This window comes from Pseudomonas sp. NPDC090752, from assembly GCF_055584805.1.
In genome coordinates, this window is record NZ_JBVJLI010000027.1 from 1 (window position 1) to 53,846 (window position 53,846).

Annotated in this window: 45 protein-coding genes and 1 pseudogene; 23 read left to right on the plus strand and 23 right to left on the minus strand. The window is 62.9% G+C overall.

The window, feature by feature from the left end; translation table 11 throughout:
* Nucleotides 1-177 precede the first annotated feature (177 nt).
* From recC to yfiB, 6 genes are all read left to right on the plus strand, one after another.
* Entirely contained in the window at nucleotides 178-3,654 is a 3,477-nt protein-coding gene (gene recC / locus ACZ6YA_RS24635; RefSeq protein ID WP_465900192.1) for an exodeoxyribonuclease V subunit gamma, read from the plus strand.
* Complete coding sequence (recB, locus tag ACZ6YA_RS24640; RefSeq protein WP_465900194.1) at nucleotides 3,651-7,322, plus strand: exodeoxyribonuclease V subunit beta; 3,672 nt, start codon at nucleotides 3,651-3,653, stop codon at nucleotides 7,320-7,322. The genes recC and recB overlap by 4 nt, the downstream gene beginning before the upstream one ends.
* On the plus strand, nucleotides 7,319-9,394 hold the full coding sequence (gene recD, locus ACZ6YA_RS24645) for an exodeoxyribonuclease V subunit alpha (RefSeq protein ID WP_465900196.1): 2,076 nt from the start codon (nucleotides 7,319-7,321) through the stop codon (nucleotides 9,392-9,394). The genes recB and recD overlap by 4 nt, the downstream gene beginning before the upstream one ends.
* A 69-nt stretch (nucleotides 9,395-9,463) precedes the next feature.
* On the plus strand, nucleotides 9,464-10,030 hold the full coding sequence (gene yfiR, locus ACZ6YA_RS24650) for a regulatory sequestration protein YfiR (RefSeq protein ID WP_465900197.1): 567 nt from the start codon (nucleotides 9,464-9,466) through the stop codon (nucleotides 10,028-10,030).
* A gap of 5 nt (nucleotides 10,031-10,035) precedes the next feature.
* The gene (gene dgcN, locus ACZ6YA_RS24655; protein ID WP_465900199.1) at nucleotides 10,036-11,298 is read left to right on the plus strand and encodes a diguanylate cyclase DgcN/YfiN; all 1,263 of its coding nucleotides are present in this window, start codon (nucleotides 10,036-10,038) and stop codon (nucleotides 11,296-11,298) included.
* 3 nt (nucleotides 11,299-11,301) lie between these two features.
* Entirely contained in the window at nucleotides 11,302-11,793 is a 492-nt protein-coding gene (gene yfiB / locus ACZ6YA_RS24660) for an outer membrane lipoprotein YfiB (protein WP_465900200.1), read from the plus strand.
* Between the two features lie 108 nt (nucleotides 11,794-11,901).
* Here the strand turns inward: yfiB and ACZ6YA_RS24665 are convergent, their stop codons facing one another.
* A complete protein-coding gene (locus ACZ6YA_RS24665; RefSeq protein ID WP_465900202.1) occupies nucleotides 11,902-12,852 on the minus strand; it encodes a LysR family transcriptional regulator in 951 nt (316 codons plus the stop codon).
* 132 nt (nucleotides 12,853-12,984) lie between these two features.
* On the opposite strand from ACZ6YA_RS24665, the gene ACZ6YA_RS24670 reads away from it, so the two are divergent.
* Together ACZ6YA_RS24670 and mmsB are read left to right on the plus strand one after the other, a co-directional pair.
* Nucleotides 12,985-14,511: a CoA-acylating methylmalonate-semialdehyde dehydrogenase gene (locus tag ACZ6YA_RS24670; RefSeq protein ID WP_465900203.1), complete on the plus strand. Its 1,527-nt coding sequence runs from the start codon at nucleotides 12,985-12,987 to the stop codon at nucleotides 14,509-14,511.
* A gap of 10 nt (nucleotides 14,512-14,521) precedes the next feature.
* On the plus strand, nucleotides 14,522-15,409 hold the full coding sequence (gene mmsB / locus ACZ6YA_RS24675; RefSeq protein WP_465900205.1) for a 3-hydroxyisobutyrate dehydrogenase: 888 nt from the start codon (nucleotides 14,522-14,524) through the stop codon (nucleotides 15,407-15,409).
* Between the two features lie 107 nt (nucleotides 15,410-15,516).
* On the opposite strand, the gene ACZ6YA_RS24680 is transcribed toward mmsB, so the two are convergent.
* The 7 genes from ACZ6YA_RS24680 to ACZ6YA_RS24710 form a co-directional block, all read right to left on the minus strand.
* Entirely contained in the window at nucleotides 15,517-15,861 is a 345-nt protein-coding gene (locus ACZ6YA_RS24680; protein ID WP_465900207.1) for a cupin domain-containing protein, read from the minus strand.
* 256 nt (nucleotides 15,862-16,117) lie between these two features.
* Nucleotides 16,118-17,050 carry a phosphatidate cytidylyltransferase gene (locus ACZ6YA_RS24685; RefSeq protein WP_465900209.1) on the minus strand — a complete coding sequence of 311 codons (933 nt, stop codon included), beginning with the start codon at nucleotides 17,048-17,050 and terminating at the stop codon, nucleotides 16,118-16,120.
* Between the two features lies 1 nt (nucleotide 17,051).
* Nucleotides 17,052-17,675 carry a lysophospholipid acyltransferase family protein gene (locus tag ACZ6YA_RS24690; RefSeq protein ID WP_465900211.1) on the minus strand — a complete coding sequence of 208 codons (624 nt, stop codon included), beginning with the start codon at nucleotides 17,673-17,675 and terminating at the stop codon, nucleotides 17,052-17,054.
* 9 nt (nucleotides 17,676-17,684) lie between these two features.
* Nucleotides 17,685-18,116 (minus strand): hypothetical protein, encoded by a 432-nt coding sequence (locus ACZ6YA_RS24695; protein ID WP_465900212.1) that lies wholly within the window; start codon nucleotides 18,114-18,116, stop codon nucleotides 17,685-17,687.
* Nucleotides 18,113-19,507: a phosphatase PAP2/dual specificity phosphatase family protein gene (locus ACZ6YA_RS24700; RefSeq protein WP_465900214.1), complete on the minus strand. Its 1,395-nt coding sequence runs from the start codon at nucleotides 19,505-19,507 to the stop codon at nucleotides 18,113-18,115. The genes ACZ6YA_RS24695 and ACZ6YA_RS24700 overlap by 4 nt, the downstream gene beginning before the upstream one ends.
* On the minus strand, nucleotides 19,504-21,261 hold the full coding sequence (locus ACZ6YA_RS24705; RefSeq protein WP_465900215.1) for a bifunctional alpha/beta hydrolase/class I SAM-dependent methyltransferase: 1,758 nt from the start codon (nucleotides 21,259-21,261) through the stop codon (nucleotides 19,504-19,506). The genes ACZ6YA_RS24700 and ACZ6YA_RS24705 overlap by 4 nt, the downstream gene beginning before the upstream one ends.
* A gap of 30 nt (nucleotides 21,262-21,291) precedes the next feature.
* Complete coding sequence (locus ACZ6YA_RS24710; protein ID WP_465900216.1) at nucleotides 21,292-21,897, minus strand: CDP-alcohol phosphatidyltransferase family protein; 606 nt, start codon at nucleotides 21,895-21,897, stop codon at nucleotides 21,292-21,294.
* Nucleotides 21,898-21,971: 74 nt separating this feature from the next.
* On the opposite strand from ACZ6YA_RS24710, the gene ACZ6YA_RS24715 reads away from it, so the two are divergent.
* Nucleotides 21,972-22,736, plus strand: coding sequence for a sulfite exporter TauE/SafE family protein (locus tag ACZ6YA_RS24715; protein ID WP_465900218.1), 765 nt, complete (start codon nucleotides 21,972-21,974; stop codon nucleotides 22,734-22,736).
* Here the strand turns inward: ACZ6YA_RS24715 and ACZ6YA_RS24720 are convergent.
* Entirely contained in the window at nucleotides 22,726-23,040 is a 315-nt protein-coding gene (locus tag ACZ6YA_RS24720; protein WP_465900220.1) for a putative quinol monooxygenase, read from the minus strand. The genes ACZ6YA_RS24715 and ACZ6YA_RS24720 overlap by 11 nt on opposite strands.
* A 165-nt stretch (nucleotides 23,041-23,205) precedes the next feature.
* Between ACZ6YA_RS24720 and mdaB the strand changes: the two genes are divergently transcribed.
* The 3 genes from mdaB (at nucleotide 23,206) to ggt (ending at nucleotide 26,574) form a co-directional block, all read left to right on the plus strand.
* On the plus strand, nucleotides 23,206-23,796 hold the full coding sequence (gene mdaB, locus ACZ6YA_RS24725; protein WP_465900221.1) for an NADPH:quinone oxidoreductase MdaB: 591 nt from the start codon (nucleotides 23,206-23,208) through the stop codon (nucleotides 23,794-23,796).
* 97 nt (nucleotides 23,797-23,893) lie between these two features.
* Nucleotides 23,894-24,790, plus strand: coding sequence for a LysR family transcriptional regulator (locus ACZ6YA_RS24730; protein WP_465900223.1), 897 nt, complete (start codon nucleotides 23,894-23,896; stop codon nucleotides 24,788-24,790).
* A gap of 116 nt (nucleotides 24,791-24,906) precedes the next feature.
* Nucleotides 24,907-26,574 (plus strand): gamma-glutamyltransferase, encoded by a 1,668-nt coding sequence (ggt, locus tag ACZ6YA_RS24735; RefSeq protein ID WP_465900225.1) that lies wholly within the window; start codon nucleotides 24,907-24,909, stop codon nucleotides 26,572-26,574.
* Nucleotides 26,575-26,695: 121 nt separating this feature from the next.
* Here ggt and ACZ6YA_RS24740 read toward each other — a convergent pair whose 3' ends face one another.
* Both ACZ6YA_RS24740 and ypfJ read right to left on the minus strand, forming a co-directional pair.
* The gene (locus ACZ6YA_RS24740) at nucleotides 26,696-28,615 is read right to left on the minus strand and encodes a methyl-accepting chemotaxis protein (protein WP_465900227.1); all 1,920 of its coding nucleotides are present in this window, start codon (nucleotides 28,613-28,615) and stop codon (nucleotides 26,696-26,698) included.
* Nucleotides 28,616-28,790: 175 nt separating this feature from the next.
* Nucleotides 28,791-29,678, minus strand: coding sequence for a KPN_02809 family neutral zinc metallopeptidase (ypfJ, locus tag ACZ6YA_RS24745; protein WP_465900229.1), 888 nt, complete (start codon nucleotides 29,676-29,678; stop codon nucleotides 28,791-28,793).
* A gap of 188 nt (nucleotides 29,679-29,866) precedes the next feature.
* Here ypfJ and pcaH point away from each other — a divergent pair, with 188 nt between their 5' ends.
* Both pcaH and pcaG read left to right on the plus strand, forming a co-directional pair.
* On the plus strand, nucleotides 29,867-30,586 hold the full coding sequence (pcaH, locus tag ACZ6YA_RS24750) for a protocatechuate 3,4-dioxygenase subunit beta (protein ID WP_403134556.1): 720 nt from the start codon (nucleotides 29,867-29,869) through the stop codon (nucleotides 30,584-30,586).
* A gap of 10 nt (nucleotides 30,587-30,596) precedes the next feature.
* Nucleotides 30,597-31,202, plus strand: a complete 606-nt coding sequence (gene pcaG, locus ACZ6YA_RS24755; RefSeq protein ID WP_465900230.1) for a protocatechuate 3,4-dioxygenase subunit alpha — start codon at nucleotides 30,597-30,599, stop codon at nucleotides 31,200-31,202.
* Between the two features lie 35 nt (nucleotides 31,203-31,237).
* On the opposite strand, the gene ACZ6YA_RS24760 is transcribed toward pcaG, so the two are convergent.
* From ACZ6YA_RS24760 to ACZ6YA_RS24785, 6 genes are all read right to left on the minus strand, one after another.
* Nucleotides 31,238-31,672, minus strand: a complete 435-nt coding sequence (locus ACZ6YA_RS24760; RefSeq protein ID WP_465900232.1) for a cupin domain-containing protein — start codon at nucleotides 31,670-31,672, stop codon at nucleotides 31,238-31,240.
* A 103-nt stretch (nucleotides 31,673-31,775) separates the two neighbouring features.
* A complete protein-coding gene (locus tag ACZ6YA_RS24765; RefSeq protein ID WP_465900233.1) occupies nucleotides 31,776-32,681 on the minus strand; it encodes a LysR family transcriptional regulator in 906 nt (301 codons plus the stop codon).
* A gap of 162 nt (nucleotides 32,682-32,843) precedes the next feature.
* Nucleotides 32,844-33,281, minus strand: coding sequence for a cupin domain-containing protein (locus ACZ6YA_RS24770; protein ID WP_465900235.1), 438 nt, complete (start codon nucleotides 33,279-33,281; stop codon nucleotides 32,844-32,846).
* Nucleotides 33,282-33,458: 177 nt separating this feature from the next.
* Entirely contained in the window at nucleotides 33,459-34,544 is a 1,086-nt protein-coding gene (gene trmA, locus ACZ6YA_RS24775; protein WP_465900236.1) for a tRNA (uridine(54)-C5)-methyltransferase TrmA, read from the minus strand.
* On the minus strand, nucleotides 34,541-35,836 hold the full coding sequence (locus ACZ6YA_RS24780) for an NCS2 family permease (protein WP_465900238.1): 1,296 nt from the start codon (nucleotides 35,834-35,836) through the stop codon (nucleotides 34,541-34,543). Before ACZ6YA_RS24780 ends, trmA begins: the two co-directional genes overlap by 4 nt.
* Before the next feature lie 164 nt (nucleotides 35,837-36,000).
* A complete protein-coding gene (locus ACZ6YA_RS24785) occupies nucleotides 36,001-37,221 on the minus strand; it encodes an MFS transporter (RefSeq protein ID WP_465900240.1) in 1,221 nt (406 codons plus the stop codon).
* Nucleotides 37,222-37,567: 346 nt separating this feature from the next.
* Here ACZ6YA_RS24785 and ACZ6YA_RS24790 point away from each other — a divergent pair, with 346 nt between their 5' ends.
* The 3 genes from ACZ6YA_RS24790 to ACZ6YA_RS24800 are packed head-to-tail and all read left to right on the plus strand — an operon-like array spanning nucleotide 37,568 to nucleotide 40,180.
* A complete protein-coding gene (locus ACZ6YA_RS24790; RefSeq protein ID WP_465900242.1) occupies nucleotides 37,568-39,004 on the plus strand; it encodes a cytochrome ubiquinol oxidase subunit I in 1,437 nt (478 codons plus the stop codon).
* Between the two features lie 3 nt (nucleotides 39,005-39,007).
* Complete coding sequence (gene cydB, locus ACZ6YA_RS24795) at nucleotides 39,008-40,015, plus strand: cytochrome d ubiquinol oxidase subunit II (RefSeq protein WP_465900244.1); 1,008 nt, start codon at nucleotides 39,008-39,010, stop codon at nucleotides 40,013-40,015.
* A gap of 9 nt (nucleotides 40,016-40,024) precedes the next feature.
* A complete protein-coding gene (locus tag ACZ6YA_RS24800) occupies nucleotides 40,025-40,180 on the plus strand; it encodes a DUF2474 domain-containing protein (RefSeq protein WP_081663495.1) in 156 nt (51 codons plus the stop codon).
* A gap of 135 nt (nucleotides 40,181-40,315) precedes the next feature.
* Here ACZ6YA_RS24800 and ACZ6YA_RS24805 read toward each other — a convergent pair whose 3' ends face one another.
* Nucleotides 40,316-41,440, minus strand: a complete 1,125-nt coding sequence (locus ACZ6YA_RS24805; RefSeq protein ID WP_465900247.1) for a methyltransferase — start codon at nucleotides 41,438-41,440, stop codon at nucleotides 40,316-40,318.
* 93 nt (nucleotides 41,441-41,533) lie between these two features.
* Nucleotides 41,534-42,247 (minus strand): autoinducer binding domain-containing protein, encoded by a 714-nt coding sequence (locus tag ACZ6YA_RS24810; RefSeq protein ID WP_465900249.1) that lies wholly within the window; start codon nucleotides 42,245-42,247, stop codon nucleotides 41,534-41,536.
* 211 nt (nucleotides 42,248-42,458) lie between these two features.
* On the opposite strand from ACZ6YA_RS24810, the gene ACZ6YA_RS24815 reads away from it, so the two are divergent.
* Nucleotides 42,459-43,235, plus strand: coding sequence for a ferredoxin--NADP reductase (locus ACZ6YA_RS24815; protein ID WP_465900251.1), 777 nt, complete (start codon nucleotides 42,459-42,461; stop codon nucleotides 43,233-43,235).
* 30 nt (nucleotides 43,236-43,265) lie between these two features.
* Here the strand turns inward: ACZ6YA_RS24815 and mscL are convergent, their stop codons facing one another.
* Nucleotides 43,266-43,685 (minus strand): large-conductance mechanosensitive channel protein MscL, encoded by a 420-nt coding sequence (gene mscL, locus ACZ6YA_RS24820; protein ID WP_465900252.1) that lies wholly within the window; start codon nucleotides 43,683-43,685, stop codon nucleotides 43,266-43,268.
* A 177-nt stretch (nucleotides 43,686-43,862) separates the two neighbouring features.
* Here mscL and radA point away from each other — a divergent pair, with 177 nt between their 5' ends.
* Nucleotides 43,863-45,230, plus strand: a complete 1,368-nt coding sequence (gene radA, locus ACZ6YA_RS24825; protein WP_400804845.1) for a DNA repair protein RadA — start codon at nucleotides 43,863-43,865, stop codon at nucleotides 45,228-45,230.
* Between the two features lie 178 nt (nucleotides 45,231-45,408).
* Here the strand turns inward: radA and ACZ6YA_RS24830 are convergent, their stop codons facing one another.
* Nucleotides 45,409-46,926 carry a nucleobase:cation symporter-2 family protein gene (locus ACZ6YA_RS24830; RefSeq protein WP_403134585.1) on the minus strand — a complete coding sequence of 506 codons (1,518 nt, stop codon included), beginning with the start codon at nucleotides 46,924-46,926 and terminating at the stop codon, nucleotides 45,409-45,411.
* Between the two features lie 262 nt (nucleotides 46,927-47,188).
* Entirely contained in the window at nucleotides 47,189-47,551 is a 363-nt protein-coding gene (locus tag ACZ6YA_RS24835) for a PilZ domain-containing protein (RefSeq protein WP_465900255.1), read from the minus strand.
* Nucleotides 47,552-47,716: 165 nt separating this feature from the next.
* Here ACZ6YA_RS24835 and ACZ6YA_RS24840 point away from each other — a divergent pair, with 165 nt between their 5' ends.
* From ACZ6YA_RS24840 to yjiA, 3 genes are all read left to right on the plus strand, one after another.
* Nucleotides 47,717-49,783 carry a carbon starvation CstA family protein gene (locus ACZ6YA_RS24840; protein ID WP_465900256.1) on the plus strand — a complete coding sequence of 689 codons (2,067 nt, stop codon included), beginning with the start codon at nucleotides 47,717-47,719 and terminating at the stop codon, nucleotides 49,781-49,783.
* Nucleotides 49,784-49,796: 13 nt separating this feature from the next.
* Nucleotides 49,797-49,994 carry a YbdD/YjiX family protein gene (locus ACZ6YA_RS24845; RefSeq protein ID WP_400804855.1) on the plus strand — a complete coding sequence of 66 codons (198 nt, stop codon included), beginning with the start codon at nucleotides 49,797-49,799 and terminating at the stop codon, nucleotides 49,992-49,994.
* 71 nt (nucleotides 49,995-50,065) lie between these two features.
* Entirely contained in the window at nucleotides 50,066-51,043 is a 978-nt protein-coding gene (gene yjiA / locus ACZ6YA_RS24850) for a GTPase (RefSeq protein WP_465900258.1), read from the plus strand.
* Here yjiA and ACZ6YA_RS24855 read toward each other — a convergent pair.
* Nucleotides 50,979-52,490: a methylenetetrahydrofolate reductase C-terminal domain-containing protein gene (locus ACZ6YA_RS24855; protein ID WP_465900260.1), complete on the minus strand. Its 1,512-nt coding sequence runs from the start codon at nucleotides 52,488-52,490 to the stop codon at nucleotides 50,979-50,981. The two genes, yjiA and ACZ6YA_RS24855, sit on opposite strands and share 65 nt — an antisense overlap.
* A 212-nt stretch (nucleotides 52,491-52,702) precedes the next feature.
* Here ACZ6YA_RS24855 and ACZ6YA_RS24860 point away from each other — a divergent pair.
* A pseudogene (locus tag ACZ6YA_RS24860) lies at nucleotides 52,703-53,647 on the plus strand (5-methyltetrahydropteroyltriglutamate--homocysteine S-methyltransferase); the annotation flags it as partial.
* Nucleotides 53,648-53,846: the final 199 nt, after the last annotated feature.

A 53,846-nucleotide genomic window follows, 5' to 3' on the forward strand; every position in this document is an offset into this window, starting at 1 on the left:
GTAGTGTGGGGTTTCCCCATGTGAGAGTAGGTCATCGTCAAGATTCATTTCGCAAAACCCCTATCTGCGCGAGCAGGTAGGGGTTTTGTCTTTTCTGGATTTTACTTAGCCCGGTAACTGCAGCCAGCCGTGATATCGTTCCCTATCAGTTCGCAGCCGTCTCCTAGAGAATCCTCAATGGCCAATTCCATTTCACTCCACCCCGGCTTCATGATCGTGCACGGCAACCGCCTGGACGACCTGCGCAGCCTGGTGGTGAGCTGGATGCGCCGCTATCCGTTGGCACCGCTGGAAAACGAGATTGCCCTGGTACAGAGTAATGGCATCGCCCAATGGCTCAAACTGGCGCTGGCCGAAGATCCGCTCGACGATGATCAGGGGGGCTGTGGCATTGCCGCCGCCATCGATGTGCAGTTGCCAGGCAGCTTCATGTGGCAGCTGTACAGAAAAGTGTTGGGCCGCGAGGAGATTCCCGAGGTTTCACTGCTCGATAAGGCGCCCCTCACCTGGCGCCTTATGCGTCTGCTGCCATCGCTGATCGAGCGCCCCTATTTCGAGCCGCTGCGGCGCTTCCTCACCGATGACAGTGACCTGCGTAAACGCTATCAACTGTCAGAACGTCTGGCTGACCTGTTCGACCAGTATCAGGTCTACCGCGCCGACTGGCTGAAGGACTGGGCTGCTGGTGAGCACATCCTCAACACGGCCCGAGGCGAGCGAAAACCGCTGGCTCCCGGCAACCGCTGGCAAGCCGAGCTATGGAGAGCATTGCTCGAAGATGTCGGCGAGCAGGGCATGGCCCAGAGCCGGGCAGGGGTGCATCAACGTTTCATCGAGCGCATCAACAGCCTTGAGCAGCCACCTGCCGGGCTGCCTTCGCGAGTGATCGTGTTCGGCATCTCCTCCTTGCCCGCCCAAGCGCTGGAAGCGCTGGCCGGTCTCGCCCGTTTCAGCCAGGTGCTGCTGTGCGTGCACAACCCTTGTCGCCATCATTGGGCCGACATCGTTGCTGACAAGGACCTGTTGCGCCACCAGTACAAGCGCCAGCAACGCAAGCAGGGCATGCCTTTGCAATTGGACGACGAGTCATTGCACCAGCATGCCCACCCCTTGCTGGCTGCCTGGGGCAAACAAGGCCGTGACTACATCAATCTGCTCGACAGCTACGATGACCCCGGCAGCTACCAAGGTGTATTCAGCGATGGCCGCATTGACCTGTTCAGTGAAAGCGAACCGACAAACCTGCTTAATCAACTGCAGGACGATATCCTAGAACTGCGCCCACTCTCTGAAACCCGCGAGCTGTGGCCGGCAGTCGATCCAACCAAGGACCGTTCGGTTCGATTCCACGTCGCCCACAGCCCACAGCGCGAAGTGGAGATCTTGCACGATCAACTGTTGGCGCGGTTCAGTGCCGACCCGACCCTGCGCCCGCGTGACGTCATCGTCATGCTCCCGGCAATCGACATTTATGCGCCGCATATCCGCGCCGTATTCGGCCAACTGCAGCGTAACGACCCGCGTTATATCCCCTTTACCCTGACCGACCAGGGCCAGCGTGGGCGCGACCCACTGCTGATTGCCCTGGAACACCTGCTCAAACTGCCAGACAGCCGTTTTGCCGTCAGTGAAGTCCTTGACCTGCTGGACGTTCCAGCGGTGCGGGCACGCTTCGGCATCCGCGAAAGCGACCTGCCGACCCTGCACCGCTGGATTGAAGGCGCCGGTATCCGCTGGGGCCTGAATGCCGAGCAGCGGGCAACCCTCGGCCTGCCCGAAGGCCTGGAGCAGAACAGCTGGCGGTTCGGCCTGCGGCGAATGCTGCTGGGTTATGCCGTCGGTGTGGGCGAAGGTTGCGACGGTATTGAGCCTTATGACGAAATCGGCGGCCTGGATGCAGCCTTGATCGGCCCGTTGGTAGCCTTGCTCGACGCCCTCGATGTGGCCAACCAGGCTTTGTCCCAACCTGCTACGGCAGCCCAGTGGGGGGAGCGCCTGAATGCGCTGTTGCAGGTGTTCTTCTTCGCTGAGGACGAGCACGACGAGTTCCTGCTGATGCAATTGCAGGAGCTGCGCGATAGCTGGCTGGAGGTCTGCGAGACCGTTGGCCTGCAAGACCAGCTGCCGCTCACGGTTATCCGCGAAGCCTGGCTGTCGGGCCTCGATCAAGGCAAGTTGTCCCAGCGTTTTCTCGCAGGCTCCGTGAACTTCTGCACGCTCATGCCCATGCGCGCCATCCCGTTCCGTGTGGTCTGCCTGCTGGGCATGAACGATGGCGATTATCCACGTGCCCAGCAGCCGCTGGATTTCGACCTGATGGCCAGCGACTACCGCCCTGGCGATCGTTCGCGCCGTGAGGATGACCGTTACTTGTTGCTCGAAGCGCTGCTGTCGGCACGCGACCAGCTCTACATCAGCTGGATAGGCCGCAGCATTCGCGACAACAGCGAGCGCCCGGCTTCTGTGCTCATCGGCCAGCTGCGCGATCACCTGGCTGGCGGTTGGCGGTTGGCCGGTGATGGCAAAGATCCGCAGGCGGGCGAGCAGTTGCTGCACGTACTGACTCAAGAACACCCGCTGCAACCATTCAGCCCCCGCTACTTCCAGAAGGGCAGTGCGCTGTTCAGCTATGCCCATGAGTGGCAGTTGCTGCACCAGCAAGTCGATGAGGATCAACGGCCCGCACTCGGTCTGCCCCCTTACAGCAACGATGAAGCACTGACCCTGACGCAGTTGCAGGACTTTTTGCGCCACCCGGTACGGCATTTCTTCAGCCAGCGGCTGAAAGTGTTTTTCGAGGCGCTCGAAGCCCCGACGCCGGATGAAGAGCCGTTCGTCCTCGACGCACTGCAGCGCTACGGCGCCAGCGAGCAACTGCTTGGTGCCGCATTGGCCGACCCGGAAAACGCTGAACAGGCGCTACTGGCCCAGGCGCGCCGGCTGCAGGCTTGCGGCATGCTGCCTTTGGCCGGGTTCGGCGAGCTGTTGCAAGCCGAGCTGATCCAGCCGCTGCCTGATCTGCTGCAGCGCCATCGTCAATTGTTGCAACGCTGGCCCGACGTGGTCGAAGGCGCGCTGCCGATCCATTTCGAGCACGGCGGTCATCGCCTGGAAGGCTGGCTTGGTCGAGTGTTTCAGGCCGGTGATCAAAGCCTGCTGAGTATCACTACATTGCCAAATACCCTTAGCGCCGGGCGCAACAGCCTCAAGTGGCACCGCCTGATCGCCAGCTGGGTCATGCACCTCGCCGCCTGTGCCGCAGGCTATCCACTGCACAGCGCGCTGCTGGCCAGTGACGTCACCCTGTTGCTCGCACCGCTGCCACAACATGAAGCTGCCGAGCAACTGGGCCATCTGCTGGTGTCGCGCCAGGCCGCCATGAATGCGCCACTGCCGGTAGCCGCCAAGACCGCATTCGCCTGGCTGGCCCAGGACGACCCTGAAAAAGCGCTCGCAGCTGCCTTCCATGCCTACGAAGGCGACGGACGCACCAGCTTCGGTGAGCGCAGCGAAAGCCTGGCCCTGGCCCGGCAGTTCCGCGACTTCGCCGCGCTCAGCGCCGACGAAACTTTCGAAGGCTGGTGCGAAACCCTGTACCGCCCATTATTCAGCGCCGCCTGGCAGACCCTGGGCAACCCGGAGAGTAGCGCATGACCCAGGTCCGTCCCCTGGCACTGAGTTTTCCCCTGCACGGCAGCCAACTGATCGAGGCCAGCGCCGGCACCGGCAAGACCTTCACCATTTCCGCGCTGTACCTGCGTCTAGTCCTCGGTCATGGTGGCGAGCAAGGCTTCGGCCGCGAGCTGCTGCCGCCGCAGATACTCGTGGTGACCTTCACCGACGCCGCCACCAAGGAGCTGCGCGAGCGCATTCGTGCACGGCTGGCCGAAGCTGCGCGTTTCTTCCGCGGCGAATTGCCTGGCGCCGATCCGCTGCTGTACCAACTGCGTGACGACTATTCAGAGGACCAGTGGCCGCGTTGCGCGAACCGCCTGGAGGTCGCTGTGCAGTGGATGGACGAAGCGGCCGTGTCGACCATCCATGGCTGGTGCCAGCGGATGCTGCGAGAGCATGCCTTCGACAGCGGCAGCCTGTTCACCCAGAGCCTGGAAACCGACCACAGCGACCTGCTCGGCCAGGTCATGCGCGACTACTGGCGGCGCTTCTGCTATGGCATGCAGGGGCAGGCACTGGCCTGGGTGCGTGAGCACTGGGGCAGTCCCGACGCACTGTTGCCGCGAATCCGCCCGCTGTTTGGCCGCGTGCGTGCCCAGCAGGACGAGCAAGAGCCGCAAGCGTTGATCGATGCTGCACTGCAGCAGCGGGTCGATCAGTTGCGCCAGTTGAAGTCGCCCTGGCTGCAGTGGGCCGACGCGTTGCAGCAGATCTGCCGGGATGCCGTCGCCGCCAAGCAGGCGGATGGTCGCAAGCTCCAGGCGCGCTACTACGAGCCGTGGTTCGAAAAGCTACGCGCCTGGGCCGCTGACGAGCAGGTGGTAGAACTTGACCTGGGAACTGGCTTCTCCCGCCTGACCCCTGACGGCATGGCCGAAGCGTGGAAGGTCGGTGAGCCGCCTGAACACCCGGCCCTGCATGCCATGCAAAGCCTGCCGCAACAGCTGCAGGCCCTGGCCAGCCCGGATGCACGTTTGCTCGAACACGCTGCCGCCTGGGTTTCAGCGCGCTTCGAGGTGGAAAAGCGCCGCCGCGCCGAGATGGGCTTCGACGACATGCTGCTGCGCTTGCAGCATGCCTTGGCCAGTGATGCAGGCGAGCGGCTGGCCAGCCTGATCCGCGAGCAGTTCCCGGTCGCGTTGATCGATGAGTTCCAGGACACCGACCCCGTTCAGTACGGCATTTTCGAACGCATCTACCGCATCAGCGAAAACAGCGCGGAAACCGGCCTGTTCATGATCGGTGACCCCAAGCAGGCGATCTACGCCTTCCGTGGCGCCGATATCTACACCTACCTGTCCGCCCGGCGTGCCACAGCCGGGCGGCTGCACAGCCTGGACACCAACTACCGCTCCAGCCAAGCGATGGTGGCGGCGGTCAATCAGGTGTTCCTGCAGGCCGAAGTGCGTGAGCAAGGGCGCGGCGCCTTCCTGTTCCGCGAAACCGACGACAACCCGATGCCGTTCATCGAGGTGCGCGCCAAAGGCCGCAGCGAGCAGCTGGAGATCAACGGCGAAACCAGTGCCGCCTTACAATTCTGGCAACTGGAAAGCGATGAACCCGTTTCAAGCACCCTATACAGACAACAAATGGCAGCCAGTTGCGCCAGCCACATTGTCGCCCTGCTCAATGGTGGCCAACTCGGCGTCAGCGGTGTGCGCCAGGCTGACGGCGAACTTCGTCCCTGCTTGCCATCCGACATCGCCATTCTGGTGCGCGATGGCCACGAAGCGCAGCTGGTCCGTGCGCAGCTTGCAGCTCGCGATGTGCGCAGCGTTTATCTTTCCGACAAGGATTCGGTGTTCGCCGCTCAAGAGGCGCACGACTTGCTGGCCTGGCTCAAGGCCTGTGCTGAACCCGATTCCGAGCGTCTGCTCAAGGCCGCCCTGGCCAGCCTGACGCTGGACCTGTCGCTGGCCGAGCTCGACCAGCTGAACCAGGACGAGCGCGTGTGGGAAGCCTGGGTCATGCGTTTTCGTCGCTACCGCGACACCTGGCAGCGCCAGGGTGTGTTGCCAATGCTGCGGCACCTGCTGCACGACTTCCAGCTGCCCCGCACGCTGATCGCCCGCAGCGATGGCGAGCGCGTGCTGACCAACCTGCTGCACCTGGCCGAGCTGCTGCAGCAGGCGGCCGGCGAGCTGGATGGCGAGCAGGCGCTGATTCGCCATCTTGCCGAGCACCTCTGCCATTCCGGCCAGGCCGGTGAAGAGCAGATCCTGCGCCTTGAAAGCGACGAACAGTTGGTCAAGGTGGTGACCATCCACAAGTCCAAGGGCCTGGAATACCCCCTGGTCTACCTGCCGTTCATCTGCACCCACAAGCCGGTGGATGGCAGCCGACTGCCGTTGGCCTGGCACGACAGCCAAGGCAACGCGCAAATGACCCTGAGCCCCGACCAGGCGCAAATAGCCTTGGCCGATGACGAACGCCTGGCTGAAGACCTGCGCTTGCTCTATGTGGCCCTGACTCGCGCCCAACATGCCTGCTGGCTGGGTGTCGCCGACCTCAAGCGCGGTAACCAGAAGCGCTCGCAGTTGCACCGTTCTGCGCTCGGCTATCTGCTGGGCGGTGGCCTGGCGTTGCAGGGTTCGGCACAACTGGGGGACTGGCTGCGGCAGTTGCTGGTGAGCTGCCCTCACATCGCTTGCCCGGGCGTACCGGAGGTCGATGACACTTGCTACCGCACGCCCCATGCCGAACACGAACTGTTGCCCGCCCGCAAGCCGCGTCGCGCAGCGTCCGAGCATTGGTGGATCGCGTCCTACAGTGCCTTGCGGGTTGGTGAGCAGACGCTGGGGGCCGACAGCTCGCAGGCGCAGCAGTTGCTGGATGACGAGGTCGTGGACGCGCAAGTATTGCGCGAAGTACCTGCTGAGGGCGGCGATATTCATCGTTTCCCGCGCGGGCCAAACCCCGGCACCTTCCTCCATGGCCTGCTCGAATGGGCCGGCCGCGAAGGCTTTGCCGAAGTCGCCGGCAATCCCAAGTTGATCGAGCGCACCGTGGGCCAGCGCTGTAACCGCCGCGACTGGGCCGGCTGGATCCCAACGCTCAGCCAATGGCTGCAGCAATTGCTCAGCGAGCCGATGCCTGTCCACGACGTAACCCTGACACTGGCGCAACTGCAGCACTACCAGATCGAAATGGAGTTCTGGTTCGCCAGCCACCAAGTAGATGCCGAGCAGCTTGATCGCCAGGTTGTGCGTCACACCCACTCAGGTGCAGCGCGCCCGGCTGCCCAGCCGAGCGTGCTCAACGGCATGTTCAAGGGCTTTATCGACTTGGCCTTCGAACTGAACGGGCGCTATTACGTGGCTGACTACAAGTCCAACTGGCTCGGCCAGGACATCCAGGCCTACGACACTTTGGCCATGGAGAAGGCGATCCTTGCGCACCGTTACGACCTCCAGTACGTACTCTATCTGCTCGCCCTGCATCGCCAGTTGCGCGCGCGGCTGCCCGATTACGATTACGATCTGCATGTCGGTGGTGCGCTATTCATCTTCCTGCGCGGTGCCAACAGCAGTGGCCATGGCGTGTATTTCGCCAAGCCTGCGCGCGAGCTGATCGACGCCCTCGATGCGTTGTTCCGGGGTGTACACGCACCTCAACAGCAGGACCTGTTTGCTGGAGCCGCGCCATGAGTCGTACCCTCGATGACCTCTTGCCCACGCCGCTGAATGCCGAGCACCTGTTGGCGTTGGCACCGCAACACAACAGCACGGACCTGCTGCAACTGCTTGATCGTTGGGTCGAACGTGGCTGGTTGCGCGCCCTCGACCGGGCATTCGTATCTTTCCTCGAAGAACGCGCTCCCGGTAGTGACCCATTGCTGCTGTTGGCCGCCGCGTTGGCCAGCCACCAGCTCGGCCACGGGCATGTGTGCCTCGACCTGCAGCAGACGCTGGCCGAGCCGGACTTCGCCCTGTCGTTGCCGCCGGAAGGCGATGCGTTGGCAGGCCCCCTGCTGCTGCCTTCGCAGCTACTGGCCAATCTCGACCTGCACACCTGGCGCCAACGGATTGCCGCAAGCCCCCTGGTAGCTGCTGGCAACGCCCCTGGCCAGCAGTCGCGGCCGTTGGTCATCAGCGCGGAGCGCCTTTACCTGCGCCGCTACTGGAGCTATGAGCGGCAGATCGATGACACCCTGCGTCGACGCTTGAGCCAGACAGGCTCGGCGCCGTCAGACCTGGCGGCGCGCCTGGCGCAATTGTTCGACGAAGGTGCCCTGGCAGGTCAGGTGGATTGGCAGAAACTCGCCTGCGCCCTGGCCACCCGCGCAGGCTTCAGCATCATCACCGGCGGCCCGGGTACCGGCAAGACCACCACGGTCGTGCGCCTGCTGGCCTTGCTGCAGGCACCTGCGGTGGAGCAGGGCAGACCGCTGCGTATCCGCCTGGCGGCACCGACCGGCAAGGCCGCCGCGCGCCTGACCGAATCCATCGGCCAGCAGGTCGAGCGCTTGCAGGTAAGCGGCGACGTGCGCAGTCAGATCCCCACCGACGTCAGCACCGTGCATCGGTTGCTCGGCAGCCGTCCAGGGTCGCGGCACTTTCGTCACCACGCCGGCAACCCGCTGCCGCTGGATGTGCTGGTGGTCGATGAAGCGTCGATGATCGACCTTGAAATGATGGCCAACCTGCTCAATGCCCTGCCACCCAAAGCGCGGCTGATCTTGCTGGGCGACAAGGACCAGCTGGCCTCGGTCGAGGCGGGCGCGGTGCTCGGCGACCTGTGTCGGGATGCCGAAGAGGGCTGCTACTCGCCCGCAACGCAAGCCTGGCTGGAGCAGATCGGCGGCCAGTCGTTGACCGACAGTGGCCTCAAGGCTGGCGATGCACATCGCAACCCCTTGGCCCAGCAAGTGGTGATGCTGCGGTTCTCACGGCGCTTTGGCGAAGGCAGCGGCATTGGCCAGTTGGCCCGCTTGGTCAATCGCCAGCAGGCCCAGGCAGCACGCGGCCTGTTGACGATGCCTCCAGCGGATGTGTTCGGCTTGGCTCTGCGCGGTGAGCACGACCGTGCGTTCGACCGCTTGATACTCGATGGCCTCAACCGCGGTGTCGAAGGCCCACAGGGCTATCGCAGCTACCTGCGCGCTGTAGGCCGTTTCCGCCCCGCGCTTGGCAGCGCCTTCGACGACCCATGCTGGGAGCAGTGGGCCGGTAAGGTGCTACGCAGTTTCGAAGACTTCCAGTTGCTGTGCGCGGTGCGCAAGGGCGCCTGGGGTGTCGAAGGGCTCAATGAGCGGGTAGCGCGGGTGCTGCACAGTGCCGGGCTGATCGACCGCCAGCAGCCTTGGTACGAAGGCCGCCCAGTGCTGGTGACGCGTAACGACTATGGCCTCGGCCTGATGAACGGCGACATTGGTATCGCCCTGCGCTTGCCGGATGAACAGGGTGAGCCGTTGCTGCGTGTAGCCTTCCCGCGAAACGACGGCAGCGGCGGGGTACGTTTCATCCTGCCCAGCCGTCTCAACGAAGTGGAAACGGTGTTCGCCATGACCGTGCACAAATCCCAGGGTTCGGAGTTCAGCCACACTGCGCTGGTGTTGCCGGATGCGCTCAACCCGGTACTGACCAAGGAGTTGGTGTACACCGGCATTACCCGGGCCAAGCACTGCTTCAGCCTGATCGAACCACGCCAGGGTATTTTCGAAGAAGCGGTGGCGCGCAAGGTTCGGCGCATCTCCGGGTTGATGCTTGAGCAGGTATAGCCCGACTGGATTGACGGCGTTGTGCTATCGTTGCGCCAATATCTGAAGGGACTCTAAGAGATTTCCCACATGACAGTGGCCGGGAAACGAATGACGGGCTGTGTGCATTCGCTGTTGCTGGCCGTGCTGTTGTTATCGGCCGGCCCTGCGCGGACGGAGGATTCGGCCACCTCCGTACAGGCTCAGCAGCGGGCCAAGGCGGTGACCCAGGTGGTGCTGGGGATTCTCAGCTATGCACGTTGGCCAGCCGACCCAGTGCCGCTGCGCCTGTGTCTGGTGGGCCCCACCGAATACGCTGACGACCTGATCAAAGGTGACCTGCAGAACGCCGGCCAACCACTGCAGGTGCGCCGCCTGCTTGCCGATGACCGCGAAGTGGCCCAGGCCTGCGATGCGGTGTACATCGGCAAGCTTGACCATGGGCAGCGTGATCGGTTGTTCCAGGCGGTCAGCGGCCACCCGGTGTTGAGCATCAGCGAAGCTGATGACCCCTGTACGGTCGGCAGCTTGTTCTGCCTGCGGGTCAGTGATCAGCAGGTGGCCTTCGAGGTCAACCTCGACTCCGTGGCCCGTTCCGGGGTGCGCATTCATCCTAGCGTGCTGCAGCTGTCGCGGCGCCGGGCGGTGCAGCCATGAAGCCCATGGGCAGAAAACGCGCTCGTCCGACGTTGCGCTCGGTATTGGGCCGTGGCCACCTCAGCGTGGCCCTGTTGGCGGTTGGTCTGGCCGGTATCTCGCTGACTGTGCTGGGCGTGCTCGCCCTGCGCGTCTATGCCAACCACAACCTGCACCTGATCGCCCGCTCGATCAATTACACCGTTGAAGCTGCCGTGGTGTTCGATGACAGTGCTGCCGCCAACGAGGCGTTGGCGTTGATCGCCCGGTCCGAGGAAGTGGCCGATGCCAAGGTGTTCAACAACGACGCAGAGCAGCTGGCGCATTGGCAACGCAGCGCTGATGGCATGCTCGGGCAGCTGGAGTCGCAAGTGGCAACGGCCTTGCTGGGTGAGCCGATCGTTCTGCCGATCATGCACCAGCAGCAGAAAGTCGGGCACATCGAATTGATCGGCCAGGGCCGCAGCCTGTTGTTGTTCCTGCTCAGCGGCCTAGGCGGCATCCTGCTATGCACGGCCCTCAGCGCTTTTATTGCCCTGTACCTGTCGCGGCGCCTACTTGGCGATATCGTGCGCCCCCTGCGTGCCCTGGCCAGCGTCGCCCACGGCGCGCGCCGCGAGCGCAGTTTTGACCGCCGCGTGCCGGAAGCCCCGATTGCCGAGCTCAACGAGCTGGGCAATGACTTCAACGCCTTGCTCGATGAACTGGAGGTCTGGCACAGCCACCTGCAGAACGAGAATGCCACCCTGGCCCACCAGGCCAGCCACGACAGCCTCACCGGCCTGCCCAACCGCGCCTTCTTCGAGGGCCGCCTCAGTCGCAGCCTGCGCAATGCCGCGCGGCAGCAGGATCACATGGCGCTGTTGTTCCTCGACAGCGACCACTTCAAGCAGATCAATGACAGCCTCGGCCACGCCGTGGGTGATGAAGTGCTGATCAACGTGGCGGACCGTGTCCGCGCGCAGCTGCGCGAACACGATTTGGTAGCGCGCCTGGGCGGCGATGAATTCGCTGTGCTGCTGACACCGCTGCAATCACGTGTCGATGCCGAGCGCATTGCCGAGAAGATTATCGCTAGCATGCAACTGCCGATGCAGCTGGACAGTGGCGACAGCATCAGCACCTCGCTGAGCGTCGGTATCGCCTTTTACCCGGAGGATGGCGCCGACTCCGTCAGTCTTCTCAATGCCGCAGACGCGGCGATGTACCAGGCCAAGCGCAAGCGCCGTGGCCAGTGGCAAGCGGCGCAGACGGAACGGTCCGCCGCCGATCTCAAGAACAGGAGCTGAACCGTGATACAGCGTTTGCGTTTTTCCTTCGTCGCCTTGTTGCTGGTCTTGCTGGCGCTGAGCGGCTGCCAGAGCACCCCGCAGAAAGGCCTGACGGCCGAACAGGTCGCCGTGCTCAAGCGCGAAGGCTTTGTCCCCACTGACGAGGGTTGGGCGTTCGACCTGTCGGGCAAGGTACTCTTCGGAAGTGACCTGGACAGTCTCAATGGCGCGAGCCAGGCGCTCGTCGAGCGGATTGGCAAGGCATTACTTGGCGTGGGCATTCAAGGTGTGCGCGTCGATGGCCATGCCGATGCCTCGGGCAAGGCGGCTTACAACCAACAGCTGTCAGAACGCCGGGCGCAGAGCGTAGCCAAGGCGCTGATCGGCGTAGGCATGCCGGCGCAGAACATCAACACCCGAGGGCTGGGCAGCACTCAGCCGGTGGCGGATAACCGCACCAGCGCGGGGCGCACCGAGAACCGGCGGGTGTCGATCGTGGTGGCGTCTTATTGAGACCTGCGCTGCCCTATTCGCGGGGCAAGCCCGCTCCCACAGGCACAGCGCAAGTTTCAAGCTTGTGGGAGCGGGCTTGCCCGGCGAATGGGCTGCAAAGCAGCCCCATCATTCTTGAGCGAACTTCATCTCGCGGGTTTCACCCATCAACAGCGGCGCATTCGCCTCCGTCACCCCGCGGATGTAATCCCACAACAGGGTAATCCGCTTCAACTTGCGCAAATCCTCCCGGCAATACATCCAGAACTGCCGCGTCACCTCGATCTGCTCAGGCAACACCGTCACCAACCGTGCATCCTGCGCCGCCAGAAAACACGGCAAGATTGCCAGCCCACGCCCCTGCAACGCCGCCGTGTACTGGGCAATCACGCTGGTGCTGCGCAAATGCGCACTCGCATTGGGGATCAAGTTGGCCAGGTACAGCAGCTCGGAGCTGAACGCCAGGTCGTCCACATAGCTGATGAACGGGTGGCCCACCAGGTCGCTGACCTGCTGAATCGGCGCATGGCTGTCCAGATAATCCTGGGTGGCGTACAGCCGCAGGCGGTAGTCGCACAGTTTGCAGCACACATAAGGCCCATGCTCCGGTCGCTCCAGGGCGATGACGATGTCCGCCTCGCGCTTGGACAGGCTGATGAAGTGCGGCAGCGGCAGGATGTCCACCGAGATCGCCGGGTAGGCATCGACGAAATGGCTCAACTGCGGGGTGACGAAGAAACTGCCAAAGCCTTCGGTGCAGCCCATTCGCACATGCCCCGACAATGCCACACCAGACCCGGACACTTGCTCGCAGGCCATGTGCAGCGTGCTTTCGATCGACTCCGCGTAACCCAGCAAACGTTGGCCTTCTGCGGTTAGCACAAAACCATTGGTGCGTGATTTTTCGAACAGCAACGTACCCAGTGCGCCTTCCAGCGAGGTGATGCGCCGCGACACCGTGGTGTAGTCGACGCTCAGGCGTTTGGCCGCGCTGCTGGCCTTGCGGGTGCGCGCCACTTCGAGGAAGAACTTCAAATCGTCCCAGTTCAGCGCACTGAGGGAGGTCAGGTCTTTTTGCATGATGATCCGGTTTTTTTGTGCGTTCTTGTTGGATGTTTGCACATCTATACTCGAAAAAAGCCCCCTGACGCCACCTCGCGTTTGCACGGCGCTGGCGATCTCGTCCTGACAATAATTCCAAGGAGAACGCAGATGAACGCACCCCAATCCCCCGGCCAGACCAAGGTCGAGCAGGTCAAGCTGCTGATCGACGGCCAGTGGGTCGAGTCGAAAACCACCGAATGGCGCGACATCGTCAATCCAGCCACCCAAGCGGTGCTGGCGCGAGTCCCGTTCGCTACCGTGGAAGAAGTGGACGCCGCCGTGGCCGCCGCCGAGCGCGCCTTCAAGACCTGGCGCGACACCCCGATCGGCGCCCGCATGCGCATCATGCTCAAGCTGCAGGCGCTGATCCGCGAACACAGCAAGCGTATCGCCGTGACCCTCAGCGCCGAGCAGGGCAAGACCATTGCCGATGCCGAAGGTGACATCTTCCGCGGCCTGGAAGTGGTCGAGCATGCCGCCTCCATCGGCACCCTGCAGATGGGCGAGTTTGCCGAAAACGTCGCCGGTGGCGTCGATACCTACACCCTGCGTCAGCCGATTGGCGTATGCGCTGGTATTACTCCGTTCAACTTCCCGGCAATGATCCCGCTGTGGATGTTCCCGATGGCCATCGTCTGCGGCAACACCTTCGTGCTCAAACCGTCCGAGCAAGACCCGCTGTCGACCATGATGCTGGTCGAGCTGGCGCTGGAAGCCGGCGTGCCGGCCGGTGTGCTCAACGTGGTGCACGGTGGCAAGCAGGTGGTGGATGCCATTTGCACGCACCAGGACATCAAGGCGATTTCCTTCGTCGGCTCCACCGAGGTGGGCACCCACGTGTACAACCTGGGCAGCCAGCACGGCAAGCGCGTGCAGTCGATGATGGGCGCGAAGAACCACGCCGTGGTGCTGCCCGATGCCAACCGCACGCAGACCATCAACGCTTTGGTCGGTGCCGCGTTCGGCGCTGCCGGCCAGCGTTGCATGGCCACCTCGGTAGCGGTGCTGGTAGGTAAGGCCCGTGAGTGGTTGCCGGATATCAAGGAAGCGGCGAGCAAGTTGAAAGTGAATGCCGGTAACGAGCCGGGCACCGATGTCGGCCCGGTGGTTTCCAAGCGCGCCAAGGAGCGCGTGCTGGGCCTGATCGAAAGCGGTATCAAGGAAGGCGCCAAGCTGGAGCTGGATGGCCGCGACGTGAAGGTGCCGGGCTACGAGCAAGGCAACTTCGTCGGCCCGACCCTGTTCTCCGGGGTGAAGACCGACATGCAGGTGTACACCCAGGAAATTTTCGGCCCGGTGCTGGTGACCCTGGAAGTCGACACCCTCGACGAGGCCATCGCCCTGGTCAATGCCAACCCATTCGGCAACGGCACCGGCCTGTTCACCCAGAGCGGCGCGGCGGCGCGCAAGTTCCAGAGCGAAATCGACATCGGCCAGGTCGGTATCAACATTCCGATTCCGGTACCGGTGCCATTCTTCAGTTTCACAGGTTCCCGTGGCTCCAAGCTTGGCGACCTCGGCCCGTACGGCAAGCAGGTGGTGCAGTTCTACACTCAGACCAAGACCGTCACCGCCCGCTGGTTCGATGACGACAGCGTCAATGACGGTGTGAACACCACCATCAGCCTGCGCTAAGGAGTTCGCCATGCGTATCGCATTCATAGGCCTCGGCAACATGGGCGCGCCCATGGCCCGCAACCTGATCAAGGCCGGGCATCAGCTGAACCTGTTCGACCTGAACAAGGCCGTGCTGGCCGAGCTCGCCGAACTGGGCGGGCAGGTCAGCGCCTCGCCCAAGGAAGCAGCGGCCAATAGCGAGCTGGTGATCACCATGCTGCCGGCTGCTGCCCATGTGCGCAGTGTCTATTTGAACGAAGATGGCGTGCTGGCGGGCGTGCGGCCCGGCACACCGACCGTGGACTGCAGCACCATCGACCCGCAGACCGCCCGCGATGTGTCCAAGGCTGCTGCGGCCAAGGGCGTGGACATGGGCGATGCGCCGGTTTCCGGCGGCACCGGTGGCGCGGCAGCCGGCACCTTGACGTTCATGGTCGGTGCCAGTGCGGAACTGTTTGCCACGCTCAAGCCGGTACTGGAACAGATGGGCCGCAACATCGTGCACTGCGGGGAGGTCGGCACTGGTCAGATCGCCAAGATCTGCAACAACCTGCTGCTGGGCATCTCGATGATCGGCGTGTCTGAAGCGATGGCGCTGGGCAATGCACTGGGCATCGACACCAAAGTGCTGGCCGGCATCATCAACAGCTCCACCGGGCGTTGCTGGAGTTCCGACACCTACAACCCCTGGCCGGGCATCATCGAGACCGCGCCGGCATCACGGGGTTATACCGGTGGCTTCGGTGCCGAGTTGATGCTCAAGGACCTGGGGCTGGCCACCGAGGCGGCACGCCAGGCGCATCAGCCGGTGATTCTCGGGGCCGTGGCCCAGCAGCTGTATCAGGCGATGAGCCTGCGTGGCGAGGGTGGCAAAGATTTCTCGGCGATTGTCGAGGGGTACCGCAAGAAGGATTGACCAGCGAGTGGACCTGTGGGAGCGGGCTTGCCCGCGAATACGTCGGTGATCACACCGCCGCCTTCGCGGGCAAGCCCGCTCCCACACATTCGAAGCTTGGCTTGCGATCAGGCGAAAACGAAGTACTTGCGCACGGTCTCGACCACTTCCCAGGTCCCTTTCATACCCGGTTCGATCACGAACACATCTCCGGCCTTCAGGTGCTTCGACTCTTCACCTTCCGGGGTGATGATGCAGTAGCCATCGAGGAAGTGGCAGAACTCCCACTTGTCGTAATTGACCTCGAACTTGCCCGGAGTGCAGATCCAGGTCCCCATGATCTTGCTGCCGTCGGCCGACAGGTAGGCGTTGAGGTTGACGGTGTGAGGATCGCCGCCGATGCGCTTCCACTTGGTGGCGTCCACGACCGGCGTCGGGCAGGTTTCGCGCAGGACGGTGATGAAATCGGACATGGCACAACTCCTGGTGACTGACTGAATGACTCGACACCATAGGGGGATTGGTCAAGCCGCAGTTGCCTGGGCTCGACGTCCAGGTGTCTGACTGCGCTATGTGTGCCTTAGCCATCAGCCTGGGGCTTACTGAAATTCCTTAAGAGAGCGGCTTCAGCCGCGAACACCGGCGAAGCCGGTGCCATCCACCGCGTCGCTTGCTTCGCGGCTAAAGCTGCTCTCACTGGTCCCAATGGGGCACGCAGGCACACGTTGATCAAGCCCACCAATACCGCACAAAGTGGAAAAACACCGGCGCGGCAAAGCACACTGAATCCATCCGGTCGAGCATGCCGCCATGCCCTTCGATCATGTGCCCCCAGTCCTTCACCCCGCGGTCGCGCTTGATCGCCGACATCACCAACCCGCCGAAGAAGCCCATCACATTCACGGTCAATGCCATCAGTGCCGCCTGCCAAAAGCTGAACGGGGTGATCCAGCACAGCAGCGCGCCGACCAGCGTGGCCAGTGCCACGCCGCCGACCAGGCCTTCGAGGGTTTTCGAGGGTGACAGGTTGGGCGCCACCTTGCGTTTGCCGAACAGCTTGCCGCACACGTACTGCAGCACGTCGCTGATCTGCACCACCAGGATCAACCAGGCGATGAGCAGCAGGTTGCGGCCCTCGAAGCCTGGGATGTCCAGGGTCAGCAGCGCGGGCACCGCCGATACGCAATACACCGCGATCATCAACCCCCACTGCACCTTCGACGCGCGTTCGAGAAAGCGCGTGGTATCGCCACCGAAGCTGGCCAGGATCGGCAGCAGCAGGAACAGGTACACCGGGATGAAGATGCTGAACAACCCGTACCAGTCCATGGCGATCAGCAGGTACTGCACCGGCAGCGCCAGGTAGAAGGCGGCCACGAGTGCCGGGTAGTCGCTGCGCCGGGTCGGGGTGAGCGTCATGAATTCGCGCAGCGCGTAGAACGACACGCCGTAGAACAGCACGATCACGCCGTATTTGCCGAACACGAAGGCGATGCCGATCACCAGCACCATCACCCACCAGGCGTTGATGCGGGCGTTGAGGTTGTCGATCACCGCATGCGGCGCGGGGCCGGCGCGCCACTTGAGCAGGCGGCCGATCACGCTGGCGAGCAGCAGCAAGGCGCCGATGCCGGCGAACAGCGAAAGGGTGTTGTCGTCCATGTCAGGTTTCCTTGGGCGCCAAATTCAGCAGGGCCTGGCGGGCCCGCTCGAGAAAGGCCTGCTTGCTTTCGCCGGCGTGCAGGTGAAGGGGCTCGCCAAAGCTCAGCGTGCACAGCAAGGGCAAGGGTAGCGCGCGGCCCTTGGGCATGACCCGGTTGAGGTTGGCGATCCACACGGGCACCAACTCGACCTCGGGGTTGGCGAGCGCCAGGTGGTATAGGCCGCTCCTGAAGGGCATCAACGGCTCGTCACCGAGGTTACGTGTGCCTTCGGGGAAGAAAATCAGTGAATCGCCATGAGCCACTGCTTCGAGGATCGGCTGTAGCGGGCTGCCCTGGCCTTCGCTGCGCTGGCGGTCGATCAGTACACCGTTGAACACCTTGCGGATCAGGAAGTCACGGATGCCAGGCTTGGCCCAGTAATCGGCTCCGGCGACGGGGCGCGTGCGTTTGCGCAACGGTTCCGGCAGCGAGGCCCAGAGCAGTACGAAGTCGCCGTGGCTGCTGTGGTTGGCGAAGTACAGGCGCTGTATCGGCAGCGGCGTACAACCGAGCCACAAGGCACGGGCACCGGTGATCAAGCGGGCGGCTGAGGTGATGACGGCGGCGGTCAGGGCGGCGAGCATGGCGCAGGGTTATCCGGTAAAGGTCAGTGTCAGCAGGGTAGTCAAGGCCAGGAACAGTTGCAGCGCCAGGCACGCGGCCTGGCGGCGCAACAGAGCCAGGGCGGCCTGGCTGCGGGTGGGCCAGTCGCGGGTATCGCTGGCTTGCGGCTTGAGGCTCAGCTCGAACAGGGCGCGGTCCAAGGCTTGTGTGTCCGCCGGCAGGTCGCTGCTGGCACTCAAACGGGCAAACAGCTGTGCATCCAGAGCCACGCGGATGGCCCAATACTTGTGCAGCACGCCGATCCCTAGCAGTGCCACGCACAGCAAGCTGGCCAGCGGATGCAGCGGCGCACCGAGCAAGGGGGCCAGGCCGTAGGCCAAGGCGATCAGGGTGACACCATCGGACAGGCGTTCGAGCTGGGTGCCGCGGCCGAGCAGGCTGGCGACCAGGTGCAGGTTCATCGCTGCGCTCCCAGTTGCTGCAGCACTTGGCGGTGCGCAGGGTGCAGGACAATACCGGGGCGTGCCTGGCGGATCAGCGCCTCGGCTTGGTCTGCGTCGCTGCAGCGACCACTGAGTAACAGCCAGGCAGCCACCGCGCTGGCGCTGCGTGAATAGCCCAGGGCACAGCAGACCAGTAGGGGGCCTTGGCCACGCAGGTGCTCGACGAACTCGGCGGCTTCGTGGAGCAGCATGGCGTCGGGGGCTATCAGGTCAAGGGTTGGAAGTGATTGGTATGTTGCCTGTACCGGCCTCTTCGCGGGCAAGCCCGCTCCCACAAGGTTCGGTGCGGACTCTTTGGGAGCGGGCTTGCCCGCGAAGAGGCCGGTACAGGCAGAGCAGGGCAGTTCGGCGCAGAGGTCGACGATGCCAGCAAAGCTCGAAATCTCACCTCGCCCCGGAATGCGTCCGAGGAACACGCCGTCACACACTTCATCCGGTTGGGGGTGGCGCCAGGTCCACAGCCTCGAATTGACCCACGCCCCGATCAGATAAGGCGCAAGCAGCCAACAAGCGGCCTGCGAAAGTCGCCCGTCGCGACCCTTCTGAAAACCGCCCGCACCGAGCACGCCATAGTTCAGTGCGACCATCAGCAGCGACACTGCCGGCCATGCCAACCACATCCATGAACCACCCAGCTTGAGCGCCAGCACCGCGCACAGCAGCGCCCCCAATCCATACCATGCTGTCAGCCGCCAACGCTTGGCAACGCGAGCCAGCCTCGCACCCTGTAAAGGCAGCTGGCCTTCGCGCGGCCACAGCCAGACACAGACAAAACCGGCTAGCGCCCCTGTGGGCAAATCGATGAAATGATGCTGCCAGGTGGTCAGCACCGAGAGGCCGATCAGCGCCATCCAGCCATGCATCAGCCAACGCCAGGGCTGGCGCTGTACATGCCGGGCAAACATCGTCCAGATGATCACCAGCAGTGCGATATGCAGCGACGGCGCCTGGTTGTAGGGCTTGTCGAAGCCCATCAACACATCGAACAGCCAGCCGAACACACCGCCCAGCTCCGGCCGCTCGAAGGTGAAACGCAGCGGCCAGAGCAGGAAGCAGGTCACGCTGATCAGCTGTGCGGTCAGCAATGCCAAGGCATGCCGGTCCATTTCCTGGCGTGTGCGTGGCAACAGGAAGGACAACCCGTAAAGCAGGTCGATCGACCAGTACGGGATGATCGTCCACGGCCACAGCGGCATGTGCTGTTCCCAATCGAACACCAGGCTGCCGACGTCATCGCGGCCAGCCGTATGGTTGTTGACCAGGCCGTAGCTGAGGAAAAAGAACGGCCCCAGCAACAGCAACCAGAGCACGCCCCGGCGGATCAGCCCGGGCTCGCGGGGTGGGTTCATTCCCGCACTCGCTGTGCCAGGCTGACGCTGAAGATGCCCCACTCATCGATACGCTGGGCCAGCTTGCGGAAGCCCGCCGCCTCCACCAGCTGGTCCATCTCTGCCTGGCTGCGCCGGCGCATGACCCAGGCCTCACCTCCGCGATGGCTGGTCAAGGCGCGGGCGATCATCTCCAGCTGTGGGTGCCAGGGTTGGCCGGTGTACACCAGGTAACCGCCGTACTCGACGGCCTCGGCCAGGCCCGACAACGAATTGCTCACCAAGGTGTTGCTGGGGAACAGTTCATAGAGGCCGGACACCACTGCCAACGTGGGGCGCGGCTCCAGCCAGGCGAGGCTTTCGCGGTCGAAGGCATCGCCCTGGACGAAACGGGCGATGTCGGCCAGGCCCTTTTCGGCAATCAGAGCGCTGCCTTGCTGCACGTTCAGTTCGCTGTAGTCGCGCAGCAGGATCGAATCGGGCAGCTGCTCCAGTTCCTGCAAGGCTTCGAGGATGTAACGACCGTGACCCGCGGCGATATCGACGATATGCACCGGCCGCTGCTGTTCGCGCAACCGTGCAATGGCCAGGCGCAGCAGTTCCTCGACATGCAGCTTGCGCTGGCGGATGCCGCGCCAGCCAATGGCGCCGAGGTAGTTCTGGTCGATCATCCGCCCCAGCTTGCCCTTGCCCGTCGGTTGGTTGCGGTAGACGTAATCCAGGGTGCTGCCGGAATCGAAACCGGTGTCGAACCCCAGCTTCACGCCGCTCGACAGCCCTTTGCCCAGGCGCAGTCCTGCACGGGTAGCACGCCAGTAGAGGTCGCGTGGCGAGTAGCGGGGCAGGGGCGCGGCCAGGCTTTCGGCTTCGGCGCAGCTGGCGCCGACCTTGTCGGCATCGAGCAGCGAAGCTTGCGTGGCCGGGCTGTCGAAGCAGTGCTCGACAAAACGCTCGATGCGTTTCAAGGCATGCCCGCGCTCGCGCTCGCCGAGGGTGTCGTGGAAGAATCCTGGCAGGATGTGCAGCTCCTTGCGTGCGCTGCCCAGGCGCTCGAAGAAACGCTCCTGCGGTATGCGCTCGACCACCAGGTCTGCGCCGGAAACCAGCATCTGTGTCGGCACCTGAATGGCCTGCGCATCGGCCAACACGCGGTCGGCGGCCTCGTACAGGCCCAGCAGCATGGTCACCGAAATCGGCCGGCTGATCAGCGGGTCGGACACATAGGACATGACCCGCTCGGGGTCATGGGTGAGCAGGCGCGGCTTGACGTAGCTGTTGACGAAGAAGTTGCCGCGCACGGCCTTGAGCAGTTTCAGCCCCGGGCGGGCGAAGGGCACGTACAGCTTGACCTTGAACGCGGGTGACGCGAGTACCAGGCAGCGCACCTTGGGTGCGTAATCGTGGGCCCAGGTGGCGATCAGCACGGCGCCGACACTCTGCGCCAGCACCACCAGGTCCTGCTCGGCGAGACCATGGTGCGCCTGGATATGTTCGATAAAGGTCTGCACATCGCGCACGCTGGTGGCAAAGCTCGGGCTGTCGCCGCGTGCGCCCGGCGACTTGCCGTGGCCGCGTGCATCCCAGGCGAAAAAATCGTAGCCCGGCATGTCCAGCTCGTCTGCCAGGTGGGCCATGCGCCCGCCATGCTCATGACCCCGGTGGAACATCACCACGGCCCGGCGGGGCTGGTGCAGGTTGCGCGTGGCGGGCCAGTGACGGTAGTGCAGCTCGACACCGTCATGGGTAGAGAAGTGCAGCGATTGCGCTTGGCGCATGGCGAAAATCCTTGTCCGGCGGCGATGGGTTCAACGGGCTTCGGACAACCCCTGACGAACCCGGTTGTAGAGGGTATAGAGCGAGAGCGCGAAGATGACCAGCAACAGGCCGTTGATCCAGGGTACGGGGAGCAGGCCGAACGCCACGCCTGTGCCCAGTACGCCGAAGGCGAAGGCCCGGTCGCTCTTGCCCATCGGCCCGTCATAGCGCCGCGATGCGCCAGCCAGCGGGCCCATCACCCCGGCGTATTCGCTGAACGTGGCGCTGAGCACCACCAGCACCACCAGGCTGGGCCAGACCCCGGCGAGCAGGGCGAACGGCAAGTACAGCGCGGCATCGGCGATCACGTCGCAGAGTTCATTGAGGTAGGCGCCGAGGGTGGACTGCTGACCGAATTCGCGGGCGAGCATGCCGTCGACGGCGTTCAGCGCCATGCGCAGCAGCATCCAGATCGGGATGAAAATGAACAACCAGGTGATGTGGCTGAGCCAGGCCAGCAACAGGCCCAGCAGCAGCGAGACTACGGCGGCACTGACGGTGACCTGGTTGGCGGTGACACCACTGGCGTGCAGGTGTTCGACCCAAGGGCGCAGCAGGGCCTGGAAGCGGGGTTTGAGCTGGTAGATCGATGGCACGTTGAACTCCTTGATCTCAAGGGCGCTGAAGATTGACTGGCGAAAACCTTGCAGCCCCCATCATGATAGCGGCCATGGAAACCCTACTCGCCTTCTACCAAAACATCGGCCCGGCACTCTCGCTGCTGGTGATCATCACCTTCGTACTGGCTGGCGCGGTAAAAGGCGTGATTGGCCTTGGCTTGCCAACCATCGCCATGGGCCTGCTCGGCCTGGCGATGCCCCCTGCGCAGGCTGCGGCCTTGCTGATCGTCCCGTCGACGCTCACCAACCTCTGGCAACTGGCGGCCGGCGGCCATCTGATGGCGCTGTTGCGGCGACTTGGGCCAATGCTCGCGGCGATCTTCATCGGCACCTTGGTCGGCAGTGCCTGGCTGGGGATCAACAGCGGCCCCTGGGCGGTACACGCGTTGGGCGCAGCGCTGCTGGTGTATGCGGTGTATGGCCTGATCGGGCCTGGTTTGCGGCTTGCGCAGCACAGGGAGTGGTGGCTCGGGCCATTGTGCGGGTTGGTGACTGGCGTGGTGACAGCGGCGACGGGCGTATTTGTGATGCCCGCGGTTCCCTACCTGCAGAGCCTGGGGCTGACCCGCGACGAAATGATCCAGGCGCTGGGCCTGTCGTTCACGGTCTCGACCTTGGCGCTGGCCCTTGGCCTGGCCGGGCAGGATGCCCTGGGTGGCCAGGCACTGGGCGCTTCATTGCTGATGCTGGCGCCAGCGCTGCTGGGCATGCTGGCGGGCCAGTGGTTGCGCCAGCGCATCAGCGCGGCGCTGTTCAAGCGTTGCTTCTTCATCGGCCTGGCCGTGCTTGGCGGCCACTTGCTGATCAACGGTTAGCGGAAGAAGCGCTGAGCATCTCGATGGCCTGGATATCGAAGTCGCGTTCCAGGTAATCCATGCGCTTTTCGAAGAACTCGACCATGTGCGGCAGGCCCGAGTGGACGTCCAGTGCAGCCTTGCTCGCCCAGACCTCGAAAAACACGAACAGGCTTGGGTCGGCTTTGTCACGCAGCATGTGGTACTCGATGCAGCCAGGTTCCTGACGGCTCGGTTCAACATAGGCGCGGAACAGGGTTTCGAAGGCGTCAGCCATTTCCGGGCGGGTCTTGGCCTTGAGAATGAATGCGTGCTGCTCGCTCATGGATCGCTCCTCAGTGATGAATGGTGAAACGATTCTAAGGCAATAATTACCTGCGTATTCGTGATTTCAGATCAATTGTATTTTGACCTTTACCAGCTGTTTCCCTCGCAAGGGAGCCTTTAATCTGCCGGTCATTCAATTTGACTCGACCCCTAGAGGCCCAGCATGAAAAAGATTCTCCTGCTCAACGGCGGCAAACAGTTCGCTCACTCCGACGGCCGCCTCAATCAGACCCTGCACGACGCCGCCCTGGCCCATCTCGACCACGCCGGCTTCGATGTGCAGCAGACCTTCATCGACGGTGGCTACGATGTGCAGGCCGAAGTCGAGAAATTCCTCTGGGCCGATGTGATCATCTACCAGATGCCGGGCTGGTGGATGGGCGCGCCCTGGACCGTGAAGAAGTACATCGACGAGGTCTTCACCGAAGGCCACGGCAGCCTCTACGCCAGCGACGGCCGCACCCGCTCGGATGCCTCGCAGAAGTATGGCAGCGGCGGCCTGGTGCACGGCAAACAGTACATGCTGTCGCTGACCTGGAACGCGCCGCAGCAAGCCTTCGACGACCCGAGCGATTTCTTCGAGGGCAAGGGGGTGGATGCGGTGTATTTCCCGTTCCACAAGGCCAATCAGTTCCTCGGCATGAGCGGGCTGCCGACCTTCCTCGCCGTCGATGTAATGAAGCGCCCGGATGTGCCGGCCGCGTTGGCTGCGTATGAAGCGCATCTGAACGAAGTGTTCGGCCAGGCAAAGTAGCTGTCAGTCCCGGCCTCTTCGCGGGGCAACCACCGCTAGACTCAAAGGCCACAAGCAGCTATCTAGTACCCGCAAAGCTCCCAACACAGGCGCCGCAGTGAAAACCCGATCCGAAGAACTCCAGGTATTCGTCGCCGTGATCGACTGCGGCTCGATCTCCGCCGCTGCCGAGCAGATGGGCCAGACCCCGTCGGCGGTGAGCCGCACCCTGTCACGCCTGGAGGCCAAGCTCGGCACGACCCTGGTCAACCGCACCACGCGGCGCATGGACCTGACCGAGGAAGGGCGCTTCTTCCTCGAACGCTCGCGGCGGGTGCTTGAACAAATGGATGAGATGGAAGAGCGCCTGTCGATGCACCGCCAGAGTGCGTCGGGGCGGCTGCGCATCAATGCCGCCGCGCCGTTCATGCTGCATGCCATCCTGCCCTGGATCGGTGAGTTCCGCCGCGCCTACCCCGGCATCGAGCTGGAGCTCAACACCGACGACCTGATCATCGACCTGCTGGAACAGAGCACCGACGTGGCGATCCGCATCGGTGAGCTGGCCGACTCCAGCCTGCATGCTCGGTCGCTGGGCTGCAGCCCGGTGCAGATCCTCGCCAGCCCTGCCTACCTGGAAAAACACGGCACACCACAGCAGGTCGAAGACTTGAGTCACCACTGCCTGCTCGGCTTCAGCCAGCCCGAATCCCTCAACCTGTGGCCGCTACGCCACGCCCAGGGCGACCGCTGGCCGATCCGCCCGGCGCTGATCGCCTCCAGCGGTGAAACCCTACGGCAACTGGCCCTGGCCGGGGAGGGCATCGTCAGCCTGTCGCACTTCATGACCCATGAAGACATCCGCGCAGGCCGTCTGCAGGTGCTGCTGGGTGATGCCAACAATGGCTACCGTCAGCCCATCCACGCCGTGTACTACCGCAATACGCAACTGGCCCTGCGCATTCAGTGCTTCCTTGATTTTATCCAGCAAAAGTTGGCGATGTACGCCTGCTGAGTTGCCTGAACGCGACAAATCCTGCTCAAAGGCGGCGAAACGTTCGTTGTTTGATTGACAGTCGACCCGCTTCGGCCTTACTGACTGATCAACAAAAACAACACCAAGGAAGTGTCATGCGTATCGTCCTGTTCCAGTCCATGGCCCTCGGTGCCGCGATCTTGAGCTGTTCGTCAGCCTATGCGGTAACCCTTGAGGGCGGCGCGGTGGCCGCGCCCGATCAATATGGCGCACAGGTGGCTGCCGATATCCTGAAGAAAGGCGGCAATGCGGTGGACGCAGCCGTAGCCACGGCCTTTACCCTGGCGGTGACTTACCCTGAAGCCGGCAACATCGGGGGCGGTGGCTTCATGACCTTGTTCGTCGACGGTAAACCCTACTTCCTCGATTACCGCGAGGTGGCGCCCAAAGCTGCGACGCGCAACATGTACCTGGACGACAAGGGCGAGGTTATCGAGAACCTGAGCCTGGTCGGCGTTCGCGCGGCCGGCGTGCCCGGTACCGTCATGGGCCTGTGGGAAGCCCATCAGAAGTTCGGCAAGCTGCCCTGGAGCGAACTGCTGACCCCGGCCATCGGCTATGCGCAAAACGGCTTCAAGATCGCCGAAAAACAGTATCAGTACCGCAACGATGCCCAAGGCCTGTTCAAGACCGCGACCAACTTCAACGACTATTTCGGCAACATGAAGGTCGGCGAGCTATTCAAGCAGCCGGAGATGGCGCAGACCCTCGAACGCATCGCTGACAAAGGCGTGAGCGAGTTCTACCAGGGCAAGACCGCCGACCTGCTGGTGGCGCAGATGCAGGCTGACAAAGGCCTGATCACCAAGGAAGACCTCAAGGATTACAAAGCCGTTTGGCGCGAGCCGATGGCCCTGAGCTGGCGCGGCAACGTGGTGTACACCGCGCCACCGCCAAGCTCCGGCGGCGTCGCCCTGGCCCAGTTGCTGGGCATCAAGGAAGACCGCGCAGCTGATTTCAAGGGTGTGGCGCACAACTCGGCGCAGTACATTCACTTGCTGGCCGAGATCGAGAAACGCGTGTTTGCCGACCGCGCCGACTACCTGGGCGACCCGGCCTTCACCCAGGTGCCGGTCGACCAGCTGATCGCCAAGGATTACCTGGCCAAGCGCGCCGCGCAGGTCAACCCCAAGGCCATCTCCGCCACCGACGACGTCAAACCGGGGCTGGAACCGCACCAGACCACGCACTTCTCGATCGTCGACAAGGAGGGCAACGCGGTCTCCAACACCTACACCCTCAACCTCGACTACGGCAGTGGTGTAGTGGTGAAGGGCGCGGGCTTCCTGCTCAACGACGAGATGGACGACTTCAGCGCCAAGCCGGGTGCGGCCAACGCCTTTGGCGTGGTCGGCGGTGATGCCAACGCCATTGCTCCCGGCAAGCGCATGCTGTCGTCCATGAGCCCGAGCCTGATGACCCGCGATGGCAAGGTCGAACTGGTGATCGGCACGCCAGGTGGTTCGCGGATCTTTACCTCGATCTTCCAGGTGATGAACAACCTTTACGACTATGGCATGCCGCTGGAGAAGGCGGTGGCGGCGCAGCGTGTGCATCATCAGCTGCTGCCAAAGGACACCATTTACTTCGACAGCTACGCGCCCCTGACCGGGCCAGTGGCGGATGGCCTGAAGAAAATGGGCTATGTGCTGGAGGATCAGGGCTGGGAGATGGGGGATATCCAGGCGATCCGGGTGAGCGGGGCGAAGCTTGAGACGGCTTCGGATCCGCGTGGGCGTGGGGTGGGGATGGTCGTCAAATAGTTCTGTTCAGGCAGGACTGACCTCTTCGCGGGGCAAGCCCGCTCCCACAAATCCCGCGCCGGCTCTAAGCCTTGCGCATATCCTGTGGGAGCGGGCTTGCCCCGCGAAAGCTACCTAAAGGTCAGACGCGGAACTGACTGACCAGCATCTGCAAGTGCCCACCCAGGCGCGCCAGCTCAACACTGGACGCTGCGGTTTCATCACTGGCCGCCGCCGTCTGCTCCGACACATCGCGCACATTCAGAATACTGCGGCTGATTTCTTCAGCCACTGCACTCTGCTGCTCGGCCGCCGCAGCAATCTGCTGGTTCATCGACTGGATGCTCGACACCGTGCTGGTGATGTTTTCCAGCGAAGACCCGGCCTTGCGTGCCAGCTCGACGCTGCTGTCGGTCAAAGTGCGGCTGCCCTGCATGGCGTTGGCCACCTGCTGGGTGCCGTGTTGCAGGCCAGCCACCAGTACTTCGATTTCTTCGGTGGACTTCTGCGTACGCTGGGCCAGCCCGCGTACTTCGTCAGCGACGACAGCAAAGCCACGGCCAGCCTCGCCAGCGCGGGCGGCTTCGATCGCGGCGTTGAGTGCCAGCAGATTGGTCTGCTCGGCCACCGACTTGATCACATCCATCACGCTGCCGATCTTCTGGCTCTCCTGCTGCAGCGAATTCATGGCTTCGGTGGAGCGGTGCACTTCCGCAGCCAGGCGTTCGATCTGGCTGATCGCTTCGCCCACCACGCGGTCACCCGCGCGCGCCTCTTCGTCGGCACCGGTCGCAGCATGCGAAGCCTGCTCGGCATTGCGCGCGACTTCCTGAACGGTCGCGGCCATTTCGTGCATGGCCGTGGCCACCTGGTCGGTTTCGACCTTCTGGCTATTGGCACCGGCGCTGGTCTGCTCGGTGACCGCCGACAGCTCTTCGGCGGCGCTGGCAATCTGCGTGACACCGTCACGGATACCGCTGATCAGCTCGCGCAGGGTGGTGCCCATGCGCGCGATGCCTTGTTGCAGCACGCCGATTTCGTCGCGGCGGGTGATGCGCATGTCGTGGGTCAGGTCGCCGCCGGCGATACGCTCCACGGCCTGCAGGGTCTCGCGCAGGGGGCGGGTGATCTGGCGGGTGATGATGACGGCCGCCAATACGCCGGCGAGCAACGCCAGTAGCGTGGCGATGGTCTGCAGGCTACGGGCCTGGGCGCTCTCGGCGTCACGACGGTCGATCTGGATCTTGTACAGCGCGTCGCTGCGCTTGACGATGTCGGCGCCCTGCACGGTCATTTCCGCGCGGGACGTGGTGATTTCCGCGACCGCATCGCGGAACTGGCGCACCGCCTCGCGGTAGGCCTGGACAGACTGTTCGAACTGCTGCACGCGGGTGGCATCGGATGGCAGCTGGCGCTTGAGATTGTCGATCTCAACCAATGCCGACTCCAGTTGGCGCAGGGCCGCCTGTTCGTTGGCCGCGCTGTTGTCGGCGATGTAGCCGCGCACGTCGATACGCACTTGCAGCAGTTGCTGACGCACCTTGCTGATCAGCTGATACTGAGCCAGGCGCACGCTGTCGGCATCCGGGCGGGCCATGACGTCCTGGCTGAGGGTTTCCATGGCCTCGTCGGCCTTGGCCGCCGATACGTTCATCGCCTCACGGGCGGCCAGGGAGTTCTTGTAGCCAGCGCGCATCTTGTTCAACGAGACCTTGTACTCGCTGATGGTCTGACCCAGCTCTTTCAGCAGCTTGACGTTTTCCGGGCTCTTGAAGGTGCTGACCAGGTGTTCTTGCTGCTTGCTGAACGCGTCCAGCTTGGCCTGGGTGTTGGCGGCCGCAGCATCGTCGCCATTGGCGATCATGTACTGCAGGCGCGCAATACGCATGTCGGTCAGGTCCTTGTTGAGCTGGCCGATATCACCCATCCAGTTGCTGCGGTCGATCAGGCTGCCCAGGCTGGTCCAGCCGGTCAGGGCCAGCAGGCCGGTAAGGACCAGCACCAGGCCGAAGCCCAGGCCGAGTTTGAGGTTGACGCTGATGTTGGCGAACCAGCTGTTCATGCACGCTCTCCAGAAAGAATTTCGCTCACTTGATCATTGTTCGATCGCGAGGCGTTGTTGTTCTGGATGCCCGCTGTATCGTGCAGGGGTTATCGGCACGTGGCAGCGAAGCTGAAACGCTTTTTCAGCTGATTTGTAACTCTATGAAACCCCTGGCAATTTAATCGGCCTTCGGTCAAAGGCTACGCGCACTGAAGGTATCGCAGCTGTTCACATCACCCTGGGCAAACCCAGCCTTGAACCAGCGCACCCGCTGCGCCGAAGTGCCGTGGGTAAACGAGTCCGGCACCACGCGCCCCTGGCCCTTCTGCTGCAAGCGGTCATCACCAATGGCGTTGGCCGCATTCAGCGCTTCCTCGACATCCCCGGGTTCCAGCCAATTCAGGCGTTGCTGCGCCTGATAGGCCCAGACGCCGGCCAGGCAGTCGGCCTGCAATTCCTGGCGTACCAGCAAGCCATTGTCGCCCTCCATGCGTTGCCCTGCGCGCCGCGCGGCATCGACCTTGGCCGACACCCCGAGCAAGGTCTGCACATGGTGGCCGATCTCGTGGGCGATCACGTAGGCCTGGGCGAAGTCGCCGGCAGCGGCGAAGCGGGTTTCCATCTCGCGGAAGAACGACATGTCCAGGTACACGCGCTGGTCCGCCGGGCAGTAGAACGGGCCCACTGCCGCCGAGGCGAAACCGCAGGCGGAATTCACCTGGCCGCTGAACAGCACCAGCTTGGGGTCGCGGTACTGTTTGCCTGCCTGGGAGAACAGGGCTTTCCAGGTGTCTTCGGTGTCGCCGAGGATCGACGCGACGAACTGCGCCTGTTCGTCGTTGGCCGCCGGCGCCTTGTTGTCCGCGCCGCTGGGGGCCTGCTGCTGTTGCTCCATCTGCCCGGTGAGCTGGCCGAGAATCTGCAGCGGGTCCTGGCCGGTCAGCCAGCCGATGCCGACGATCAACAGGATTGCGCCGAGCCCCAGCCCCTTGCCGCCGCCAAAGCGCATGCCACCGCCGCCGCCACCTTCGCCACGGGCATCGACCACGTTGTCGCTGCGCCGGCCTTTTCGCCATTCCATCAGATCCACTCCCAAGCATGAAACATGAAGTCAAAGATTAGTTCACCTCAGCCAAACGGACTAATGCATAACCATTTGGTTAAGTAACGGACCGCTGAATTCAATATTCATCCCGTGCGACTTATCCGAAACTGCATGTCCGCCTGCCAAGCCCAGGTGTTCAGATAATTCCAAGAGAGGAAAACGGCATGCCCGCCCAGGACAACAGCCGCTTCGTGATCCGTGATCGCAACTGGCACCCCAAAGCCTTGACCCCCGACTACAAGACGTCCATTGCCCGCTCGCCGCGCCAGGCGCTGGTCAGTATCCCGCAGTCGATCAGCGAAACCACCGGCCCGGACTTTACTCACCTGGGTTTCGGCGCCCATGACCATGACCTGCTGCTGAACTTCAACAACGGCGGCCTGCCGATCGGCGAGCGCATCATCGTCGCTGGCCGTGTCGTCGACCAGTACGGCAAGCCGGTACCCAGCACCCTGGTAGAGATCTGGCAGGCCAACGCGGGTGGGCGCTACCGCCATAAGAACGACCGCTACCTGGCGCCACTGGACCCGAACTTCGGCGGTGTCGGCCGCTGCCTGACCGACCGCGACGGCTACTACAGCTTCCGCACCATCAAGCCCGGCCCGTACCCGTGGCGCAACGGCCCCAACGACTGGCGCCCGGCGCACATCCACGTAGGCGTCAGCGGCCCGTCAATTGCCACCAAGCTGATCACCCAGCTGTACTTCGAAGGTGACCCGCTGATCCCGATGTGCCCGATCGTCAAGTCGATCGCCAACCCCGAAGCGGTGCAGCAGTTGATAGCCAAGCTCGACATGAGCAACGGCAACCCGATGGACTGCCTGGCGTACCGCTTTGACATCGTGCTGCGCGGCCAGCGCAAGACCCACTTCGAAAACTGCTGAGGACCCCGCCATGCCAATCGAACTGCTGCCGGAAACCCCTTCGCAAACCGCCGGCCCCTACGTGCACATCGGCCTGGCCCTGGAAGCGGCCGGCAATCCGACCCGCGACCAGGAAATCTGGAACTGCCTGGCCAAGCCAGAAGCGCCGGGCGAGCACATTCTGCTGATCGGCCAGGTGTATGACGGCAATGGCCACCTGGTACGCGATTCGTTCCTGGAGCTGTGGCAGGCCGATGCCGCCGGCCAATACCAGGATGCGTACAACCTGGAAAATGCTTTCAACAGCTTCGGTCGCACCGCCACCACCTTCGATGCCGGCGAGTGGACCGTGCAGACGGTCAAGCCGGGTGTGGTGAAGAACGCTGCCGGTGTGCCAATGGCGCCGCATATCAACATCAGCCTGTTTGCCCGTGGCATCAACATCCACCTGCACACGCGGCTGTACTTTGATGATGAGGCCGAGGCCAATGCCAAGTGCCCGGTGCTCAACCTGATCGAGCAGCCGCAGCGCCGCGAAACCTTGATTGCCAAACGTTGCGAGGTGGACGGGAAGACGGCCTATCGTTTCGATATGCGTATTCAGGGGGAAGGGGAGACGGTGTTCTTCGACTTCTGATGTGAAGGTTGGGGCTGCATGGCAGCCCCAAAACTTCAGCCTTTCACCGGCTTCAGGTCAAAGGCATCGGCCTGGTACTGGAACAGCACGCAATCTGCCGCGGCCGTGCAGCCGCTCTCGTGCACCAGGTCGGCGGGGAGTTTGTAATAGGCGCCGGCCGGGTATTCGATGCGCTTGCCGTCGATCACTGCGTAAAACGTACCGCTCAAGACCACTGTAGGCAGCGTCTGGCTGTGCTGGTGCAGGCCATTGTCGGTCCCTTTCTTGAACTTCACATACGCCGAATAGGGACCTTTGCCGAAAATGTCACCTTCGACATTGGCATAGCTGACCGCGCCCTTGGTGCCTTCGACTTCTTGCCACTTCAAGGCTGCGCTGTCGGTGACAGAAATGGTTTTTTCTGCCGCGTTGACGCCGAGGGCCAGGGTGCTGAGGGCCAAGGTCGCGATGAGGGTTTGCACTGCTTTCATGTTGAAGTTCCTTCGTTGAGTGACGATGCAACAAAGGCTAACTAAACCCACAGAGCACAAATACCGGTCTTGGTAGTCATGACTTGTGCAAATTAAGCACAAATCAATCACCCCATCTCCGTTGCGAGTAATAGACCTGCACATAATCCAGCAATACCCGCACCTTGGGCGCCAGATAGCGGCTCTGAGGATAAACCGCGTACAGCGTTCGCGCGGGGAGCTCCCAGCTGTCCAGTACCGGTAACAGCCGCCCGTCCTGCAGGGCGTCGAGCACAATGAAACGGTCGAAGCTGGCGATACCCAGGGCACTGATGGCGGCGGCACGCAGTGCCATGGGCGAGTTGGCGCTCAGACGCCGGGGCATGAGAATTTCGCGCTGCTCGCCCTTGGCGCTGGTCAATTGCAGACGCTGTGGGTGCAGTAGCTGGCTGTAGCCCAGCAGGGCGTGGCTGGCGAGTTCGTCAGGTGAGCTCGGTGCGCCGTGGCGTTCGAGATAACCGGGGGCCGCCACTAGCAGTACATCGCTGCTTGCTAGCCGACGTGCCACCAGGCTGGAATCAGGCAGATGATCGGTGACGCGCAGGCACACATCGATTTCCTCCTCCAGCAGGTCGACGAACCGGTCGCTGCAGTGCAACTCGATTTGCAGGCGTGGATAGCGTTCGACAAAGTCCGGTAACCAGCGCCCTAATTCCAATTCACCAAAGGCAGTGGCCACCCCCAGGCGCAAGGTGCCAGTGGGTTGTTGCTGATGCTCGGAGAGCTCCAGGGTCATCGCCTGCATCTGTTCGAGAATCTGCACGCAATGGCGATAGAACAGTGCACCGGCTTCGGTGAGGTGCAGGCGGCGGGTGGTGCGGGTGAGCAATTGCGTGCCGAGATGGCGTTCCAGTTGCTTCACTTGGCGTGACAGGACGGTGTGCGAAACGCCCGCCTGGCTGGCGGCTGCGCTGAAACTGCCGAGATCGACGACCCGGCGGAAGGTCTGCATGGCACTGAACTGGTCCATCGGTACATCACTCCTGGTCGCGTGCCATGGGGAGGTCTGCGCCATGGCAGCGCGCTGCGTTGAATACGAGGCCCATCCTGCAGATGGCCGGCGTTTTTCACCAGGGGTCGAAGGCGAAAGACCCGCTCTGGAAGGAGCGGGTGGACTTTTCAACAGCAGGGTTCAGCCTTTGGTGGGTACCAGGTCGAACGTGTCGGCCTGGTATTGGAACAGCAGGCAATCGGCGGCAGCCGTGCAGCCACTTTCATGTACCAGGCGCGCAGGTAGGCGGTAGAACGCGCCGGCCGGATACTCGGTGCGTTTGCCATCGATCACCGCGTAGAACGTGCCGCTGAGCACCACCGTGGGGAGTGTCTGGCTGTGCAGATGCAGGCCATTGTCGGTGCCTTTGCGAAAGCGCACATAAGCTTGATAGGGGCCCTTGCCGAAAATGTCGCCTTCGACATTCGCATACGAGACTGCTCCTTGTGTGTCGGGCACGTCTGTCCACGTGAGCCTGGCGCTGTCCGGTACGGAGATCAGTGGTGGAAGGGAGTCGTTGACGCAGGCTGTCAGTGAAGCGAGGGCGGCTACGACCAGGGGCATTATCATCAGGCGCATGCTTTGGTTTCCTCATTCGGCTCAGCACAGAGGGCTGGCGTGCAGGTGACACGTTAAATGAGTTGACGGCGGCATGCTGCTGGCAAAAATGTCAGGTGCCAGATCTGGAACTTGTGGATAAAGTGGTGGGTGGTCAAAAGCCGCGGCGAGGCTGTTGCAGCCACGCCGCGGGGTGAATCAGCGGCGTACCAGCAGGACGCCACTCTCCATGTGATGGGTATAAGGGAACTGGTCGAACAACGCACAGCGTTCGATGCGGTGGGTGTCCTGCAACTGGGCAATGTTCGCTGCCAAGGTCTCGGGATTGCACGAGATGTACAGAATCCGCTCGAAACGCCGGGTCAACTCGCAGGTATCCGGGTCCATGCCCGCACGTGGCGGGTCGACGAACACGGTGCCGAAGTCGTAGCTCTTGAGGTCGATCCCTTCAAGACGACGGAACGGGCGCACGTCATTCAGCGCCTGGGTCAGCTCCTCCGCCGACAGGCGCACCAGGCGCACGTTATCCACAGCGTTTTCGTCGAGGTTGCTCAGCGCGGCATTGACCGAGGTCTTGCTGATCTCGGTGGCCAGCACCTGGCGCACGCGGGTGGCCAACGGCAGGGTGAAGTTGCCGTTGCCGCAGTACAGCTCCAGCAGGTCGTCATCGCGCTCGCCGATGGCCTCGAATGCCCAGCTCAGCATCTTCTGGTTCACTGCGCCGTTGGGCTGGGTGAACGCGCCTTCTGGCTGGCGATAGCTGAACACGCGGCCGGCGACGTCGAGTTTTTCTACCGCGTAATCGCGGCCGATGACCAGGCGTTTGCCCTTGGAGCGGCCGATCAGGCTCACCCCCAGTTGTTCGGCCAGTTGCCGCGCGGCCACTTCCCAGGCCTCGTCCAATGGGCGGTGGTAGCACATCGTGATCATCGCATCACCGGCCAGGGTGGTGAGGAACTCCACCTGGAACAGGCGATTGCTTAGGTCCTCGCTGGCCTGCCAGGCGGCTTTCAAGCGCGGCATCAGCTCATTGATGCGCTGGCTGGCGATGGGGAAATCGTCGATCAGGATGGCATTGTGCTTGTCGCCGGGGGCGAACATCGCATAGTGACGCTGGCCGTCTTCGCGCCACAGGCGGAATTCGGCGCGCAGGCGGTAATGCTCGCGCGGCGAGTCGAATACGGCCGGCTCTGGCGCACCGAAGGGCGCCAGCAGCTCGCGCAGGCGGGCGACTTTGCCCTGCAGCTGCGCGTCGTAGGCGGAAGGGTCTAAGACAGCACTCATGCGTTGAACCAGCCCAGCTTGATGACGAACAGGATGGAAAGGATCACCAAGGCCGGGTTCAGGTCGCGGTGGCGGCCGGAGATCAGCTTGATGGCGGTCCAGGAAATGAAGCCGAAAGCGATGCCGTTGGCGATCGAGTAGGTCAGCGGCATGGCCAGGGCGGTCACCACCACCGGTGCGGCTTCGGTGACGTCGTCCCAGTTTATTTCCGCCAGGCCCGAGGCCATCAGCACGGCGACGAACAGCAGCGCCGGGGCGGTGGCGAAGGCTGGCACGCTACCGGCCAGCGGGGCGAAGAACAGCGCCAGCAGGAACAGCACGGCCACCACGATGGCGGTCAGGCCGGTGCGGCCACCGGCGCTGACGCCCGCTGCCGACTCGATGTAGCTGGTGGTGGTCGAGGTGCCCAGCAAGGAGCCGGCCATGGCCGCGGTGCTGTCGGCGATCAGGGCGCGGCCCATTTTCGGCATGTGGCCGTCCTTGCCCATCAGGCCGGCGCGCTTGGCCACGCCGATCAGGGTGCCGGAGTTGTCGAACAGGTCGACGAACAGGAAGGCGAAGATCACGCTGACCAGGCCCACATCGAGAGCACCAGCGATGTCCAGCTGAAGGAAGGTCGGCGCCAACGACGGCGGCATGGAGACGATGCCGGCGAACGGCGTCACGCCCAGCGCGATCGCGGCCACGGTGACGGCCAGAATACCGATCAGCACCGCGCCGCGCACCTTCAACGACTCGAGGCCGACGATCAGGAAGAAGCCCAGGGTGGCGAGGATCGGCGCAGGCTGCTTGAGGTCGCCCAAGCCCACCAGGGTAGCCGGGTTATCGACGACGATGCCTGCGTTATGCAGGGCGATCAGCGCCAGGAACAAGCCGATACCCGCAGCAATGGCCGAGCGCAGCGGCAGCGGGATGCTGTTCACGATCCATTCGCGGATGCGGAAGATCGACAGCAGGAAGAACATCACCGCCGACAGGAACACCGCACCCAGCGCCACCTGCCAGGTATGGCCCATGTGCAGGACCACGGTGTAGGTGAAGAAGGCGTTCAGGCCCATACCCGGCGCCAGGGCGATAGGGTAGTTGGCGATCAGGCCCATGGTGGTCGAGCCGATGGCCGCGGCCAGGCAGGTGGCGACGAAGATCGCGCCCTTGTCCATGCCGGTCTCGCCGAGGATGCTCGGGTTGACGAACAGGATGTAGGCCATGGCCAGGAAGGTGGTGACGCCCGCGAGAATCTCGGTGCGCACGTTGGTGTTGTGTGCTCTTAGTTGAAACAGCCTTTCCAGCATGCCCGCTCCCCAAGGCGCCCCCGGCGCCGTGATTGTATCGACCCCATCAGCAAAGCACAGACCGTACCGGATGCCGTGGTTTTGTGTGGGGAGGAAAAAAGCCGCGCATCATACCAGCATGACTGGCGGGGGCCTATGGCCGTTGGGTAAGGGGAATGGCAATGTCAGCCGTTGTGCAGACGATCCCGGTTGGCCAAGGTCGGGAACAGCTTTATCCACACCCCGGTCACCAGCAAGGTACCGACACCGCCGAGCACCACCGCCGGCACCGTACCAAACCAGTGCGCGGTAACCCCGGACTCGAACTCGCCGAGCTGATTTGAGGCACCGATGAACAGGCCATTCACTGCGCTGACCCGGCCACGCATCTCGTCCGGCGTCTCCAGTTGTACGAAGGCGCCACGGATCACCATGCTGATCATGTCCGCCGCGCCCAGCACCACCAGCACCGCCAGCGAGAACCAGAACGAGGTCGACAGGCCGAAGGCGATGGTCGCCACGCCGAACACCCCGACCGCCGTGAACATGATGCGTCCGACCTTGCGTTCCACCGGGAAGCGCGCCAGCCACAGCGACATCAGCAATGCCCCCACTGCCGGCGCCGAGCGCAGTAGGCCCAGGCCCCACGGGCCGGTGAGCAGGATGTCCTTGGCGAACACCGGCAAGAGTGCAGTGGCACCGCCCAGCAGCACGGCGAACAGGTCGAGCGAAATAGCCCCGAGAATGTCTGGCCGGCTGCGGATGAAGCGGATCCCGGCCAGCAGCGACTCCAGGCTGGCGCGCCCGCGTTGGGGCACTTGCTGGCGCGAATCCAGGCTCAGCATCAGCACACAGGCAAGCGCATACAGCGCCACGGTAGGGCCATACACCCAAATGCTGCCGAAGGCGTAGAGGAAACCACCCACGGCCGGAGCGACGATGGTTGCCGCCTGGGTCGCCGAGGCGGACGCTGCCACGGCACGTGGAAACAGCCCCGGCGGCACTACGTTGGGCAGCAGCGCCTGGGTGGCGGGCATTTCGAACGAGCGAGTGGCGCCCAGCAGGAACGCCAGCACGAAAATCAGCTCGCGGCTGACGTTGTCGGTGGCACTGCCCAGGACCAGGGCCAGTGCGATCAGCCCTTGCAGGGACTGGCACAGGGCAGCGACCTTGCGCCTGTCATAGCGGTCGGCGACATGCCCGGTGTGCAGCATGAATAACACCCGCGGGGCGAACTCGACCAGGCCGACCAGGCCCAGGTCGAGCACATTGCCAGTGAGTTGATAGAGGTGCCAGCCAATCGCCACAGTGAGCATCTGGAAGCCGCTGGCGGTGAAGACCCGGGCCAGCCAGAAGGCCACGAAGGGGCGGTGATGGCGCAACAACTGCGGTGCTGATTCGGACATCGTAAGCCTGTGGCCTCGGCGCAGTAGAGGGGTCGGCAGCGTATCATCTGTTTGTAACAAGCCGTTACTGTTTGCCGTGATCGGCACTTTTTCAGCCTTGCGAACAGTGGGTGGGGCAACAGGTCACGCGGCAATCAACCACACGGCCCGGCGGGCCATTCGAGACTATGCTTCCTAGCAATCGTTGATCTGGATCAATCGTTCCAGAAGCAACGAATTGGCCTGTGGGCTGAAATCCCTGCGATCGAACAGAACAATTCCAATGTGCCGCACTCGACTGAAACGTGGGGGCAGTGGGCAACGGGGCCACAAGCCCGGAAGCCGGATTATCTGAAGAGGAAGCACCATGTTCGGAATAGAAGCCCTAGAGCTCGCCCGAATTCAGTTTGCCTTTACCGTGTCGTTCCACATCCTGTTCCCGGCCATCACCATTGGCCTCGCCAGCTACCTGGCAGTCCTCGAAGGCCTTTGGTTGAGGACCCACGAGCAGGTCTACCGTGACCTGTATCACTTCTGGTCGAAGATCTTCGCCGTCAACTTCGGCATGGGCGTGGTCTCCGGCCTGGTCATGGCCTATCAATTCGGCACCAACTGGAGCCGTTTCTCCGACTTTGCCGGTGCCGTCACCGGCCCTTTGCTGACGTATGAAGTGCTGACCGCATTCTTCCTTGAAGCGGGCTTCCTCGGCGTCATGCTGTTTGGCTGGAACCGTGTGGGCCGTGGCCTGCACTTCTTCGCCACGGTAATGGTGGCACTGGGTACGCTGGTGTCGACCTTCTGGATCCTCGCCTCCAACAGCTGGATGCAGACCCCGCAAGGCCATGAAATCATCGACGGCCGCGTGGTCCCGGTGGACTGGCTGGCGGTGATTTTCAACCCGTCATTCCCCTACCGCCTGATGCACATGGCCACGGCCGCGTTCGTCGCCACGGCGTTCTTCGTCGGCGCCTCGGCCGCCTGGCACCTGTTGCGCGGGCGCGACAACCCGGCTGTGCGCAAGATGCTGTCGATGGCCATGTGGATGGCGCTGATCGTGGCGCCGGTGCAGGCAGTGATCGGCGATTTCCATGGCCTCAACACCCTCAAGCACCAGCCGGTGAAGATTGCCGCGATCGAAGGCCATTGGGAGAACGTGCCCGGCGAGCCTACGCCGTTGATCCTGTTCGGCATCCCAGACATGAAAGCCGAGACCACCCACTTCAAGGTCGAAATACCGGCGCTTGGCAGCCTGATCCTGACCCACAGCCTGGATAAACAGGTGCCGGCGATGAAGGAGTTCCCGCCCGAGGACCGGCCCAACTCGACCATCGTGTTCTGGTCGTTCCGAGTCATGGTCGGGCTCGGCTTCCTGATGATCTTCGTCGGCCTGTGGAGCCTGTGGCTGCGCAAGCGCGGCACGCTCTACAGTTCACGGCCGTTCCTGTACCTGACCCTGTGGATGGGCCCATCCGGCCTTATAGCCATCCTGGCCGGCTGGTTCACCACCGAAATCGGCCGCCAACCGTGGGTGGTGTACGGCCTGATGCGCACGTCCGAAGGGGTTTCCAACCACAGTTATGCACAGCTCGGCTTCACCCTGGTGGCGTTCGTGGTGGTGTACTTCGCGCTGTTCGGCACGGGCCTGGGTTACATGATGCGCCTGGTGCGCAAAGGGCCGAAAACCGGCGAGGGCGATGAGCACACGCCGGGCGGGCCCGGACAGAAACGTACGCCGGCCCGGCCATTGTCGGCCGCCGATGATGGCCGCGAGGCCAACACGCCCAGCCTGAGCAAGGAGAACTGAGCCATGGGTATCGACCTTCCGCTGATCTGGGCTGTGATCATCATCTTTGGCGTGATGATGTACGTGGTGATGGATGGTTTCGACCTGGGGATCGGCATGCTCTTCCCCTTCGTCAAGGGCGAGCGTGACCGCGACGTGATGATGAACACGGTTGCGCCGGTGTGGGACGGCAACGAAACCTGGCTGGTGCTGGGTGGTGCTGGGCTGTTCGGGGCCTTTCCCATGGCCTATTCGGTGGTGCTCGAAGCCTTGTACCTACCGTTGATGCTCATGCTGATCGGCCTGATTTTTCGTGGCGTGGCCTTCGAGTTCCGGTTCAAGGCCAAGGATGAGAAGCGCCATATCTGGGACAAGGCATTCATCGGCGGGTCGCTGGTGGCGACCTTCTTCCAGGGTGTTGCTCTGGGTGCGTTCATCGAGGGCTTCAAAGTGGTCGACCGGCATTACGCCGGCGGCACGCTCGACTGGCTGACCCCGTTCAGCATTTACAGCGGCTTGGGCCTCATCGTTGCCTATACCCTGCTGGGCTGCACCTGGCTGATCATGAAGACCGAAGGGCCGCTGCAGAAACAGATGCATGGCCTGGCCAGGCCATTGGCGCTGGTGCTGCTGGCGGTGATCGGCATCGTCAGCTTGTGGACGCCTATCGCCTACCCGATGATCGCCGACCGCTGGTTCAGCATGCCCAATCTGATCTGGTTCATGCCGGTGCCGATCCTGGTGCTGGTGACCTTCTACGGGTTGCTCAAGGCGGTAGCGCGCAATGCTCATTACACGCCGTTCCTGCTGACGCTGGTGCTGATCTTCCTTGGCTACAGCGGCCTGGGCATCAGCTTGTGGCCGAACATCATCCCACCGTCGATCTCGATCTGGGATGCCGCCGCACCGCCGCAAAGCCAGGGCTTCATGCTGGTGGGCACGTTGTTCATCCTGCCGTTCATCCTGGGGTATACCTTCTGGAGCTACTACGTATTCCGCGGCAAGGTTACCCACGAAGACGGCTATCACTAGGAGGGGCGCATGATGACAGGCAAACATGGCCTTGAAGAGAAAAAACCCCTTTGGCAGCGGCTGGGCTGGCTGCTGCTGATCTGGGCGATGAGCGTGGCGGCGCTGGGGGTGGCCGCTTATGTGATGCGGTTGTTCATGGGCGCGGCGGGCCTGACCACTCACTGACAATGCAAGGGGCACGCTTCGTGCCCCATTCGCGGGCAAGCCCGCTCCCACAGTTACAGCGCAACTTTCGAGAGCGGCGCCGTACCAGTGGGAGCGGGCTTGCCCGCGAATGGGCTGCAAAGCAGCCCCATTTACTTACTTGCGGGCCTTGAGGATCACGAACTTCGGTGTCGCCGCCACTTGTTCAACTCCCCGGAACAAGCGCGCCAGCTTGCTGTGATAACCCAGGTGGCGGTTGCCGACGATGTACAACGCACCGCCCACCACCAGCGCCTCACGCGCCTGCTGGAACATGCGCCAGGCGAGGAAGTCGCCCACCACCTGCTGCTGGTGGAACGGCGGGTTGCACAGCACTACGTCCAGCGACTGCTTTTCCACCCCGGCCAGGCCATCACCCGCCAGTAGCGTCACCTCTCGCTCGCCCAGCGCGGCCCGCCAATTCTCCTGCGCCGATTGCACTGCCATGTAGGACTCGTCGACCAGGGTGTAATGCGCCTCGGGGTTGGCCAGCGCGCTGGCGATTCCCAGCACGCCATTGCCACAACCCAGGTCGGCCACGCGTGCGTTACCCAGGCCGCGTGGCAGGTGAGGGAGGAACGCCCGGGTACCGATGTCCAGGTCGTCGCGGCAGAACACGTTGGCATGGTTGAGCAGTTCCAGTGCCGGCGTGTCCAGTTGATAGCGGGTCGGGTAGGGCGAGCGCGCGGCAGGGCGCTCGGCAACGGTGGCGGTTAGCAGGCGTGCCTTTTTCTGTGCCAGCGAGGCCTGCACCGGGCCGATGTACTTTTCCAGCAGATCGCCCGCCGCACGCGGCAGGTGCTTGATCATGGCCCCGGCGATCACCAGGGCACCTGGAGCCAGGTGGCCTTGCAGGCGGATCAACTGCTCTTCGAGCAGGGCCAAGGTCTTAGGCACGCGCACCAGCACGCGATCGAACGGGCCCTGCCAGTGCTCGCTGGCCGGCACGAACGGTACGCTGTCGAATGCTTGGCCGTTGCGCGCGAGGTTTTTTTCCAGGGCCAGGTGGGCCAGGTGCGAATCACCGCTGCTGACCACCGACACGTGGCCGACCAGGCTGGCAGCCAGGGCACCGAAGCTGTCATTGAGCACCAGGACGCGGCTATCGGCAGCCAGTTGCTGCCCATGCAACTGTTCGAGCAGGTATTCATCGGCGGCATCGAAGGCCTGCAGCGGGTCGTTGGCCTGGTCCGGCTGGCGGATCAGGTCGAGTTCGGCATAGGGGGTGGTCAACAGGGGCATGGCGTCTGGCTCGGGTACGGATCTGCCCGTCGCGGATCGCCACGAGCTTTGGCCGGCGATTCTACAGGGCTTTGCCGAAGGTCGCAGGCCTGGCTATTGATCGATCAGGCCGCGCATCATGGCGATGGCGATGGCTCCGGCCTTGTTGGCGGCATTGGTTTTGGTAATGACGCTGCGGATATGGAAGTTCACCGTGTTTTGCGACAGCGACAGAATGCAGGCGACATCGGCCGCGGTCTTGCCAGCAGCCGACCATTTCAGCACTTCGATTTCGCGCTCGCTCATTCTGAGCTGGGGCGAGCTGAGCCGGGCCAAGTGATGTTCGCTGATGATCGCGTGCAGGGTATGGCACAGCCACTGCACTTTGCCGGCCTTGTCGTAGAGCTCGGCGATACTGATTTCGCCGACAGGTCTGGCGACGCTGACCTGGCTTTCGTTGTGCTGCAGGTCGTGCAGCGACTGAGTCCAGCCATGGCGCAGGCCATGCTGGCAGGCTTGCTCGCGAAACTGCGGCACTTCGCGGTACAGGTCGTCGGTCCACAGCACCGGCATGGTCGAGGCATGGCTACGGCTGGCTGCTGCGTCCTGTTTGTAGAACTCGTCGCGCTGGTAGCGCTCGATCCATGCAACCGGATAGTTGCTGTAGAGGTAGAGCTTGGGGGACTGGGCAGCCAGCTGAATGCGCAGCTTCAAGCCCAGAAATTCCATGTCCATGTCTTGTGCCAGGTGCACCGCGAGATCGAACACGCTTTGCGGCGTGCTCTCGGTGATCAACCGGTGAAGATGCTCATGATTCCATTGAAGCATCTGTCAGACTCCCTCGGGGTTGCGGATCCAATCCGTTTGCATACCCGGAAGATTGTAGGAAAAGACCGAGTATAGCGTAGGGATTTTTTGTTATAGCAATCAGGTTTTCCATAAAACCGAGACGATAGTCCAGCGGTGACCCTACACTCCAGCGGTTTTTATCTGCGCTGCTTTGCGCGACACTGTACGCACGCCATTCAGGAAGCCGATCATGACCGCAAGTGCCGACAAGTTTACCCGCCAGACGCTGCTCGACGTCCAGCCTTTGACGCCGAACCTGTTCAGCCTGCGGGTGACGCGCGACACGGGTTTTCGCTTCCGCGCCGGCCAGTTCGCCCGGCTGGGCGTGACCAAGGCCGATGGCAGTGTGGTCTGGCGAGCCTACTCGATGGTCAGCGCGCCGCATGACGAACACCTGGACTTCTTTTCCATCGTGGTGCCGGGTGGCGAGTTCACCAGTGAGCTGAGCCGCCTGGGCGAGGGGGATTCGCTGCTCATCGACCGTCAGGCATTCGGCTTCCTGACCCTCGATCGCTTCGTCGGTGGTCGCGACCTGTGGCTGCTGGCGACCGGTACCGGCATTGCGCCGTTCATGTCGATCCTGCAGGACTTCGAAGCCTGGGAACGCTTTGACAACATCAAATTGGTGTATTCGGTGCGCGAGGCCAACGAGCTCGCTTATGTGGACGACATTGCCGGGTTGGAACAGCGTGAGTACCTGGCCGAGTTCGCCGGCAAACTGCAGTTCATTCCGGTCGTCACCCGGGAGCAGCACCCGGGCGCACTGAATGCGCGCATCACCACGCTGATCGAGAACGGCGAACTGGAGAAAGTGGCAGGGCTGGCGTTTTCGCCCGAGCACTCGCGGATCATGCTTTGCGGTAACCCGGAGATGATCGACGAAACCCGCAAAGTGCTTAAAGCGCGTGACCTGCAGTTGAGCTTGAGCAAGCGGCCGGGGCAGGTGGCGGTAGAAAACTACTGGTGATACAGGGGGCGCAACGCGCCCCTGATCATTTTACGGCAGGCGATTCTGGTTCTGCGTCTTGAGCAGGTCGCGAATCTCGGTCAACAGGGTTTCCTGAGGCGTCGGCGCAGGGGGCACGCTCGGAGCAACGGCCTCTTCGCGTTTCAGGCGGTTGATCGCTTTCACGCCCATGAAGATGGCGAACGCCACGATCACGAAGTCGATGATGGTCTGGATGAATTTCCCGTAAGCCAATACCACGGCCGGGACATCGCCTTCGGCCGCCTTCAGGGTAATGGCCAGGTCACTGAAGTCGACACCGCCGATCAACAGCCCCAATGGCGGCATGATCACGTCACCGACGAAAGACGAGACGATCTTGCCGAAGGCGGCGCCGATGATGATACCGACCGCCATGTCGACGACATTGCCTTTGACCGCGAAGGCCTTGAACTCACTGATCATGCCCATGTTCGATTCCTTTGTAACAAATGGTGAGGTTAAGCCAGTGTAAGCCACTAAAACGCTTCATGCGTGGCGTACAGGGGTAGTGACTGCGCTTAGATCGAATAGTTTTGTCGCATCCCGGCGCGTTCGAGACACGTCTGCGTCGGCTATCATGGCAACTTTTTCCAGGAGACCCTGCCCATGGCCAAGGCCAAGCGTTTGTATGGCTGCACTGAATGTGGCGCGACCTTCCCTAAATGGGCCGGACAGTGTGGCGAATGCGGCGCCTGGAATACCCTGGTCGAAACCATGATCGAAAGCGGTGGTGCAGCGGCGCCCAGCGGGCGCACCGGCTGGGCCGGGCAACAGGCGCAGATCAAGACCCTGGCCGAAGTCAGTGTTGAGGAAATTCCTCGGTTCACCACCAGCAGCGCCGAACTCGATCGCGTGCTGGGAGGTGGCCTGGTCGACGGTTCGGTGGTGCTGATCGGCGGCGACCCCGGCATCGGCAAATCGACCATCCTGCTGCAGACCTTGTGCAATATCGCCGTGGGCATGCCGGCGCTGTACGTCACGGGCGAGGAGTCGCAACAGCAGGTGGCCATGCGCTCGCGGCGCCTGGGCCTGCCGCAGGATCAGCTGAAGGTAATGACCGAGACCTGCATCGAGACCATCATCGCCACGGCGCGCCAGGAAAAACCCCGGGTCATGGTGATCGACTCGATCCAGACCATTTTCACCGAACAACTGCAGTCGGCACCCGGCGGGGTCGCTCAGGTGCGCGAGAGCGCGGCGCTGCTGGTGCGCTATGCCAAGCAGAGCGGCACGGCGATTTTCCTGGTCGGCCACGTCACCAAGGAAGGCTCGCTGGCCGGCCCGCGCGTGCTGGAACACATGGTTGATACCGTGCTGTATTTCGAGGGCGAGTCCGACGGCCGCCTGCGTCTGCTGCGGGCGGTGAAGAATCGCTTCGGTGCGATCAACGAGCTGGGTGTGTTCGGCATGACCGACCGTGGCCTCAAAGAAGTATCCAACCCGTCAGCGATTTTTCTCAACCGCGCCCAGGAAGAAGTGCCGGGCAGCGTGGTCATGGCCACCTGGGAAGGTACCCGGCCGATGCTGGTGGAGGTGCAGGCGCTGGTCGACGATAGCCACCTGGCCAACCCGCGACGGGTCACCCTGGGCCTGGACCAGAACCGCCTGGCCATGCTGCTGGCGGTGCTGCACCGGCATGGCGGCATTCCCACCCATGACCAGGACGTGTTCCTCAACGTGGTGGGTGGGGTCAAGGTGTTGGAAACCGCATCCGACCTGGCGTTGCTGGCGGCGGTGATGTCCAGCCTGCGTAACCGGCCCTTGGCCCATGGGCTGCTGGTGTTCGGTGAAATCGGCCTCTCCGGCGAAGTGCGGCCGGTGCCCAGCGGGCAGGAGCGTTTGAAAGAAGCGGCCAAGCATGGCTTCAAGCGCGCGATCGTGCCCAAGGGCAATGCACCGAAGGACCCCCCGGCGGGGTTGCAGGTGATTGCCGTGACTCGCCTGGAACAAGCGCTGGATGCTTTGTTCGAGTAATTCACAGACTGTACTGACTTCTTCGCGGGCAAGCCCGCTCCCACAGGCTCTCCACAGGTATCAGGAACTGTGGGGGGGCCTGTGGGAGCGGGCTTGCCCGCGAAGAGGCCGGTACAGGCAAGCAAAAAGGGGAGCCGACGATGCGCGTCGGCTCCCCTCTTTACCGCTCAGTCAGCGGTCAATGCTCGGCCACCGGCGTTCGCCTCGGCGTGGCATTGCCATGCTCGTCCAGCTCCAGCAACGGCACTTCGTTGCCCTCGGCATCGAACAGCTTGCCGTCCTTGAAGTAATCGCCATCACGCAGCGCGGAAATGTCCGAGTACTGGATGGTGCGCTCGTAGGCGGCAGCGAACACGGACTGGTTTTCCGAGTTGCCGGTTTTGAAGTGGTTGAAGATCAAGTTCAGCAGGATGGCCATGATGGCTGCCGAGCTGATGCCTGAGTGGAAGATGGTCTCGAACCAGTTCGGGAACTGATGGTAGAAGTTGGGTGCGGCAATCGGAATCATGCCGAAGCCCAGTGAGGCGGCGACGATGATCAGGTTGACGTTGTTCTTGTAGTTGACCTTCGACAGGGTGCGAATGCCACTGGCCGCCACGGTGCCGAAGAGCACGATGCCAGCACCGCCCAGGACTGGGGTTGGCACGGCGGCAATCACCCGGCCCATGACCGGCAGCAGGCCGAGCACCACCAGGATCACGCCACCGGTGGCCACCACGTAGCGGCTCTTGACCCCGGTTACGGCCACCAGGCCGACGTTCTGGGCGAAGGCGCTCTGGGTGAAAGAGCCGAAGATCGGCGCCAGGATGCTCGATGCCATGTCGGCGCGCAGGCCGTTGCCCAGACGCTTGGAGTCGACCTTGGTGTCGATGATCTCACCCACGGCGAGGATGTCCGCCGAGGTTTCCACCAGCGTCACCATGATCACGATGCACATCGACAGAATCGCTGCGATGTGGAAGGTCGGCATGCCGAAGTGGAACGGGGTAGGGAAGGCAAACATCGGGCCTTCGGCGACCTTGCTGAAGTCGGTCATGCCCAGCGCCCAGGCGATCAGGGTGCCGCACACCATCGCCAGGAGGATCGACAACCGCGAGATGGTCGCGCTGCCCAGCTTGCTCAGCAGCAGCACGATGGCGAAGGTCAGCCCCGCCAGGCCGATGTTGGCCATGCTGCCAAATTCCGGCGAAGCGCTGTTGCCGCCCATCACCCAGCGTGCGGCCACGGGCATCAGGGTCAGGCCGATGGTGGTGATGACGATGCCGGTGACCAGCGGCGGGAAAAACTTGGTGATTCGCGAGAACACTGGGGTGATCAAAAAGCCGATCAACGACGCTGCCATGACAGCCCCCAACACCCCCGGCAAGCCGCCACCGCCCTCGCTGCTGAGAATCGCCCCCATGGTCGCCACGCCGGCGAACGACACCCCTTGAACCAACGGCAGCTGGCACCCGAAGAAGGGCAGGCCGAGCGTTTGCAGGAGCGTGGCCAGGCCACCGGCAAACAGCGAGGCGGCGATCAACATGCCGATCTCGGCACCGTTCAGGCCCGCGGCCTGCCCAAGGATCAGGGGTACTGCGACGATCCCGCCATACATGGTCAACACATGCTGCAGACCATAAGCCAGGTTGGCGCCAAGCCCGAGGTTTTCGTCCTCGGGGCGCTTGGCGGGAGACGTGCTAGGGGACGTAGTCATTGAGCAGGCTCGCTGTTTATTGTTGTGCCGCTACTGTAGACACTTCCCACAAATGATTGCCACAACAATTGTATACAATTATTTGATCGAAGCACCCACAAGCGGCCTTGCAGTGTGTAGATAACTGCAATGCAGATCGCGTACCAAGTGGATAAACAGTGTGCTAGATGGGTGTGTACAAAGCACAGGCGCCGGGCAGGAAGCTGTCTGGGTAGACAAGAAACACAAGGTGGGAAAAATCTAAGCTAGCTAAGAGATTCCATTATTCGATGAGTTGGCGCAGCTCACGCATCATTTCGGTGCTGTCGGCCACGTTCAATTCCACAAGACGGTGCAAATGACTCATCGATTCGATGTCGATGTACAGGCAGACGAAACCCAGGCGTGAAGGTTCTTCATGGCGCAGTTCGACCTGCATCTGCACGCGGACTTCGGGGTTGAGGTGGATGATCGCGTCGAAATCCTGAGACAAGTCGGCATCCCACGATTTGGGGCGCTCTAACAGCAGGCCTTTGAGCGACAGATCAATGAGTTTTACCGGCCAACGGCGGTCGCCCTGGCGCAGTTCGGTCGGGGCATCAAAGTCGATGCGTTGAAAACGGCGACGTTCGTCGTGTTGGCGCATGGGCAAGCCCTCTGAGGTTGATCCTGACTATAGTTAATCCTGTACGCCTTTCAGGTACCGCAATCTGGCCGCAGAGGCTCTAGACCAAAGCAAGTGTGGCAATGCGTCTTGACTCGCCCTAGACTCGTTGGGCGGTCTTTCCAATCCACCAGCTGGAAGTAAACCATGAACAACAATAATAGCCTGCTACGCCACATTCCGTGGCTGGCGCTGGCAGTCATAGGAGCCTGCGCGCTGGGTGTGGTTGCCCTGCGTCGCGGCGAAGCGATCAATGCCTTGTGGATTGTGGTCGCGTCGGTGGCCATCTACCTGGTCGCCTATCGCTACTACAGCCTGTTCATCGCCACCAAGGTGATGCAACTCGACCCTCGCCGCGCCACACCGGCGGTGCTCAACAACGACGGCCTGGACTACGTCCCGACCAACAAACACATTCTCTTCGGCCACCACTTCGCTGCCATCGCCGGCGCCGGCCCCCTGGTCGGCCCGGTACTCGCCGCGCAGATGGGCTACCTGCCCGGCACGCTGTGGCTGATCGCAGGCGTGGTGCTAGCCGGTGCGGTTCAGGACTTCATGGTCCTGTTCCTGTCTACCCGCCGCAATGGCCGCTCGCTGGGCGACATGGTGCGCGAAGAAATGGGCCGTATACCCGGCACCATCGCCCTGTTCGGCTGCTTCCTGATCATGATCATCATCCTCGCGGTGCTGGCGCTGATCGTGGTCAAGGCCCTGGCCGAGAGCCCATGGGGTATGTTCACGGTGATGGCGACCATCCCGATCGCGATGTTCATGGGCATCTACATGCGCTACATCCGCCCGGGCCGCATTGGCGAGATCTCGGTGGTCGGCGTGGTGCTGCTGCTGGCGTCGATCTGGCTGGGGGGCCAGATTGCCGCGGATCCGGTCTGGGGCCCGGCGTTCACCTTCACCGGCGTGCAGATCACCTGGATGCTGGTGGGCTATGGCTTCGTTGCCGCGGTGCTGCCGGTCTGGCTGGTGCTGGCACCGCGTGACTACCTGTCGACCTTCCTCAAGATCGGCACCATCATCGCCTTGGCCATCGGCATCCTGGTGACCATGCCCGAGCTGAAAATGCCGGCGCTGACCCAGTTCACCGACGGCACGGGTCCGGTGTGGAAGGGCACCCTGTTCCCATTCCTGTTCATCACCATCGCCTGCGGTGCGGTGTCCGGCTTCCATGCGCTGATCTCCTCGGGGACTACGCCCAAGCTGCTGGACAACGAAACCAACGCCCGTTACATCGGCTACGGCGGCATGCTGATGGAGTCGTTCGTCGCCATCATGGCCATGGTCGCTGCCTCGGTCATCGAGCCAGGCGTGTACTTCGCCATGAACAGCCCGGCCGCAGTGGTCGGGGCTGACGTCGTTTCAGTGGCGCAGACGGTCAGCAGCTGGGGCTTCATTATCAGTCCCGAGCAGCTCGAGGCCGTCGCCCGTGACATCGGCGAACACACCATCCTGGCCCGTGCCGGTGGTGCGCCGACCCTCGCGGTGGGTATCGCGCAGATCCTTCACCAGGTGCTGCCAGGTGAAAACACCATGGCCTTCTGGTACCACTTCGCGATCCTGTTCGAGGCGCTGTTCATCCTGACTGCGGTGGACGCCGGTACCCGTGCCGGCCGCTTCATGCTGCAGGACCTGCTGGGCAGCTTCGTGCCAGCGCTTAAACGCACCGAGTCGTGGACCGCCAACCTGATCGGCACCGCCGGCTGTGTGGCGCTGTGGGGCTACCTGTTGTACCAGGGCGTGATCGACCCGCTGGGTGGCATCAACACCCTGTGGCCGCTGTTCGGCATCTCCAACCAGATGCTGGCCGGTATCGCCCTGATGCTGGGCACCGTGGTGCTGATCAAGATGAAGCGCCAGCGCTACGTCTGGGTCACTCTGCTGCCAGCCGTGTGGCTGTTGATCTGCACCACCACTGCTGGCCTGATCAAGCTGTTCGACCCGAACCCGGCGGTTGGCTTCCTGGCCCTGGCCAAGAAGTACAGCACCGCGCTGGACGCTGGCCAAGTGCTGGCCCCGGCCAAGGACATCGGGCAGATGCAGCACGTGATCTACAACGCCTACACCAACGCCGGCCTGACCGTGCTGTTCCTGCTGGTGGTGTTCAGCGTGCTGTTCTTCGCCCTCAAGGTTGGCTATGCCGCCCTTGGCCGCAAGGAACGCACCGATAAGGAAACCCCGTTCCAGGCTTTGCCTGACGCTTGAGAGGACTGCTGCGATGTTCAACGACCTGGGTCGACTGGGTAAATACCTGGGGCAGGCAGCCCGCCTGATGGTCGGCATGCCCGACTACGACAACTATGTCGAGCACATGCAGAGCAAGCATCCGGACAAGCCGGTGATGAGCTACGAGGCGTTCTTCCGCGAACGCCAGGAAGCGCGTTACGGTGGCAAGTCCGGCCCCAAGTGCTGCTGAGCCGGCACACTGCGTGAACCTGTGGGAGCCTGTGGGCTCCCACAGTCATTTTCAGCTTGAGGAGATTTTGCGTGCAGACGCCTATTCCCGTAACCGTCCTGACCGGCTTTCTCGGTGCCGGCAAGACCACCTTGCTCAAGCACATGCTCAAGGCCGAACACGGCTTGAAAATCGCCGTGATCGAAAACGAGTTCAGCGAGGCCGGCATCGACAGCCAGCTGCTTGGCGACGAGCCGGTGCAGGTCATGACCCTGGCGAACGGCTGTGTGTGTTGCAGCATCCATGGCGACCTGACCCGCGCCTTGTACCTGCTGCTCGAACGCCTGGATAGCGGTGAAATTGCCTTCGACCGCCTGGTGATCGAATGCACAGGCCTCGCCGACCCGGCGCCGGTGGCGCAGACCTTCTTCATCGAAGAAGACTTGCGCGACCGCTACATCCTCGACGGCATCATCACCCTGGTCGATGCGGCCCATGCCGAGTTGCACCTGACCCAGACCATCGCCCAGGCCCAGGTCGGCTTTGCCGATCGCCTGCTGCTGAGCAAGACCGATCTGGTGGCGCCTGCGGCGGTGCAGGCCCTGCGCGAGCGCCTGGCGCGCATCAACGGCCGTGCGGCCATTGGCGTGGTGGAACACGGCCGAATCGACCTGGCCGAGCTGCTCGATGTACGCGGTTTCAACCTCAACCCGGACCTGGGTGCGAACCTGCAGCCAACCTTGCGCCCGGTGCTCAAACCCGCCACCCCGGACCGCATCTCAACCCTGGTGCTGCGCACCGAGGTGCCGCTGGACATCGACCGCCTCAGCGATTTCATGAACGAGCTGTTGGAAACCCACGGCAAGCAACTGCTGCGCTACAAAGGCGTGCTCAACATCGCCGGGGAAGATCGCCGCCTGGTATTCCAGGGCGTGCTCAAACTCTATGGCTTCGACTGGGACGCCGAGTGGGCCGATGGTGAGAGCCGCGAGAGCGTGATGGTGTTCATTGCCGATGAGCTGCCTGAGGCGAAGATTCGGGCTGGCTTCGAGGCGCTGGCCGCGAGCTGACCTGGCGCGGTGACGAGGCGTCGAACCACTGCGGCCACGAGCTACGGTGGCGAGTCTCGACTTCGATGGACGGGATCAGCCGCTCAGTGAGCACAGCGGTCTGCCGTACCCCCTTGGCGGTGCGGTATTTGACGCTGTGGATGCACTCGCGGTCGCCGAATTCGCAGCGGTTCAGCGCGGTCCCGCCGCAGGGGCCGTTGGCCAGGCCCTTGGGGCAGGTTTCCGGACAGATGTACAAGGTGTCTTCAAGGCGGCAGCGGCCGCAGGTGTCGCAGCCCAGCAGCGGGCGCTTCACGCTGCGCTCCAGGCCATGCAGCCAGCGGGCACCGCGGCGGGTGGCCCAGAGCGGGCGACGTACAGCCCAGCCGAAGGCCTTGCTCAGCCAGTTGTTGCGGCTGAACAGCAGCGCGTGAAAACCGTGCAGCAGGTGATAGCGCCATTTCTCTTTGCGGCTTGCGTTGACCTTCGACTCGCCCTGGCGCCAGGCCGCTTGCGGCGGGTGGAACGTCACCGCCGGCAGGCCAGGCATTTGCCAGCTTTCGGCCCAAGCGGGGGCCCATTGAGCCAGCGAGTGAATGCGTGCCTGCCAATGCTCAAGGCGCGTTTCCAGGGCCAGCAACTGCTTGAGCTCATGGATTCCCGACAGGTGCACCCCGGCATAACCCATCAACTTCACGCCTACGATCTGCAGGGCCAGGCGATCGACACTGCGCGCCTGGGCGTAGGCCTTGGATACAGCAGTTTCGGCTTCAAGCATGGCGCGCATGGACGGCGAGACGGTCACCCCGGCGACATGCCCAAGCATCGCCGCGCGGCCATGGGTCAGGCTCATCAGGCAGGCCAGCATGGGCTTGGGCGCAGCCTGACGGTTCATCCACTGCATGGCCTCCTGGTGCTTGCTGGCATCGAAGCCCAGTTGCAGGGTAAGGAAGTCTGCCCCGGCGGCGAGCTTCTTCTCGGCCTTGAAATACTGCGCGCCGCCTTCTTCCTCGCGGTATTTGAACGGATTGAGTGCGGCACCCAGCAACCAGTGGGGGCAGGCCTGGCGGGCGATCTGCAGGGCGGCGACCGACTCCAGGTAGCGCACCGGGCGTTCGCCGGGCTGGTGGCCGGGCAGGCGGTCGCCGGTAAGCAGCAGCAACTGGTCGAGGCCGGCGGCATCCATGCGTTGCAACTGGGCAAGCAGGTGATGGCGTTCGCGGTCCTTGCCGGAAAAATGGGGCAGGGCGGGGAGGGCAGTGCTGAAACTGGCCAGGGCATCCAGAGGCGACATGTCCAGCGGGCTGCCAACACGGTCGCCAATGGCCACGGTCATCGGCCAACCGCACAGCTGCGCGCGGCCCATGATCGCCTCCATGGCGGCGAAGCGCTCTGCCGAAGGCTTGGGCACGAACTCCATGACGCAGACGAAAGTTTTTTCGTGCAGCGCCGATTTCAGCAGGCTCATGGCTGGGGATACCTGGGTTGATCAGGGTGGAATTGTGCTGCAGGGCGCAAGTGGGGCCATGTCCGACGGCGCAGGATACTGCTCTGAACGAGACAACTGGACAAGCCAATCATGAAGATTTCTTGGGTTCATCTCAAATTTAATGAGTTTGTCTCAAGCCCTGCGTGCCCGGAAAATGTCCTCGAACATTTATGTATTGATAGGGGCAAGGCATGGCACTGGCACACAACCTGGGATTTGGGCGCATCAGCGGCGATTGCGACCTGAAGAAAGCCCAGGAAGCCTTCTGCAAGGGTGAGCTGGACGAAGCCGGCCTGCGTGAAAAGGGTCGTGAGCTGCGCGTCGCGCGCTGGCAAGCGCAGAAAGACGCCGGCACCGAACTGCTGCCGGTTGGCGACTTTGCCTGGCACGACCGCGTGTTGACCCACTCGTTGACCTTCGGCGTGATCCCCGAGCGCTTGCAGGGCCTCGCTGCTGCCAAGCCCACCCTGCAGACCCTGTTTGCCATGGCCCGAGGCGCCAACGCCCCGTGGTTCGACACCGACGACCATTATTCGGCTCCTGAATTTATCGCCGACCAGCAGTTCGCCCTGAGCTGGGAGCAACTGTTCGAGGAAGTCGAGGAAGCCAAAGCCCTCGGCCACGCCATCAAACCAGTCGTGATCGGCCCGCTGACCTATCTGTGGCTGGGCAAGACCAAAGGCACCGACTTTGACAAGCTCGAACTGGTCGACCGCCTGTTGCCGCTGTACGACGAAATCCTCAACCGCCTGGCCGCACAAGGGGTGGAGTGGGTGCAGATCGACGAGCCGATCCTGGTCCTCGACCTGCCGCAGGCATGGAAGAACGCCTATGAGCGCGTCTACAACATCCTGCAGCGCGCGCCACTGAAAAAACTGGTAACCACCTACTTCGGTGGCCTGGACGCGAACCTTGGCCTGGCCGCCAACCTGCCGGTCGACGGCCTGCACATCGACCTGGTCCATGCTCCGGATCAGTACCCCACCGTCATCGACCGCCTACCGGCCTACAAGGTGCTGTCGCTGGGCCTGGCTCAGGGGGTTAATGACTTGACCTGCGATCTGGAAATGGCCGGCGACCTGTTGCATCACGCCGCCGAGCGGCTCGGTGACCGCTTGTGGGTCGCGCCGGCCTGCTGATGCTGCATAGGCAGTACCGGCCTCTTCGCGGGGCAAGCCCGCTCCCACAGGTTGATCACTGATCAGGATCGAGTGGAAAACCTGTGGGAGCGGGCTTGCCCCGGTACAAACCGAAGACATCGTTTACATTTCAAACCGGGGACATTGTTTACAGGCTAATACGCATGATCAGGAGGTATTTGATCATGCCCTGGAA

Excerpts from the sequence above, each read along its gene's own strand:
- ACZ6YA_RS24760 (WP_465900232.1), bottom strand. The coding sequence starts at position 31,672 with ATGAAAGCAGTGCAAACCCTCATCGCGACCTTGGCCCTCAGCACCCTG.
- pcaG (WP_465900230.1), top strand. The coding sequence starts at position 30,597 with ATGCCAATCGAACTGCTGCCGGAAACCCCTTCGCAAACCGCCGGCCCC.
- ACZ6YA_RS24695 (WP_465900212.1), bottom strand. The coding sequence starts at position 18,116 with ATGAACCTGCACCTGGTCGCCAGCCTGCTCGGCCGCGGCACCCAGCTC.
- ACZ6YA_RS24830 (WP_403134585.1), bottom strand. The coding sequence starts at position 46,926 with ATGACTACGTCCCCTAGCACGTCTCCCGCCAAGCGCCCCGAGGACGAA.
- ACZ6YA_RS24670 (WP_465900203.1), top strand. The coding sequence starts at position 12,985 with ATGAACGCACCCCAATCCCCCGGCCAGACCAAGGTCGAGCAGGTCAAG.
- trmA (WP_465900236.1), bottom strand. The coding sequence starts at position 34,544 with ATGAGTGCTGTCTTAGACCCTTCCGCCTACGACGCGCAGCTGCAGGGC.
- ACZ6YA_RS24790 (WP_465900242.1), top strand. The coding sequence starts at position 37,568 with ATGTTCGGAATAGAAGCCCTAGAGCTCGCCCGAATTCAGTTTGCCTTT.
- mdaB (WP_465900221.1), top strand. The coding sequence starts at position 23,206 with ATGAAAAAGATTCTCCTGCTCAACGGCGGCAAACAGTTCGCTCACTCC.
- pcaH (WP_403134556.1), top strand. The coding sequence starts at position 29,867 with ATGCCCGCCCAGGACAACAGCCGCTTCGTGATCCGTGATCGCAACTGG.
- ACZ6YA_RS24845 (WP_400804855.1), top strand. The coding sequence starts at position 49,797 with ATGTTCAACGACCTGGGTCGACTGGGTAAATACCTGGGGCAGGCAGCC.
- ACZ6YA_RS24840 (WP_465900256.1), top strand. The coding sequence starts at position 47,717 with ATGAACAACAATAATAGCCTGCTACGCCACATTCCGTGGCTGGCGCTG.
- ACZ6YA_RS24685 (WP_465900209.1), bottom strand. The coding sequence starts at position 17,050 with ATGGACGACAACACCCTTTCGCTGTTCGCCGGCATCGGCGCCTTGCTG.
- ACZ6YA_RS24665 (WP_465900202.1), bottom strand. The coding sequence starts at position 12,852 with ATGCAAAAAGACCTGACCTCCCTCAGTGCGCTGAACTGGGACGATTTG.
- ACZ6YA_RS24765 (WP_465900233.1), bottom strand. The coding sequence starts at position 32,681 with ATGGACCAGTTCAGTGCCATGCAGACCTTCCGCCGGGTCGTCGATCTC.
- ACZ6YA_RS24815 (WP_465900251.1), top strand. The coding sequence starts at position 42,459 with ATGACCGCAAGTGCCGACAAGTTTACCCGCCAGACGCTGCTCGACGTC.
- ACZ6YA_RS24720 (WP_465900220.1), bottom strand. The coding sequence starts at position 23,040 with ATGAGCGAGCAGCACGCATTCATTCTCAAGGCCAAGACCCGCCCGGAA.
- radA (WP_400804845.1), top strand. The coding sequence starts at position 43,863 with ATGGCCAAGGCCAAGCGTTTGTATGGCTGCACTGAATGTGGCGCGACC.
- ACZ6YA_RS24770 (WP_465900235.1), bottom strand. The coding sequence starts at position 33,281 with ATGCGCCTGATGATAATGCCCCTGGTCGTAGCCGCCCTCGCTTCACTG.
- mmsB (WP_465900205.1), top strand. The coding sequence starts at position 14,522 with ATGCGTATCGCATTCATAGGCCTCGGCAACATGGGCGCGCCCATGGCC.
- recD (WP_465900196.1), top strand. The coding sequence starts at position 7,319 with ATGAGTCGTACCCTCGATGACCTCTTGCCCACGCCGCTGAATGCCGAG.
- mscL (WP_465900252.1), bottom strand. The coding sequence starts at position 43,685 with ATGGGCATGATCAGTGAGTTCAAGGCCTTCGCGGTCAAAGGCAATGTC.
- ACZ6YA_RS24810 (WP_465900249.1), bottom strand. The coding sequence starts at position 42,247 with ATGCTTCAATGGAATCATGAGCATCTTCACCGGTTGATCACCGAGAGC.
- ggt (WP_465900225.1), top strand. The coding sequence starts at position 24,907 with ATGCGTATCGTCCTGTTCCAGTCCATGGCCCTCGGTGCCGCGATCTTG.
- ACZ6YA_RS24785 (WP_465900240.1), bottom strand. The coding sequence starts at position 37,221 with ATGTCCGAATCAGCACCGCAGTTGTTGCGCCATCACCGCCCCTTCGTG.
- ACZ6YA_RS24715 (WP_465900218.1), top strand. The coding sequence starts at position 21,972 with ATGGAAACCCTACTCGCCTTCTACCAAAACATCGGCCCGGCACTCTCG.
- ACZ6YA_RS24740 (WP_465900227.1), bottom strand. The coding sequence starts at position 28,615 with ATGAACAGCTGGTTCGCCAACATCAGCGTCAACCTCAAACTCGGCCTG.
- ACZ6YA_RS24835 (WP_465900255.1), bottom strand. The coding sequence starts at position 47,551 with ATGCGCCAACACGACGAACGTCGCCGTTTTCAACGCATCGACTTTGAT.
- ACZ6YA_RS24680 (WP_465900207.1), bottom strand. The coding sequence starts at position 15,861 with ATGTCCGATTTCATCACCGTCCTGCGCGAAACCTGCCCGACGCCGGTC.
- ACZ6YA_RS24690 (WP_465900211.1), bottom strand. The coding sequence starts at position 17,675 with ATGCTCGCCGCCCTGACCGCCGCCGTCATCACCTCAGCCGCCCGCTTG.
- recC (WP_465900192.1), top strand. The coding sequence starts at position 178 with ATGGCCAATTCCATTTCACTCCACCCCGGCTTCATGATCGTGCACGGC.
- ACZ6YA_RS24700 (WP_465900214.1), bottom strand. The coding sequence starts at position 19,507 with ATGAACCCACCCCGCGAGCCCGGGCTGATCCGCCGGGGCGTGCTCTGG.
- cydB (WP_465900244.1), top strand. The coding sequence starts at position 39,008 with ATGGGTATCGACCTTCCGCTGATCTGGGCTGTGATCATCATCTTTGGC.
- ypfJ (WP_465900229.1), bottom strand. The coding sequence starts at position 29,678 with ATGGAATGGCGAAAAGGCCGGCGCAGCGACAACGTGGTCGATGCCCGT.
- ACZ6YA_RS24855 (WP_465900260.1), bottom strand. The coding sequence starts at position 52,490 with ATGAGCCTGCTGAAATCGGCGCTGCACGAAAAAACTTTCGTCTGCGTC.
- ACZ6YA_RS24800 (WP_081663495.1), top strand. The coding sequence starts at position 40,025 with ATGATGACAGGCAAACATGGCCTTGAAGAGAAAAAACCCCTTTGGCAG.
- dgcN (WP_465900199.1), top strand. The coding sequence starts at position 10,036 with ATGGGCAGAAAACGCGCTCGTCCGACGTTGCGCTCGGTATTGGGCCGT.
- yfiR (WP_465900197.1), top strand. The coding sequence starts at position 9,464 with ATGACAGTGGCCGGGAAACGAATGACGGGCTGTGTGCATTCGCTGTTG.
- ACZ6YA_RS24780 (WP_465900238.1), bottom strand. The coding sequence starts at position 35,836 with ATGCTGGAAAGGCTGTTTCAACTAAGAGCACACAACACCAACGTGCGC.
- ACZ6YA_RS24805 (WP_465900247.1), bottom strand. The coding sequence starts at position 41,440 with ATGCCCCTGTTGACCACCCCCTATGCCGAACTCGACCTGATCCGCCAG.
- ACZ6YA_RS24705 (WP_465900215.1), bottom strand. The coding sequence starts at position 21,261 with ATGCGCCAAGCGCAATCGCTGCACTTCTCTACCCATGACGGTGTCGAG.
- recB (WP_465900194.1), top strand. The coding sequence starts at position 3,651 with ATGACCCAGGTCCGTCCCCTGGCACTGAGTTTTCCCCTGCACGGCAGC.